Annotated in this window: 47 protein-coding genes (1 of these 47 running past the window's edge); 24 read left to right on the top strand and 23 right to left on the bottom strand. The window is 70.1% G+C overall.

The window, feature by feature from the left end:
- Positions 1 to 269 carry the 5' end (the start) of an NAD(P)-binding domain-containing protein gene (locus PSH25_RS22950; protein ID WP_238661033.1) on the bottom strand. 1,276 nt of this gene lie to the left of the window's left edge, so 269 of the gene's 1,545 nt are visible here — the first part of the coding sequence; it begins with the start codon at positions 267 to 269; its stop codon lies beyond the left edge, outside the window.
- Between the two features lie 207 nt (positions 270 to 476).
- Here PSH25_RS22950 and PSH25_RS22945 point away from each other — a divergent pair, with 207 nt between their 5' ends.
- Genes PSH25_RS22945 through PSH25_RS22935 form a run of 3 tightly spaced genes read left to right on the top strand, consistent with a single transcriptional unit; the run spans position 477 to position 3,136 of the window.
- On the top strand, positions 477 to 1,247 hold the full coding sequence (locus tag PSH25_RS22945) for an FkbM family methyltransferase (protein WP_238661032.1): 771 nt from the start codon (positions 477 to 479) through the stop codon (positions 1,245 to 1,247).
- A gap of 21 nt (positions 1,248 to 1,268) precedes the next feature.
- The gene (locus PSH25_RS22940) at positions 1,269 to 2,516 is read left to right on the top strand and encodes a cytochrome P450 family protein (RefSeq protein WP_238661031.1); all 1,248 of its coding nucleotides are present in this window, start codon (positions 1,269 to 1,271) and stop codon (positions 2,514 to 2,516) included.
- On the top strand, positions 2,504 to 3,136 hold the full coding sequence (locus PSH25_RS22935) for a dihydrofolate reductase family protein (protein WP_238661030.1): 633 nt from the start codon (positions 2,504 to 2,506) through the stop codon (positions 3,134 to 3,136). The genes PSH25_RS22940 and PSH25_RS22935 overlap by 13 nt, the downstream gene beginning before the upstream one ends.
- Here the strand turns inward: PSH25_RS22935 and PSH25_RS22930 are convergent.
- Positions 3,120 to 4,376 (bottom strand): RNA polymerase sigma factor, encoded by a 1,257-nt coding sequence (locus PSH25_RS22930; RefSeq protein ID WP_238661029.1) that lies wholly within the window; start codon positions 4,374 to 4,376, stop codon positions 3,120 to 3,122. The genes PSH25_RS22935 and PSH25_RS22930 overlap by 17 nt on opposite strands.
- 175 nt (positions 4,377 to 4,551) lie before the next feature.
- Here PSH25_RS22930 and PSH25_RS22925 point away from each other — a divergent pair, with 175 nt between their 5' ends.
- Positions 4,552 to 5,934, top strand: a complete 1,383-nt coding sequence (locus PSH25_RS22925) for an FAD-binding oxidoreductase (RefSeq protein ID WP_238661028.1) — start codon at positions 4,552 to 4,554, stop codon at positions 5,932 to 5,934.
- A 192-nt stretch (positions 5,935 to 6,126) separates the two neighbouring features.
- The gene (locus tag PSH25_RS22920) at positions 6,127 to 6,897 is read left to right on the top strand and encodes a DUF2306 domain-containing protein (RefSeq protein WP_238661027.1); all 771 of its coding nucleotides are present in this window, start codon (positions 6,127 to 6,129) and stop codon (positions 6,895 to 6,897) included.
- Between the two features lie 155 nt (positions 6,898 to 7,052).
- On the opposite strand, the gene PSH25_RS22915 is transcribed toward PSH25_RS22920, so the two are convergent.
- Genes PSH25_RS22915 through PSH25_RS22905 form a run of 3 tightly spaced genes read right to left on the bottom strand, consistent with a single transcriptional unit; the run spans position 7,053 to position 10,721 of the window.
- Positions 7,053 to 8,297, bottom strand: a complete 1,245-nt coding sequence (locus PSH25_RS22915; RefSeq protein ID WP_372492833.1) for an acyl-CoA dehydrogenase family protein — start codon at positions 8,295 to 8,297, stop codon at positions 7,053 to 7,055.
- Positions 8,294 to 9,124, bottom strand: a complete 831-nt coding sequence (locus tag PSH25_RS22910; RefSeq protein ID WP_238661025.1) for a class I SAM-dependent methyltransferase — start codon at positions 9,122 to 9,124, stop codon at positions 8,294 to 8,296. Before PSH25_RS22910 ends, PSH25_RS22915 begins: the two co-directional genes overlap by 4 nt.
- A 34-nt stretch (positions 9,125 to 9,158) precedes the next feature.
- A complete protein-coding gene (locus tag PSH25_RS22905) occupies positions 9,159 to 10,721 on the bottom strand; it encodes a class I SAM-dependent methyltransferase (RefSeq protein WP_238661024.1) in 1,563 nt (520 codons plus the stop codon).
- 396 nt (positions 10,722 to 11,117) lie between these two features.
- Here PSH25_RS22905 and PSH25_RS22900 point away from each other — a divergent pair, with 396 nt between their 5' ends.
- From PSH25_RS22900 to PSH25_RS22870, 7 genes are all read left to right on the top strand, one after another.
- The gene (locus tag PSH25_RS22900; protein WP_238661023.1) at positions 11,118 to 12,509 is read left to right on the top strand and encodes an acyltransferase family protein; all 1,392 of its coding nucleotides are present in this window, start codon (positions 11,118 to 11,120) and stop codon (positions 12,507 to 12,509) included.
- Entirely contained in the window at positions 12,506 to 14,380 is a 1,875-nt protein-coding gene (locus PSH25_RS22895) for a hypothetical protein (protein ID WP_238661022.1), read from the top strand. Before PSH25_RS22900 ends, PSH25_RS22895 begins: the two co-directional genes overlap by 4 nt.
- Positions 14,381 to 14,540: 160 nt before the next feature.
- Positions 14,541 to 18,359 (top strand): type I polyketide synthase, encoded by a 3,819-nt coding sequence (locus PSH25_RS22890; RefSeq protein WP_238661044.1) that lies wholly within the window; start codon positions 14,541 to 14,543, stop codon positions 18,357 to 18,359.
- Between the two features lie 24 nt (positions 18,360 to 18,383).
- The gene (locus tag PSH25_RS22885; RefSeq protein WP_238661021.1) at positions 18,384 to 19,394 is read left to right on the top strand and encodes a methyltransferase; all 1,011 of its coding nucleotides are present in this window, start codon (positions 18,384 to 18,386) and stop codon (positions 19,392 to 19,394) included.
- Between the two features lie 15 nt (positions 19,395 to 19,409).
- A complete protein-coding gene (locus tag PSH25_RS22880; protein ID WP_238661020.1) occupies positions 19,410 to 21,116 on the top strand; it encodes an AMP-binding protein in 1,707 nt (568 codons plus the stop codon).
- Positions 21,117 to 21,294: 178 nt separating this feature from the next.
- Positions 21,295 to 22,410: a serine hydrolase domain-containing protein gene (locus tag PSH25_RS22875; protein ID WP_238661019.1), complete on the top strand. Its 1,116-nt coding sequence runs from the start codon at positions 21,295 to 21,297 to the stop codon at positions 22,408 to 22,410.
- A gap of 131 nt (positions 22,411 to 22,541) precedes the next feature.
- Positions 22,542 to 22,907 carry a YciI family protein gene (locus PSH25_RS22870; RefSeq protein ID WP_238661018.1) on the top strand — a complete coding sequence of 122 codons (366 nt, stop codon included), beginning with the start codon at positions 22,542 to 22,544 and terminating at the stop codon, positions 22,905 to 22,907.
- 63 nt (positions 22,908 to 22,970) lie between these two features.
- Here the strand turns inward: PSH25_RS22870 and PSH25_RS22865 are convergent, their stop codons facing one another.
- From PSH25_RS22865 to PSH25_RS22850, 4 genes are read right to left on the bottom strand one after another with little or no spacing between them, the layout of a single operon-like run.
- Entirely contained in the window at positions 22,971 to 24,131 is a 1,161-nt protein-coding gene (locus PSH25_RS22865) for an epoxide hydrolase family protein (protein ID WP_238661017.1), read from the bottom strand.
- 4 nt (positions 24,132 to 24,135) lie between these two features.
- Positions 24,136 to 25,533: an FAD-dependent oxidoreductase gene (locus tag PSH25_RS22860; RefSeq protein ID WP_274527818.1), complete on the bottom strand. Its 1,398-nt coding sequence runs from the start codon at positions 25,531 to 25,533 to the stop codon at positions 24,136 to 24,138.
- A 2-nt stretch (positions 25,534 to 25,535) separates the two neighbouring features.
- The gene (locus PSH25_RS22855) at positions 25,536 to 26,912 is read right to left on the bottom strand and encodes a condensation domain-containing protein (protein WP_238661015.1); all 1,377 of its coding nucleotides are present in this window, start codon (positions 26,910 to 26,912) and stop codon (positions 25,536 to 25,538) included.
- A 31-nt stretch (positions 26,913 to 26,943) separates the two neighbouring features.
- Positions 26,944 to 28,305 carry an extracellular solute-binding protein gene (locus PSH25_RS22850; RefSeq protein WP_238661014.1) on the bottom strand — a complete coding sequence of 454 codons (1,362 nt, stop codon included), beginning with the start codon at positions 28,303 to 28,305 and terminating at the stop codon, positions 26,944 to 26,946.
- Positions 28,306 to 28,572: 267 nt separating this feature from the next.
- Here PSH25_RS22850 and PSH25_RS22845 point away from each other — a divergent pair, with 267 nt between their 5' ends.
- Positions 28,573 to 30,204 carry an MFS transporter gene (locus tag PSH25_RS22845; RefSeq protein WP_238661013.1) on the top strand — a complete coding sequence of 544 codons (1,632 nt, stop codon included), beginning with the start codon at positions 28,573 to 28,575 and terminating at the stop codon, positions 30,202 to 30,204.
- 70 nt (positions 30,205 to 30,274) lie between these two features.
- Here PSH25_RS22845 and PSH25_RS22840 read toward each other — a convergent pair whose 3' ends face one another.
- The 5 genes from PSH25_RS22840 to PSH25_RS22820 form a co-directional block, all read right to left on the bottom strand.
- Positions 30,275 to 31,621 carry an FAD-binding oxidoreductase gene (locus PSH25_RS22840; RefSeq protein ID WP_238661012.1) on the bottom strand — a complete coding sequence of 449 codons (1,347 nt, stop codon included), beginning with the start codon at positions 31,619 to 31,621 and terminating at the stop codon, positions 30,275 to 30,277.
- A gap of 27 nt (positions 31,622 to 31,648) precedes the next feature.
- Positions 31,649 to 33,139, bottom strand: a complete 1,491-nt coding sequence (locus tag PSH25_RS22835; protein WP_238661011.1) for an FAD-binding oxidoreductase — start codon at positions 33,137 to 33,139, stop codon at positions 31,649 to 31,651.
- 142 nt (positions 33,140 to 33,281) lie between these two features.
- Entirely contained in the window at positions 33,282 to 34,154 is an 873-nt protein-coding gene (locus tag PSH25_RS22830; RefSeq protein ID WP_238661010.1) for a phytanoyl-CoA dioxygenase family protein, read from the bottom strand.
- Positions 34,155 to 34,161: 7 nt separating this feature from the next.
- Positions 34,162 to 34,431 (bottom strand): phosphopantetheine-binding protein, encoded by a 270-nt coding sequence (locus tag PSH25_RS22825; RefSeq protein WP_238661009.1) that lies wholly within the window; start codon positions 34,429 to 34,431, stop codon positions 34,162 to 34,164.
- A 208-nt stretch (positions 34,432 to 34,639) separates the two neighbouring features.
- Positions 34,640 to 35,821 (bottom strand): acyl-CoA dehydrogenase family protein, encoded by a 1,182-nt coding sequence (locus PSH25_RS22820; RefSeq protein ID WP_238661008.1) that lies wholly within the window; start codon positions 35,819 to 35,821, stop codon positions 34,640 to 34,642.
- Positions 35,822 to 36,058: 237 nt separating this feature from the next.
- Here PSH25_RS22820 and PSH25_RS22815 point away from each other — a divergent pair, with 237 nt between their 5' ends.
- The 7 genes from PSH25_RS22815 (at position 36,059) to PSH25_RS22785 (ending at position 46,573) form a co-directional block, all read left to right on the top strand.
- Positions 36,059 to 37,213: an epoxide hydrolase family protein gene (locus PSH25_RS22815; protein ID WP_238661007.1), complete on the top strand. Its 1,155-nt coding sequence runs from the start codon at positions 36,059 to 36,061 to the stop codon at positions 37,211 to 37,213.
- Positions 37,210 to 38,148: a cyclase family protein gene (locus tag PSH25_RS22810; protein ID WP_238661006.1), complete on the top strand. Its 939-nt coding sequence runs from the start codon at positions 37,210 to 37,212 to the stop codon at positions 38,146 to 38,148. The genes PSH25_RS22815 and PSH25_RS22810 overlap by 4 nt, the downstream gene beginning before the upstream one ends.
- A 26-nt stretch (positions 38,149 to 38,174) precedes the next feature.
- Positions 38,175 to 39,332, top strand: coding sequence for a methionine adenosyltransferase (gene metK, locus PSH25_RS22805; RefSeq protein WP_238661005.1), 1,158 nt, complete (start codon positions 38,175 to 38,177; stop codon positions 39,330 to 39,332).
- 104 nt (positions 39,333 to 39,436) lie between these two features.
- Complete coding sequence (locus tag PSH25_RS22800; protein ID WP_238661004.1) at positions 39,437 to 42,643, top strand: non-ribosomal peptide synthetase; 3,207 nt, start codon at positions 39,437 to 39,439, stop codon at positions 42,641 to 42,643.
- Between the two features lie 13 nt (positions 42,644 to 42,656).
- The gene (gene cmdF / locus PSH25_RS22795) at positions 42,657 to 44,261 is read left to right on the top strand and encodes a tyrosine 2,3-aminomutase (RefSeq protein WP_238661003.1); all 1,605 of its coding nucleotides are present in this window, start codon (positions 42,657 to 42,659) and stop codon (positions 44,259 to 44,261) included.
- Positions 44,258 to 45,790, top strand: a complete 1,533-nt coding sequence (locus PSH25_RS22790; RefSeq protein ID WP_238661002.1) for a 4-hydroxyphenylacetate 3-hydroxylase family protein — start codon at positions 44,258 to 44,260, stop codon at positions 45,788 to 45,790. Before cmdF ends, PSH25_RS22790 begins: the two co-directional genes overlap by 4 nt.
- A 6-nt stretch (positions 45,791 to 45,796) precedes the next feature.
- Positions 45,797 to 46,573 carry an SDR family oxidoreductase gene (locus tag PSH25_RS22785; RefSeq protein WP_238661043.1) on the top strand — a complete coding sequence of 259 codons (777 nt, stop codon included), beginning with the start codon at positions 45,797 to 45,799 and terminating at the stop codon, positions 46,571 to 46,573.
- Here PSH25_RS22785 and aroH read toward each other — a convergent pair.
- Positions 46,508 to 46,936, bottom strand: a complete 429-nt coding sequence (aroH, locus tag PSH25_RS22780; RefSeq protein WP_238661001.1) for a chorismate mutase — start codon at positions 46,934 to 46,936, stop codon at positions 46,508 to 46,510. The two genes, PSH25_RS22785 and aroH, sit on opposite strands and share 66 nt — an antisense overlap.
- Positions 46,937 to 46,952: 16 nt before the next feature.
- Positions 46,953 to 47,756 (bottom strand): TIGR03084 family metal-binding protein, encoded by an 804-nt coding sequence (locus tag PSH25_RS22775; protein WP_238661000.1) that lies wholly within the window; start codon positions 47,754 to 47,756, stop codon positions 46,953 to 46,955.
- Between the two features lie 229 nt (positions 47,757 to 47,985).
- On the opposite strand from PSH25_RS22775, the gene PSH25_RS22770 reads away from it, so the two are divergent.
- Positions 47,986 to 48,423, top strand: coding sequence for an SCP2 sterol-binding domain-containing protein (locus PSH25_RS22770; RefSeq protein ID WP_210780586.1), 438 nt, complete (start codon positions 47,986 to 47,988; stop codon positions 48,421 to 48,423).
- A gap of 70 nt (positions 48,424 to 48,493) precedes the next feature.
- Here PSH25_RS22770 and PSH25_RS22765 read toward each other — a convergent pair whose 3' ends face one another.
- The 5 genes from PSH25_RS22765 to PSH25_RS22745 form a co-directional block, all read right to left on the bottom strand.
- Entirely contained in the window at positions 48,494 to 48,928 is a 435-nt protein-coding gene (locus tag PSH25_RS22765) for an SgcJ/EcaC family oxidoreductase (RefSeq protein ID WP_238660999.1), read from the bottom strand.
- A 356-nt stretch (positions 48,929 to 49,284) separates the two neighbouring features.
- Positions 49,285 to 49,938 carry a MerR family transcriptional regulator gene (locus PSH25_RS22760; protein WP_238660998.1) on the bottom strand — a complete coding sequence of 218 codons (654 nt, stop codon included), beginning with the start codon at positions 49,936 to 49,938 and terminating at the stop codon, positions 49,285 to 49,287.
- Positions 49,939 to 50,057: 119 nt separating this feature from the next.
- Positions 50,058 to 50,849: a helix-turn-helix domain-containing protein gene (locus PSH25_RS22755; protein WP_274527817.1), complete on the bottom strand. Its 792-nt coding sequence runs from the start codon at positions 50,847 to 50,849 to the stop codon at positions 50,058 to 50,060.
- A 349-nt stretch (positions 50,850 to 51,198) separates the two neighbouring features.
- Entirely contained in the window at positions 51,199 to 52,833 is a 1,635-nt protein-coding gene (locus tag PSH25_RS22750) for a GMC family oxidoreductase N-terminal domain-containing protein (protein ID WP_238660996.1), read from the bottom strand.
- The gene (locus tag PSH25_RS22745) at positions 52,830 to 53,381 is read right to left on the bottom strand and encodes a DUF5987 family protein (RefSeq protein ID WP_238660995.1); all 552 of its coding nucleotides are present in this window, start codon (positions 53,379 to 53,381) and stop codon (positions 52,830 to 52,832) included. The genes PSH25_RS22750 and PSH25_RS22745 overlap by 4 nt, the downstream gene beginning before the upstream one ends.
- Before the next feature lie 161 nt (positions 53,382 to 53,542).
- Here PSH25_RS22745 and PSH25_RS22740 point away from each other — a divergent pair, with 161 nt between their 5' ends.
- Together PSH25_RS22740 and PSH25_RS22735 are read left to right on the top strand one after the other, a co-directional pair.
- On the top strand, positions 53,543 to 54,541 hold the full coding sequence (locus PSH25_RS22740) for a DUF1702 family protein (protein WP_238660994.1): 999 nt from the start codon (positions 53,543 to 53,545) through the stop codon (positions 54,539 to 54,541).
- Positions 54,538 to 55,500: a DUF1702 family protein gene (locus PSH25_RS22735; protein ID WP_238660993.1), complete on the top strand. Its 963-nt coding sequence runs from the start codon at positions 54,538 to 54,540 to the stop codon at positions 55,498 to 55,500. Before PSH25_RS22740 ends, PSH25_RS22735 begins: the two co-directional genes overlap by 4 nt.
- Before the next feature lie 134 nt (positions 55,501 to 55,634).
- On the opposite strand, the gene PSH25_RS22730 is transcribed toward PSH25_RS22735, so the two are convergent.
- Both PSH25_RS22730 and PSH25_RS22725 read right to left on the bottom strand, forming a co-directional pair.
- The gene (locus PSH25_RS22730; protein WP_238660992.1) at positions 55,635 to 56,192 is read right to left on the bottom strand and encodes a copper resistance protein CopC; all 558 of its coding nucleotides are present in this window, start codon (positions 56,190 to 56,192) and stop codon (positions 55,635 to 55,637) included.
- Between the two features lies 1 nt (position 56,193).
- Positions 56,194 to 56,763 (bottom strand): hypothetical protein, encoded by a 570-nt coding sequence (locus PSH25_RS22725; protein ID WP_238660991.1) that lies wholly within the window; start codon positions 56,761 to 56,763, stop codon positions 56,194 to 56,196.
- 235 nt (positions 56,764 to 56,998) lie between these two features.
- On the opposite strand from PSH25_RS22725, the gene PSH25_RS22720 reads away from it, so the two are divergent.
- The coding region (locus PSH25_RS22720; protein ID WP_238660990.1) for a carboxymuconolactone decarboxylase family protein at positions 56,999 to 57,671 on the top strand (673 nt) is incomplete at its 3' end.

Raw genomic sequence — 57,671 nt, 5'->3', positions numbered from 1 at the left:
CTGAAGTTCGGAAACAGCAGATCCGGCGAGTCGTTGAGCAGGGAGTTCCAGTCCCAGCGCAGGCGGATCTCGGGGTCGGTGCTGTCGGTGTGCACCTTGTTCAGTGAGATGAGCCGGCGATGCCGGGGGAACCGCCGGAAGAACCCGCCCGGCTCGTCACCACTTTCGAGCGTCAGGTAATCGGCACCGTGCTGCTGCAGGTAGTAGCTCAGTTGAAGCCCGGCGGGCCCCGCCCCGACGATGACGTACCTGTGCTCGTTGCCGACCATCCTGTGACCCTCCGACGCAGTGACGAGTCCATCGACCATGGAATGGATAGCGGGACGTGTCAATGCCTGATGGCGGTCAAACCACTTCATGGTCCGACTGGCCACCACCTGACGCTTCGTGGGCAGCCTGCGCAACCGGGAAGGTGACCGCAGCGGTAACCAGCACCCATTCTCAGGTGGTGTCCCCGACCAGCGCGAGGAGTTGATATGGGCCTGATCCGGCGTCGGCTGCCCAACGGGCAGGATGTCACCCAGGTCGATGCCGCCGAGGCGGCGTTGCTCTACCGCGAGATCTTCGTCGAGGAGTCCTACCGTCGTCCCGGTGGCGCTCGGCCGACACCCGGTGTCATCTTCGACATCGGCGCCAACATCGGCTTGGCCTCGATGTTCTTCAAGTCCCGCTACCCGGGCGCGTTCATCGTGGCGGCCGAGCCCGGCCCGGACACCTACCGCGCGCTGGAGGAGAACTTCGCGCGGCACGTGCCGGACGGGCTGGCCCGCAACGTCGCGATCACCGCGACGGACGGGCACGCCCGGTTCGGTTACTACCCGAAGGCCCCCGCGGAGTCCGGGCTGTACACCGAGCAGGTCCGCGAGACCGCCCTCGCCAGGAAACTGCTCATCGAGGGCGGTGTCCCGGAACGCGACGCGGAGCACCTGGCCACGTCCCGCCACCAACTGTCGTACGTGGAGTGCGAGACGATGACGTTCTCCCGGCTGCTGCGTGACTCCGGCGCCGAACGGGCGGACCTCGTGAAGATCGACGTCGAGAAGGCCGAGGCCGACGTGATCGCCGGCATCGCCGACGACGACTGGGCGAAGATCGGCGAGCTGGTGGTCGAGGTGCACGACATCGACGGCCGCCTCGGGGACATCGAGGCGTTGCTGCGCCAGCGGGGTTTCGACGTCACCGACACCCAGGAGCGCCGCCTCGCCGACACCGACCTGCACCTGACCTTCGCCGTCCGCGCGGTCTGAAACACCCGTCGAGGAGTCAGCATGGACAACGGATCACCCGTCAGGCTCGACCTGAGTGGCACCGACATCCACGCCGAGTCGGCCCGCATCCGCGCGCACGGGCCGGTGGCCCGGATCATGCTGCCGGGTGGGGTGCCCGCCTGGTCGGTCACCGGCTACGAGGCGGCGAAGGAGATCCTCGCCGACGACCGGTTCTCCAAGGATCCGCGCCAGCACTGGATCGCGTACGCCAACGGCGAGATCGGGCCCGACTTCCCGCTGATCGCCTGGGCCCGAATGGAGAACCTGACCAGCTCGGACGGGCCCGATCACGCCCGCCAGCGGCGGCTGATCCGCGCGGCGTTCACGCCGCGTCGGGTCCAGACCATGCGGCCGGCGATCGAACAGCTGGTCGTCGACCTGCTCGACGATCTCGCCAGGCACCCGCCCACGGAGATCGTCGACCTGAAGGCGGGGTTCGGGCATCCGCTGGCGGCTCACGTGATCGGCGAGTTGATCGGTCTGCCGGTCGCCGAGCGGGTGGGCATCGTCGGCGGTGGCGGCGGCTACGCCACCGCCAGCGCGAAGATCACGCCGCAGGAGGCCGCCGCCGCCTTCGCCCGGCTGCGGGCACAGATGCACGACCTGATCGACCGCAAGCGCCGGGAGCCCGCCGACGACCTGACCAGCGACCTGATCGCCGCCCGCGACGAGGGCGCACGGCTCGACGACGACGAGATTGTCAGCACCCTGCTTCTGCTGCTCAACACCGGCACGGAGCCCGCGATGAACCTGCTGGTCAACGCCGTCCGGGCGATGCTGAACGCGCCGGAGCAACTGCGCGGGGTCCGTTCGGGCGCCGCCGGCTGGGCCGATGTCATCGAGGAGACGCTGCGGGTGGACGCGCCGGTCGCGCACCTGCCGTTCCGGTTCGCGGTCGAGGACGTCGAGATCGCCGGCGTACGCATCGGCAAGGGTGAACCGATCCTGATGCACTTCGCCGGGGCGGGCCGCGACCCGGCGGTGCACGGACCCGAGGCGGACCGGTTCGACGCGGGCCGGGCCGACAAGCGGCACCTGTCGTTCGGCCACGGCATCCATCGGTGCCTCGGGGCCGCGCTGGCCCGGCTGGAGGTGGAGATCGGTCTGGACACCCTGTTCCGGCGCTTTCCGGGGCTGCGCCTCGCGGTGCCCGACGCCGAGTTGACCTCCCAGGGGACGTTCGCCATGAACGCGCCCGCCTGGCTGCCCGTGCTCCTGGGAATGGAGAATCCCCGATGGCGCGAGTGACCGCCGACATCTCGGTGTCGATGGACGGTTTCGTGACCGGCCCCGACGACAGTCGCCTCCTGCCGATGGGCGTGGACGGCCACCGTCTGCACCAGTGGATCTACGACCTGGCCACCTGGCGGGCCCGGGTCGGCCTCGACGGGGGCCGGGCCAACCGGGACGCGGAGATCCTCGACGAGGGGTTCGCGTCCGTCGGGGCCCACGTGATCGGCCGGCGGATGTACGACCACGGGGAGAAGCCGTGGGGCGACGAGCCGCCGTTCGGGCTCCCGGTCTTCGTGGTCACCCACGAGCCCCGGCCCGTTCTGGAGCTGGCCGGCGGCACCCGCTTCGAGTTCGTACCCGAGGGTGTCGAGAGCGCCGTCAGCCGCGCGCTGGCCGCCGCGGGCGGCCGGGACGTGTCGGTGCTCGGGGGTGCCAGCGTGATCCGTCAGTGCCTGCGCGCCGGCCTGCTCGACGAACTGGTGCTGCACGTGGTCCCGGTGCTGATGGGCGACGGTGTGCGGCTGTTCGACCGCACCCGCGACGGCCAGGTGGAGCTGCCGATCAGCCGGGTCGAGCAGCCCGACCAGGTCGTGCACCTGTGGCTGGCCCCGCGGGCGGTCAGCGCGGGTCGCTGAGCCGGGCCGCGCGCGACTCCAGGTAGCGGCGTTCGGGCAGGCTCGTGGTGCGCTGCGCCGCCCGCAGGTAGCGCACCCGGGCCTCGCTCCGGTCGCCGGCCATTTCCAGGAGGTGGGCGCGTACCGCGTCGAGCCGGTGGTTGGCGATGCGGTCGTCGAGGCCGTCGAGCAGGCGCAGCCCGGCCTCCGGACCCTTGGCCATGGCGGTCGCGGCCGCCCGGTTGAGTGTCACCATCGGGTTCGGATCGAGCTGTTCCAGCAGCTCGTAGAGGGCGGCGATCTGCGGCCAGTCGGTGTCGTCGACGGTCGCCGCCTCGGCGTGCAGCGCGGCGATCGCCGCCTGGATCTGGTAGGACTCCACTGGCCCGTCGCTCAGGCTGCGGGTGACTAGCGCGATGCCCTCGCGGATCGACTCCCGGTGCCAGAGCCGCCGGTCCTGCTCGGCGATCGGTACCAGCGTGCCGTCCGGGCGGGAACGGGCGTCGCGCCGGGCGTCGGTCAGCAGCATGAGCGCGAGCAGCCCGGCGACCTCACCGTCGTCGGGCAGCAGCCGGTGCACCTCGCGGGTCAGCCGGATCGCCTCCCGGGTCAGCTCGCCGCGCTGCAGGTCCGGGCCGGAGGTGGCGGTGTAACCCTCGTTGAAGATCAGGTAGAGCACGTGCAGCACCACCCGCAGGCGCTCGCGTCGCTCGGCCGGCGGCGGCATCCGGAACCGGGTGCCGGTCGACCGGATCTTCTGCTTGGCCCGGCTGATCCGCTGCACCATCGTCGACTCGGGCACCATGAACGCCGCGGCGATCTGGCTGGTGGTCAGGCCGCCGACCGCGCGGAGCGTCAGCGCGATCTGTGACGGCGCGGACAGCGCGGGATGGCAGCACATGAACAGCAGCATCAGCGTGTCGTCGTGCTGGTAGGGCAGGTCGTCGACGGCGGCGGAGACCGCCTCGTCGGCGCGGCCCATCACCGCGACGATCACCTCGCGATTGCGCCGGGCCTGGTCACTGCGCCATTGATCAGCCAACCGGCGGGTGGCGACGGTGCGCAGCCAACCGCGGGGATTGTCCGGCAACTTCTGGTCCGGCCAGCGTAGCGACGCCTCCAGCAGGGCTTCCTGCACCGCGTCCTCGCACGCCTCGAACTTGCCGTAGCGGCGGTAGAGCGCGCCCAGGACCTGCGGCGCGAGCTGGCGCAGCAGACTTTCGACCTCCGAGCGGGAGGCCACGTTACCCTCATCAGCCACGGTGCCGGGGTTCCTCCAGTGCCCTGGGCGGCAAACCCGCGGGCGAAGCGTGTGGACGAGAACGTTCGCTGATTACCGGCGGCTATGTCGAAAAACGAGGTACGGCTCCGACTTCACTGCGAAAGGGTACGCGGCCCTGGTGGGACCGCACCGCCATAACCAGGAGGTATCTTCCATGCAGGACGAGATCGTGGCGCCGACCAACACGGCTACCGCCGTGGCCGCGCAGCTGCGTGCGGGCGTCGTCGGCGAGGTGATCGAGCCGAGCGACCCCGGTTACGACCAGGCCCGCACGATTTTCCAGGGCGGCATCGACCGGCGACCCGCCGTGATCGTCAAGGCGGTCAACGCCGCCGACGTCGCGCATGTCGTCTCGGTGGCCAGCGGGTCGGAGCTGCCGCTTGCGGTTCGCAGTGGCGGCCACAGCCTCTACGGCGTCTGGGACGACGCGATCGTCCTGGACCTCTCGAAGATGAACGCCCTGGAGATCGACGCCGACAGTCGTACCGCCTGGGCGGAGCCCGGTGTGCTCGCCGGCGAATACACCGAGGCGGCCGCCGAGCACGGCCTGGTCACCGGTTTCGGCGACACCGCCTCGGTGGGCCTGGGCGGCCTGACCGTCGGCGGTGGCATCGGCTATCTGGTCCGTGCGCACGGGTTGACCATCGACAACCTGATCGGCGCCGACGTGGTGACCGCGGACGGCCGGCACCTCACGGTCGACGCCGACAACCACCCCGACCTGTTCTGGGCGATTCGTGGCGGCGGCGGCAACTTCGGTGTCGTCACGAAGTTCCGCTACCGGCTGCACTCCGTGCCGACGGTGCTCGGCGGCCTGCTGGTGCTGCCGGCGACCCCGGAGGTCGTGGCGGAATACCTGCGCATCTCGCTGGAGGCGCCCGACGAGCTGTCCAGCATCATCAACATCATGCCGGCGCCCCCGATGCCCGGCGTGCCCGACGAGGCGGTCGGTCAGCTGGTGATCCTCGCGATCATCGTCTACGCCGGTGACCCGGAGGAGGGCGCCAAGGTGCTGGCGCCGATCCGCGAGCTGGGTGTGCTGGCCGACATGGTCCAGCCGATGCCCTTCAGTGGCATCTACCAGCCGGAGGACCCGAACTACCACCCGCTGACCTTCAGCCGGACCAACTTCGTCGACGAGGTCGACGTGGCCACGGCCGGTCGGATCCTGGAAACGCTGCAGACCTCGTCGGCGATGATGCCCGTCGCCCAGCTTCGTCCGCTCGGTGGGGCGATGGCGCGGGTGCCGTCCGACGCGACCGCGTTCGCGCACCGCGACCGCAAGATCATGTTCACCGCGGCTGTCGTGTTCGAGAAGCCGGAGGAGGCCGCCGAGCACCGCGCCTGGGTCGACGAGTTCGCCAAGGTCGTGCAGCAGCCGGGTGGCGGCAGCTACGTCAACTTCCTCTACGACGACGCCGCCGAGCGCATCCACGAGGCCTACCCCGACGCCACGTACGCGCGACTGGTGGAGCTGAAGCGCACGTACGACCCGAACAACCTCTTCAAGCTCAACGGCAACATCTCGCCCTCCTGAGCAACCTGCCCGACCGGTCGTGCATACCGCATCCTCGGAGATGACGACCGATTTCGACGGGTGCCAGAGTCGTAGGCGATTAACGGGTGGAAGTTTCGCCGGCGTTCCCCGCCCCCTCGGGGAGCGCCGGCGATCCCGTGGATCACGGCGATCCGCCAACCCCTTGACGACCTACGACCCGAGGGACCCTCCATGACGCAGAACGCGGAGAAAGCCACCATTCGGGTGGGCCGGTCGCCGGCGCCCGAGGCGATCGAACCATCACCATCGGTCCCACCGTCGGCCCCGTCGTCGTCGATCTGGCGTCAGCCCTACCTGTGGCTCGTCGTCCTCGCCGGCGCCGTCGTCTTCAACCTGCTGTACGCGTTCCCGCGCTACTTCAGCACGGACTCGGCCAACAGCCGCAGCATCCTCGACCCCGGCGTCCCGGTGCACTACAGCCTGGTCGTCGCGCACGTCATCACCGGGAACATCGCGATGATCACGGTGTTCCTCCAGTTCTGGGGCTGGCTGCGCCGCAACCACCCGAAGGTCCACCGGATCAGCGGTCGCGTCTACATCTTCGGCGGGGCCCTCCCGTCGGCCGCCCTGGGCGTGTTCACCCTGATCCCGCTGCGCGCCGACCACCAGGGCAGCATCGGCATCATCACGATGGGCGTGGCCTGGCTCGCCACGACGATCACCGGTCTGGTGATGGTCCGCAAGGGACGCTACGCCGAGCACCGCCGCTGGATGGCGTACAGCTTCGCGCTGGCGTTGGGCACCACCTGGGGCCGCATCCTGGTCGGCATGTTCACCATCTGGCCCACGATGCCGTTGGCCATCAGCGTGATCGTCGAACTCGCCAACTGGCTCGGCTGGGTCCTCAACCTCGTGGTCGCACACTGGATCATCGAACGGATGGCCAAGCGCCGGCACACGCCGGACGGCACCGAGGTCGTCACGTACCCCGCTCCCGCCTGAGGCCCCCGCACAGCCAACCGAGACGAAAGCCGCCCCCCGACCCCCGGGGCGGCTTTCGTCGTGTCCGCGGGCCTGTTCCGGGGCTTGTGGACGATGATGGCGGCAACGACGAATGGCCGGACGCGTCCGGCCATTCGTCGTTCGTGGGTGGGCGGTCAGACGGTGAGCCGACCGAAGTGCGCCTGGGTGTAGACGCGGGGGAGAGCCGTCGTCAGGAGCACCGCGAAGCCCGCGTGGCTGTGACAGGTGGACAGGTCACGCCAGACTCGTTCCAGGCGCCCGTCGCCGGTGACCGAGCTGGTCCCCGCCGTGGGTTGGATGACCGCCTCGACGCCGCGCCAGGCCAGTTCCGCCGCCTCGCGGCAGATCATCGCGATCCGCAGGTCCTCCTCCAGGGTGAAGGCGGCCGGTTCGCGGGTGGTCAGGTCGTGCCACTGACGGATCGCGCTCAACGTGATCGCCTCGGCGGCCGAGATCATGGCCGTGGCCTGGCCGAACCACCGTTGGTAGTCCGGGTCGTCGACGCGCAGGGTGATCGGTGGCGTCGAGGTCTTGCGGGTGGAGAGGACCTCGCCGTACGCCTCCAGCGCGCCCTGCGCGATCCCGACCCCGAGCGTTGCGCCTTCCAGACACATCGAGCTCATCGGCGCCCCGCCGTACTGGGGGTGAGCGTGCAGCGCGCTCCCACTGGTCCCGGACGTCACCGAAACCTCGCCCAGGTGGGTGTGCTCCAGGCCGAAGTGGTCCGGGATCTCGGCCCGGTCGAAGCGGACGCTGTGCGAGCCGCTGCCCTTGAGCCCCAGTTGCCCGCCCCAGTCGTCGAGACGCGTCCAGGTGCCCCGCGGTGCGATGAACAGCAGCGGATGGGGTGGTTCGCCGTCGTCGCCGGCGACCATGGCGTGGCCGATGAAGTGGGTGGCGTAGGGGATGCCGGAGCAGTAGTTCCACGTTCCGTCGATGATCCAGCCACCGTCGGGGGAGCGGGTGGCGGTTCCGCCGGGGGCGATCACCGCCGGTGCGATGAAGTCACCGCCCCGGAACAACTCGTCCTGTGCCTTCTCCTCGAACAGCATCGCGGTCACCAGCGAGTGGGCCGCGCCGAGGCAGAACATCCAGGCGGTCGACGGGCAGCCTCGGGCCAGGATCATCACCACCCGCAGGAACGTCTCGAACTCGAACTCGTACCCGCCGTACCGCCGGGGCACGGTGATCCGGTAGAAACCCGCGTCCCGGAACATCTCGTGGACGTCCTCACCGTAGAACGTCCGACGCTCCACCTCGGACTGCCGTGCCAGCAGTTCGGGAACCATCGCCTCGGCGCGGGCGATCAGGTCGGCCGGCGTGAGATCCGGCTCGGGCACCGGGGGGAATCCTGGATCGCTCACCGCGGGCCTCCTCATCCGAGTGGCCTTCCGGCGGTGATGACGGCGTAGCCGACCTTGCCCGCCCCGGCCTCGAAGTAGTAACCGAGCGCCTTGCCCAGCTCGTCGACCGCCTCGGCGCCGAACTTCTCGGTGAGGTGGGTGCGCTGGCTCTCCGCCTCGGCCACGTACTTCGGTCCCTTGCCGAAGACCCGCGGCCCGCACTGCAGGTACTCGTGGAACTCGAACCCGGCGGCCGTCAACGCCTCGACCCACTCCGCGGTCGACTTGAGGAACTGCGCGTTGAACGTCTTCGCGAACTCGGCCGCCTCCTCGATCCCCATGCTGCTCTCACGGGTCGTCTCGGTCACCGCCAGCCGGCCACCGGGCCGCAGGACGCGGAACAGGCCGCGCAGCACCCGGTCCAGGTCGGTGGCGTACAACAGGGTTTCCATCGCGACGATCGCGTCGAACGACCCGTTGGGGAAGTCGAGCGTGTTCCAGTCGCCGTGCTGGAAGGTGACCGAGTCACCGAGGTTCGCCGCGACGGCGCGCTTGGTCGCCTCCTCGACCTGAACCTTGCTGATGTTGATGCCGACCACTGAGACGCCGTAATCCCGCGCCAACTCGAGCGCGGGCGTGCCCAGGCCACACCCGATGTCGAGGACCCGTTGGCCGGGACGCAGCCCGAGGGATTCGCCGACCCGGCGGGTGATCCGCTGTGACGCCTCCCGCATGGACGCCTCGTCCACCGCGTCGTACCAGTACGCGAGATGAACCTGCCCGTCGTTGAACGCGTTGGACATCGGCGTCGACTCGTCGTACATCGTCGCGATGTCGATCGGCGCGGTTGTGGTGTTCTCCATCCCTCTCCCACTTTCCTTGTCGGGCCGCCGACCGTCAGGACGGGCGGCGTTCGGCGGTGACGAAGACGAACGTGCCCGGGTACGACTCGGCGATGATGGTCAGGCCGGCGTCGTCGAGCCACTGCTTGATTTCGGCGATCTCGAAGAGCACGAACCCGTCCGGGCGGGCCGGGAAGTGGTGCGACCGCTGGTAGTAGCGGTAGACCGGCGAATCGTCCCAGCGGAACGTCATGAGCGTGAGGGTGCCGCCGGGGCGCAGGCAGCGGCCGATCTCGGCGATCGCCCGACCGGCGTCGGGCACCGCCTGCAATGCGTTCCAGAAGTTGACCGCGTCGAGGCTGGCGTCGGGGAACGGCAGGTCGAGCGCGTCTCCGCGGACGGCCGGCACCTCGGTCAACCTGCTGCGCAGGTCGTAGAGCATCGCCTCGTTCAGGTCCAGCGCGAGGACCCGCTCGGTGCCGACCGCCTCGCAGACGACGGCGGTCCAGCGGCCCGCGGCGGCGGCCAGGTCGAGCACGGTGCCGCCCCGATGCCAGAGGTGGGCGGCGATGTACTCGTCCTCGTCGGTCGGCGTGACCTCGCCGGACCAGTTGCGGCCCATGATGCGGAGGAAGTTCGGACGCATGCCCTGCTCGTAGTGAAAACCGATGCCGGCCAGCACCGCCGCGTTCTGCAGCACGTCGGCCTCGGCGTCGTCACTGGAGTCGCTCTTGCCGGCGCCGGGGCGCAGCCGCTGGGACAGGTCGAGCACGCCGTGGGTGATCCCGTAGGCGGCGTCGCACTGCCCGCACCGGGCGACAGTGGTGTCGAAGGTCAGCGGCCCCCGGCAGGCCGGGCATTTCAGCGCCTCGCGGTGCCGTTCGAAGGCGGCCGGGTCGAGGTCGCGGGGGTTGGTCTCCACGACCAGGTTGTGCGGGCTCGGGTCGACCGCCGCCGCGGGCTTTCCGTTGCCCTGCGCCCACAGCGCCTTGGCCCCCATCGTGGCCAGCACCGAGCGGGTGTCGCCGTCCCAGGTCGTCCGGATCTGGGTGGGGGTCAGGGCGCGGATCCACCGCCTGTCGAACTCGCGCTCCGCCTCGCTGATGTTCCACTCGGCCGGCGACGGCCAGGCCCGTCCGATGTTCGGGTCGGCCTCGTCGAGCGTGTCGAGGGCGCGCTCCAGCCGGGTGCGGTCGGGGGCGTCGAGCCCGAGGTGCCGGGTTGCGTCGAGGATCCGCGCCCGGTCGGTGGGAAAGTGCGCCAGGAGGTAGAGCAGCGCGAGGGTGAGCGGCGCGTCGGGCTCGGTGGCGCCGCGGGCCGCGTCGAGGTAGCCGTCGATGCCCTCGCGCACCGCCGTCGCCACCGGTCCGTCGGTCGCCGGGTGCTCAGCCTCGGCGAGTAGCCCGAGCAGCACCAGCAGGTAGCCCCGCCGGTCGCCGTCGACGCTGTCCAGTGCGCCGATCAGTTCCGGTACGGCCGCCGCCGCCGTGGGCCGGGCCGCGCCGTCGGTCCACAGTGCGTCGACCAGGTCGTGGAAGGCGTCGTCGATCCGATCGGGAGCTGCGTCTCGGTACGAGCCGAGCAACTCGTTGAAGGTGATTTCCGCGGTTTCGGTCATGTGCCCGTCCCGTCTCGGCCGTGTCCAGGTCAGCGGCATGGCGCGTACGCGCCGGCTGCCCGACAGGTTGCCACCCGGTGCGGGGGCGAAGCACCTCTGACGTTGCGCTGCAGACGGTCAGCGGCGATCCGGCGTCCACTTCGGACAGGTTGCTGGGAATCCAGCAATCTGGAAGATGCAGCCGCCGATGATCGCCTGAAAAATAACTGCCTGAACTTTCCGCTCTCGAACGACTCACGACCTCATGCCCGGCGGCGTCCGGGCGTGGAGGCGTTCGATCATCTCCACCCACCGTCCGGTCAGGGGGGGCGGGCCGGTGGGCGATCTTCGGCTGCGCCGCGGATGGCCCACGCAACACGTAGGGCGTTTGTCAGGCAATCGTGAGGGGAGCGTGTAATGACAGCGACCGAGGCGACGCACTCCGACGCCGAGATCGGCACACAGCACAAGCGGCGGTACGCGCGATACGACGGCCTCCGCGGCATCTGCGCGATCTTCGTGGTGATCTACCACATCGGCTACCAGTCCGGCATCAGCGAGTTGCCCGGCCACGACGGCGTTCCCATCCTGGGAAGCCTCGTACCAGCGTTCCGGATCTTCCTTCCGCCGTTCTTCGTCCTGTCCGGCCTGCTGCTCTACCGGCCGTTCGCGCGCGCCATCATCGCGGGCACACCCCGCCCCGCGCCCGGCCCGTTCATCGTGGGCCGGGCGCTGCGCCTGCTGCCCGCCTTCTACGTGCTCACGATCGTGGTCATGTTCACCCTCAACCTCTCCGCAGTCGACAGCGCGTGGGAGGTCATCAAGCCGTTCATCCTGCTGCACTACTGGTTCACGCCGGACATGGCTCAGTGGTGGCCGGGCATGGAGCACACCTGGACCGTGCCGGTCGAGATGTCGTACTACCTGGCCCTGCCGATCCTGGCCTGGCTGATCAACCGAAGCGCCCGCCGGGGCACCGACCCGGCCGCGCGGGCCCGCCGCATCATCGTGCCGTTCGTGGTCATGACCGTGATCGGCACCGCCTGGACGGTCTTCTGCTACCTGCCGTCGCAGGCCGAGCACACCTACTACTTCGTCTTCTGGCCGCTGGGCTACGCCGGGTTCTTCGCCGCCGGCATGGCACTCGCGACGCTCTCCGCGTACCGGGACGTGACAGGCGTGGTGCCGGCCCTGCACCGCGCGGTCGCCAAGCACCCGATGCTGTGGTGGCTGGGCGCTCTCGTGGCGCTGCTGCTCTACATCCCCAAGCCGTTCGCCCCGCAGGTCGTGGTGGGCACCTGGCCCGCGATGGCCCAGCACCTGGTGGAGTACGTCCTGTTCTTCGCGTTCGGGCTGCTCGCGGTCGTTCCACTGACCGTGCCCGAGGTGCGCTCACGGTTCATGGACGCGGTGCTCACCAACCCGCCGATCCGCTACATCGGCCGCCTCTCGTACGGCGTCTACCTGTGGAACGTCCCGGTCATGTACTACTACTTCCAGTACGGGACGATCTTCGGCAACCAACCGCTCGGGCTCAACGACGCCCGACCCACGCTGCCCTTCGGTGAGCTGGTCGGCTTCGTCCTCTACGTGATCGTCGGCACGGCGCTCTTCACGCTGGTCAGCTACTACGTGGTCGAGCGTCCGGCCCTGCGCCTGCGGCACGTCTTCAACGCTCCGATCTCCGCACTGGAACTCGGGTACGCCACGACGCCCGCCGACGACGCCCGCTCCGCCGACGACGCCCGCTCCGCCGACCGGGCCGAGCCGCAGGACGTCACCGCGACGCAAAGGAGCACCGAACGATGAACCGACTGATCTCACGGCTCGGTGCGGGCAGTGTCGCCCTGTGCACCGTCCTGGCCCTCGGCGTACCGGGAATGGGGCAGGCCGCGCCCGCGCGATCGGCCCCGGCGCCCTCGCCCGCACGCACCGGCACGGTCACGTTGGTGACCGGCGACAAGGTGGCGCTCGACCGGGAGCGCGTCGTCGCCATCACCCCGGCGCCCGGCCGCGTGGGCACCTCGTTCCGGCAGTACCGGCAGGACGGCGAGTTGTACGTCGTACCCGCCGACCAGTTCGCCCGGGTCGCGTCGGGGCGGCTCGACAAGCGGCTCTTCGCCGTGTCGGCGCTGGCCCGGTCGGGTGTCTCCGACGCCCGCGCCGCCGACCTGCCGCGCCGGGCCGTGCAGCGCCAGGCAGTCGCCACGGATGGTGTCACGCTCACGCTCACCTTCCTGGACCGGCGGGGCATCCCGACGGCCGACTACTTCGTCAGCCTCTTCGACACGGTCTCCCGGCAGGAGTACAGCGGCTACCACGAGTCCGGCACCACCACGGTGACCGTTCCCGCCGGCCACTACTACCTGGAGGCGGGCGTCAGCGGTGCCAGCAGCACCGACGTGGTGCCGTTCGACTTCTTCGTGGAGCCGGACATCGCGGCGACCGGAGACCTGGCGCTGACCTTCGACGCCCGCGACGCGAAACCGCTCACGTTCGGCCTGGACCGGCCCGGCGCCACCGGCATCCTCGACGTGATGCCCAGCCGCCAAACCGGCGTCGCGGCGGTCGGCTCCACGGTGCACGGCCCGCAGGATGAGATCCGCGTCCGCCCGTCCCGGACGTCCGCCGCCGGCCAGTTCACCTTCACCGTCGCCGCGCACCTGGGCAAACCGGACGGCAACGGCGGCTTCCTCGGCTCGCCGTACCAGTACCACCTGCAGTGGAGCGAGGACGGCACGGTGCCGGCGAACCTGCACCGCGTGTTCCACGACGCCGATCTGGCCAAGGTGCGCAACGTCATCGCCGCGCAGGTGCCCGGCGCTGTCGACCGCAAGCTCTATTCGGCGTACGTGCAGCCACCGGCGACCATCACCGAATTCACCTCACCTGGCGCGGCGTTCTTCGAGGACGTGTACGAACTGGATGCGGACAACAACCTCAACTGGCAGATCGCCGACCTGCCCCGGCAGGCCGGCATCGCCGGCAGCACCCGCACCGAGAAGTGGAATGTCGGGCCATTCGGGCCGGCCTTCGCCACCAGCCCGGTGCTGCCCGTGGTGTGGTGTGGCCGTTTCGGCGACCAGATGAACTTCGAGATTCCGCACTTTTCCGACCAGAATCCCGACCACTTCGGGTTCTCCGGCACGCTGGCCGAGGAAATGCGGATGTTCCGCAACGGGCAGCCGTTGATTTCCCAGGACTCCGAGTTCGGGATCTTCACGGTGCCACCGGGGACCGCCACCTACCGCCTGGAGACCCGGTCCACGCGGGACACCTCGCCGTTCTCGACCGAGGTGCGGGGCGCCTGGACGTTCCGGTCCGGGCACGTCGCGGGCGGCCCGGCCAACGAGGCGGCGCTACCGATGGCGGCGCTGCGTTTCGCGCCCGCGCTCGATCAGCAGAACCGGGCGGCAGCCGGTCAGCGGTTCAAGATCCCGCTGTACCTGCAGGCGCAGCAGGGCGCTGTCCTGGGTGAGTGGGGCAACGTCACCCTCGACGCGTCGTACGACGATGGCGCGACCTGGCAGGCGGCGCCCGTGGTGAAGACCGCCAAGGGCTTCACCGCGACGGTCACGCATCCGGCGACGACCGGATTCGTGTCGCTGCGGGCCAGCGCCACCGACAGCCTGGGCAACAAGACGGAACTCACGATTATCCACGCGTATCTCTTGAAATAAAGGGCCGAAAAACAGCACCTTCGGAGTGCAGCCCGCACTTTCGAAGATGGCGCATCTCCCATCGGCTGTGACGATGAAGTGCGGTCCCGGGAATCTCCTCATCCGGTCGATTCCCGGGACCACCCGATTCGGTCGGACCCGAAAGGGGTTAGTGGTGGGTATGAGTTCCGTCGACATCGACCGTGATGAACCGATAGCGATCGTCGGGATGGGTCTGCGTTTTCCCGGCGGCATCAACTCTCCGCAGACGTACTGGGATTTCCTCGTCGCCGAGCGCAATGCGTTGCGCGAGGCGCCGCAGGAACGGTGGGACGGTTACGCCGCGATCAGCCCGGCGCACGCCGCGGCGACCCGGCGGGCCCTGAAGTACGGCAGCTACCTCGACGACGTGGCGGGCTTCGACGCCGAGTTCTTCGGGGTTTCCCCGCGCGAGTCCGAGCTGATCGACCCGCAGCAGCGCATCACCCTGGAGGTGGCCTGGGAGGCGCTCGAGCACGCCGGCATCCTGCCGCACTCGCTCGCCGGCAGTGACACCGCCGTGTTCATGGGTGTCTGCACCGATGACTACGGCCGCCGCATGCTGGAGGACCTACCCCGGCTGGAGGCGTGGATGGGCATCGGCTCGTCCATGTGCGGTGTGGCGAACCGGCTGTCGTACGTGCTGGACCTGCGCGGCCCGAGCGTCGCGGTCGACACGGCCTGCTCCGCCTCGCTGGTCGCCATTCACCAGGCATGCCAGGCGCTCCGGCTCGGCGAGACGGACCTGGCGTTGGCCGGCGGCGTGATGTTGGTGGCCAGCCCGGCGTACCTGCTGGTGCTCGAGGCTGCCGGCGCGCTCGCACCGGACGGCCGGTCCAAGGCGTTCGACGCGTCCGCCGACGGCTACGGCCGAGGCGAGGGCTGCGGAGTCCTCGCCCTGAAGCGGCTGTCGCAGGCGCGGCGCGACGGGGACCGGATCCACGCGTTGATCCGGGGCAGCGCGGTCTGCCAGGACGGGCGCACCAACGGCATCATGGCCCCGAGTCAGGAGGCGCAGGAGGAGCTGGTGCGCCGGGCCTGCCGGGCTGCCGGTGTGTCGCCCGCCTCGCTCGACTACGTGGAGGCGCACGGCACGGGCACCGGGCTGGGTGATCTCGTGGAGATCGGTGCCCTGTCCACGGTTGCCGGGGCCGACCGTTCACCGGATGCTCCGCTGCTGGTCGGCTCGGTCAAGACCAACATCGGGCACCTGGAGGCCGCCTCCGGTGTCGCCGGCCTGATCAAGATGGTGCTGTCGATGCAGCACGGCGCGATCCCGGCCACGCTGTCCGCCACCGTGCCGAACACCGAGATCCCCTGGGAGACCTCCGGCCTGTCCGTGGTCGACAGGCTGACGCCGTGGCCGGACAACCCCGGCCCCCGCCGGTCCGGCACCGGCAACTACGGCTACGGCGGCACCATCGCCCACGTCATCATCGAGGAGGCTCCGCAGGAGCCGAGCGCCGTTGCGCAGCCGAGCGCCCCGACGAGTGTCGACGAGCGCGAGCGGGTCTATCCGCTCTCCAGCGCGACCCTCGCCGGCGTCGCCGCGAACGCGGGTGCGCTGGCCGACTGGGTGGAGCGTTCCGACGCGGACCTCGCCGACATCGGTCACACGCTGGCCCACCGCCGGCAGCCGCTCAACGCCCGCGCCGCGGTCGTCGCCACGGACCGCGCCGAGCTCGTCAACCGACTCCGCAAGCTCGCCACGGGCACGGCTGCCGCGGGCGTGGCCACCGGTACGGTCGCGCGTGGCGCCGCCGCCGACGCGGTCTGGGTGTTCTCCGGGCACGGGGCGCAGTGGGTCGGGATGGGCCGGGAACTGCTCGACAGTGAGCCGGCGATGGCCGAGACGATGGCTGAGCTGGCACCGGTGTTCCGCGCCGAGCTGGGCTTCGATCCCCGCGTAGCCCTGCTGGAGGACGACTTCACCGAGGTCGACCGGGTGCAGGCGATGACGTTCGCGATCCAGGTGGGGCTCACGCGGATCTGGGAGAGCTACGGCCTGCGTCCGGCGGCGATCGTCGGGCACTCGATCGGCGAGATCGCGGCCGCGGTCGCGGCCGGCATGCTCGACCTTCCGCAGGCGGCACACCTGGTCTGTCGCCGGTCCCGGTTGCTGCGCCGGGTCGCCGGCCAGGGCGGCATGGCGATGGTCAACCTGCCGTTCGACACGGTCACGGCCCGGCTGGCCGACGTCCCCGAGGTCGCGGCGGCGGTCGCGGCGTCCCCCACGTCGACGGTGATCAGTGGCCCGTCCGCACTTGTCGACGAGATCGCCGACCGCTGGCGGACCGAGAACCTGGTCGTCCGCCGGGTCAACTCCGACGTCGCCTTCCACAGCCCGCAGATGGACGGGTTGGTCGACGACCTGCGAGCCGACCTCGCCGACCTGGTCAGCCGGCCGGCCACCGTGCCGGTGTACACCACCGCCCTGACCGATGTGCGCTCCACGGCGGGGCGGTCGGCCGACTACTGGGTGACCAACCTGCGCAACCCGGTGCGCTTCGAGCACGCGATCCGCGCCGCGGTCGACGACGGGCACCGCGTCTTCCTGGAGATCTCCGCACACCCGATCGTGCAGCACTCCGTCATCGACATCCTCGCCGTGGTCGGTGTCGAGGACGGCGTCATCGCGCACAGCCTGCGCCGGGAACGCCCGCAGCGACAGACCCTGCTGGAGAACCTCGGCGCCCTGCACTGCGCGGGCGTGCCGGTTGACTGGGCGAGCCTGCAACCCGGTGGTGACCTCGTCGACGCCCCGACCAACGCGTGGCAGCACCGTCGATACTGGCTCGACAGCGCCCGGCCCGCGGCGGCCAACCTCGAACACGACGTCGAGACCCACACCCTGCTCGGGGCCCGTACCGCCGTGCAGGGCACCACGCCCGTGCTGATGTGGCGGACGTTCCTCGACGACACCAACCGGCCGTACCCCGGCGGGCACGCGGTGCTGGGCACCGAGGTGATCCCTGCGGCGGCGACACTCAACACGCTGTTCCAGGCGGCCGAGAACGCGCCGCTGCGCGACGTCGCGTTGCGGGTGCCGATCGGCGTGCTGGTGCCCCACGAGATCCAGGTCGTCCGTCAGGACGGCACCGTGCGGCTCAGTTCCCGGCTCACCACACAGCAGGACGACAAGTCCTGGCTCACCCACGCCAGCGCCGAGATCGCCGACGCGGCGCCGACGGCCGAGCGGGTCGACCCGGAGACGCTGCGCGCCGCGCACCCGGAGACGCTGGACCCCTCCTGTGTCTGGGACCGGCTGGCCGCGATCGGGGTGGTCGGTATCGGTTGGCCCTGGGAGGTCGAGGCCGTACGCCGACACCCGTCCGGGATGCTCGCGACAGTCGTCGCGGACCCCACCGGCGGCCAGTCAGAACGGACCTGGGCCTCGCTCACCGATGCCGCGCTCTCGGTGGCGCCGGTCATCTTCCCCGGCGACCCGCTGTTGCGGATGCCGGGCTGGCTGACCGAGGCCACGCTGGTGTTGCCGCCGCCACCGAAGGCGTTGATCGCGGTACGGCTGATCGCCGGGTCCGACGACGAGGTGGAGGTCGACGTCGAGGTGCGGACCCTCGACGGGGACCTGGCCGCCCGGTTCACCGGCGTCCGGTTCGGGGCGGTGCGCAAGGAGGTGCTCATCGATCTCGGTCCCGAGGAGGAGCAGACCGCCGAGGAACAGGTCTGGCAGACGCTGTCCGGTCCGGAGTTGCGGGACTTCGTGCTCACCGCGGTCCGCGAGGTGGCCGCCGGTGAGGTACGCATTCCGTTGGAGGACCTCGACGTGCACCGGCCGCTGGCGGAGCTGGGCGCGGACTCGCTGATGACGGTGGCTATCCAGCTGCGGTTGGAGCGGCGGTTCCGCACGCCGGTCCCGTCGACGCTGCTGTGGAACCGACCGACCGTGGCGGCGGTCGCCGAGTACCTGACCGACGAACTGACCACCGACGTCAAGTAGCAGTCACAGAGGGGAACGACCACCGTGCCCGAGCCTGATCCGCAGAGCAGGATGATGGCGATCCTGCATGCGCCGCTGATCACGCAGATGGTGGTCGCCGTCGCCGAGCTGGGCATCGCCGACCAGCTCGCCGACGGGCCCCAACCGGTCGAGGTACTGGCCGCGAAGGCCGACGCCCGTCCGGAGGCCCTGCACCGGATTCTGCGGGCGCTGGCCGGCGTCGGTGTGGTCGCGCAACCGGCGCCGGGCGTCTACGGCCCGACGCCGTTGCTCGACACCCTCCGCACGGACGCGCCGGGCTCGCTTCACGCGTGGGCCCGGTTGTGGGGGCTGCCCGAGCGTCAGGCAGCCCTCACGGCCCTCACGCTCGGCCTGCGCGACGAACGTCCGCCGTTCGAACAGATCTACGACCTGTCCTGGTGGGCCCACCTCGAACGGCGACCCGAGCAGGCGGCGGTCTTCCGCGACGCGATGGGTGACCTCTCCCGCCAACTCCACGCCCAGGCGGTCGCCGCGTACGACTTCTCCGGTGTGCGCCGGGTCTGTGACGTCGGCGGTGGCACCGGCAGTCTGGTGGCCACTCTGCTGAGGTCCTACCCGACGCTGACCGCGGTGCTCCTGGACCGGCCGGCGGTCGTCGCGCACGCCGACGCGGTGCTCGACGCGGCCGGTGTCGCCGACCGGGTGACCGTCGAAAGCGGGGACTTCTTCACCGCGGTGCCCGGCGGCGCCGACGCGTACCTCCTGTCGATGATCCTGCACGACTGGACCGACGAGCAGGTCGTCACCGTGCTGACAAACGTGCGCCGGGTGATCGACCCGAACGGCCGCCTCTTCGTCGTCGACGCCGTCATCCCGGAGGACGACCAGCCGCACGACGGCAAGCTGCGCGACATCATCATGCTCGCGCTGCACCCGGGGCGCGAGCGCACCGAGCGCGAGTTCGGGGCGGTGTTCGACCGCGCCGGATTCCGGCTCGCCGAAACACGCGAGGTCTCGGCCTCGACCGGTCTGCTCGTCGCCGTCCCCGTGTAGCGCTCAGGAGAACCGATGACCACAGAACAGGACAACCGACTGCCGCCGTCCGACGTGCGTCAGCAGTGGGACACCGTGCCGTACCCGGCTGCCGCCGCGGACAGGTATCGCGCCGAGGGTCTGTGGCAGCCACGCACGATCCCGGGGGCGCTGCGGGAGACCGTACGCGCCCACCCGGACCGCATGGCCGTCGTCACGCCGGGCGTTCGGTGGACGTACGCGGACCTCGACCGGCACTCCGACGCGATCGCGGCGGGTCTGCTGGATGCCGGGTTACATCCGGGCGAGTCGGTGATCCTGCAGATCACCAACAGCGCTCTCGCCGTGGCCACCTGGTACGGCCTGCTCAAGGCCGGCCTGATCCCGGTGTGCACGCTGGCGATCCACCGGCGCCACGAGATCGAGGAGATCGCGCGGCAGACCCGCGCCTCGGCCCATCTGGTGCAGGCCGACCTGCGCGGCTTCGACCTGGTGGCGTTCGCCGACGAGATCCGCCGGTTGGTGCCGAGCATCCGTTTGCTGGCCACCATCGGGCGTCGTCCCGGCGCATCCGGTCAGGAACGGATCGAGGATCTCGTCGACCGCCCACTGTCCGACGCACAGGCGGCCCGGCTGGCGCAGATCGACGCGAACACCGACCTCGACGCGCCCGCCGTCCTCCAGCTCTCCGGTGGCACCACCGGCGTACCCAAGGTGATCCCCCGGCTGCACCCGGAATACTGGTACAACGCGGTCGCCACCGCCCGCTGGTGGGGTTTCACGCCGCAGGACCGGCTCGGGTTCGGCCTGCCCCTGGTGCACAACGCCGGCGCCACCAACGCGGTGCACGCCGCGCACTCGGTGGGCGCCGCGCTGCTGCTCGCCACACCCGTCGCCGACGATCTGCTGGCCCTGATGGACGACGAGCGGGCCACCTGGTTCATGAGCCCGCCGGGCCTGATGAACGAGTACCTGCGGCATCCGCGGTTCGACGGCGCCTTCGCCAGTGTCCACAACTGCGTGCTGACCGCGGCGAAGGTGTCCCGGGAGCTGTTCGACGCGATCGAGGCGCGCGGGGTGCACGTCACCCAGGCGTTCGGGATGACCGAGGGGTTGTTCCTGTTCACGCCCCGCGACGCGTCGCCGCAGGTGCGCGCCACCACGGTGGGCGTGCCGATCAGTCCGCTGGACGAGGTGGTCGTGCTGGAGCCCGGCACACTGCGGCCGACGCCACCGGGGGAGATCGGTGAGCTGTGCGCGCGGGGTCCGTACACCGTGCCCGGCTATCTCGGCGTCCGGGTCGGCACCGACTCGGCGTTCACGCCCGACGGGTTCTACCGCAGCGGCGACCTGGTCCGCGCGCACCACCTGGACGGTCTGGTCGCCTACTCGATCGAGGGCCGGGTCAAGGACCTGATCAACCGGGGCGGCGAGAAGGTCAACGCCGAGGAGGTGGAGCGGATCCTGCTCGGTCACGAGTTGGTGCTCGACGCGGCGTTGGTGGCGATGCCGGACGAGCGGCTGGGGGAGCGCGCCTGCGCCTACCTGGTGTGTCGCCCGGGCGGACCGCTGCCGACGCTCGACGACATCCGGGACTACCTGGAGGAGTTCGGCCTGGCCCGGTTCAAGTGGCCGGAGCGGATCGAGTTCGTGGACGCGTTGCCGCGTACCCCGATCGGCAAGATCTCCAAGCAGTGGCTCCGCGAGGACATCGTGCGTCGCCTGGGTGGCACGCCCACCTGACACCCGCAGCACCCGAAGGCCGGCCGTACTGACGTACGGCCGGCCTTCGTCGTCGTGTCCGCCGGAGAGTCGGATCTGAGTAGAAAGTGGCTTTGATGGCAAAATGCCGGTCGTGGCTCCGACCTACAGGGTGAGGGGCACGCTTCGAGTGCCATGACGACCGGGTAGGAGGCAGACGATGAGCGATCTTCAGAAGCAGGTGCAGGTGCTGGTCGACGGGCTGGTGGACGACAGCGTCGAGGACGGCGTGCAGGTCGCCGTCTATCGCAACGGTGACCTGGTGGTCAACGTGGTGGCAGGGGTCGCGGACACGGCTGCCGGCCAACCTGTTCGTCCGGACACCCTCTTCTACTCGGCGTCGACGGGTAAGGCCGCGGCCTCCACCGTGGCGCACGCGTTGGTCGACGACGGTGTGTTCGACTACGACACCCGGGTCGCCGACCTCTGGCCGGAGTTCGCCGCGCACGGCAAGGGCGAGGTGCGGATCCGGCACGTACTGACACATTCGGCCGGTGTGCCGGCAGTCCCCGCGGACACCACGATCGAGCAGCTCACCGACTGGAACGGCATGTGTCAGCTCATTGCCGACATGGAGCCCTGGTGGGCGCCCGGCGAGCGGGTCGGCTACCACGCGGCCACCTTCGGCTACCTGATCGGCGAGGTCGTCCGCCGGGCCACCGGCAAGCCGATCTCGACAGTTCTCGCCGAACGCGTCGCCGGGCCCATCGGAATGGCCGACGAGCTGTTCTTCGGGGTGCCGCAGGAGCAACTCGGCCGGGTGGCACGACTGACCGACGACCCGGGGGGCAAAGCCGCGTTCGCCTCGATGCCACCGGAATTTCCGCTGTTCAAGGCCGTTCCACCTGCCATTGTGCCGAACGCGGACTTCGGCAACAGGAGGGACGTTCTGACCTCGGACATGCCGTTCGCCGGCACGATGAGCGCCCGGGCGATCGCGAAGATGTACGCGGCGCTCATCGGTGAGGTGGACGGCGTACGGCTGATCTCCCCGGAACGGCTGAGCGAGGCCACCACACTGGCCACCGCCGGCCTCGACGACGAGATGACCGGCGGCACCTCGACCTGGGCGCTCGGCTACTGCCTGGGCTGGCCGGGCACCTCCGACCCGTCGGACCGACCGACGGTCTTCGGCATGGTGGGCATCGGCGGCAGCGCCGCGTTCGCCGACCGGGCGACCGGAGTCACCGTCGCGGTGACCAAGAACCGGTTCAACCCGATCGAGATGAACATCGTGCAGCGGGTCACCGAACTCGCCGACGAGGCGTTCGTCTGAGCCCTCGGGACACCGGCCCACTCACGGGAAAAGTGGAGAAGCCCGTGAATCGATGACACATTTGGCGGCGCGGCTCCGACTGCACTATGAAGGGTGCCGATCCGGCACAGCCTCTTCGAAGGAGTTCTTCCGTGAAGTACATCCTGTTGATCCACGCGAACCCCGCAACTGTCACGGGACGGTCCGAAGCCGAGACCATGAAGGTCTACGCCGAGATCGACGCCATCACCAAGGAGCTGTCCGAGTCCGGTGAGCTGATTGGCGGCGAGGTCCTGGCCGACGTGTCGCAGTCGAAGGTCGTCCGCGTCACCGGCGGCGTCCCGGTGACCACCGACGGCCCGTTCGTCGAGGCCAAGGAGCACCTGGCCGGCTACCTGATCGTCGAGACCGACAGCGAGCAGCGCGCGATCGACATCGCGGCCCGGTGGCCGGACGCCAGTGAGGGCGGCGCCATGGAGGTCCGGCCCATCATGGACATCGGCGGAACCGAGATGTGAGGTGGGGCTGCGGGCCGGGCCACCCCGCTGTGGCCCGGCCCGCGCCCCTGCCGACGCCGCTGGTCAGTCCGGCAGCCCACGGACGAACGTCCGCAGGTCGGTGACCAGGAGGGCCGGCTGCTCAAGGGCGGGGAAGTGACCGCCCCGGTCGTACTCCGACCAGTGCGCGAGCGTCGGCAGGATGCCCTCCGCGAAGCGCCGCACCGGTCGTACCGCGTCCTCCGGGAACGCCGCCACGCCGACCGGCATGGCCAGCGGCCACGGGCCGCCCCAGGTCCGCGCGAAGTCGGCGTCGCGGTGCGTCGACTCGAAGTAGAGCTGCGCGCTCGACCCCGCGGTCGCCGTCAACCAGAAGATCGTGACCGTGGTGAGGATGTGCTCGCGGCTGATCGCGTCCTCCGGTGCCTTGTCGGCGGCGGACCACTCCTTGAACTTCTCCACGATCCAGGCGAGCTGCCCGACCGGGGAGTCGGTGAGTCCGTAGGAGAGCGTCTGCGGTCGCGTCGACTGGATCTTCTGCCAGCCCATGCCGTCCTGCTGGAAATCCAGCGCGAAGCCCAGTTTCGCTTGGTCGGCGGGGCTGAGTTCGCCGAACTCGGTGAAGTCCGGCGGCGGGAACGTCACGCACATGTTGAGGTGCACCCCGCGTACGTGCTCCGGGTCGGCCAGACCCACGCGCAGCGAGATCGGGGAGCCCCAGTCACCGCCCTGGGCCACGTACCTGTCGTAGCCGAGGTCCGCCATCAGCCTGGTCCACGCCCGGGCGACGCGCTCGGTGTCCCAGCCGGCCTGCCGGGTCGGCCCGGAGAAGCCGTACCCCGGGATGGTGGGCACGACGACGTGGAACGCGTCGGCCGCGTCGCCACCGTGAGCGGCCGGGTCGACAAGCGCGTCGATGATGTCGACGAACTCGAAGCCGGTGCTCGGCCAGCCGTGGGTGAGCAGCAGCGGCGTGGCGCCCGGCACCTGCGAGCGGACATGCAGGAAGTGCACCTGGGCGCCGTCGATCTCGGTGACGAACTGCGGTATCTCGTTGAGCCGACGCTGGGTGGCGGCCCAGTCGTAACCGGAGTGCCAGTACTCGGCCAGCTCCCGCAGGTAGCCGACCGGTACGCCACGGCTCCACCCCACGTCGGGGATCTCGTCCGGCCACCGGGTCGCGGCGATCCGTCGGCGCAGGTCGTCGATGTCGGACGGTGGAACGTCGATCTGGTACGGGCGCATCGTCCTACCTCTCGGGTTGTGGCCGGCTGACCGGGGCAGCCGCCAGGGTCTGCGCCGGCGGCGGTACGGGCCGACCGGCCTTGCGCAGCACACGGAGGATCCGGTCGGGGCGGAGCAGGCTGGTCGGCGGGTCGATCAGGCCGGCCACCCGGATGAAGCCGTTGGTCAGTTCCGCGTCGTGCACGGCGGCCCGCTGGTACCGGGCGACATAGGCGTTGATCGTGCGGACCTTCGCGGTGCGACGGCCCTGAACTCCCGCGTAACCGAGGTCGGCGCTGGCCGAGAAGTCCCACGGTGAGTCGATCTCGGCGGCGATTCTACGGAAGAACTCCCGCCAGTGCGGGATCGCGCCCTGGCGCAGAAGGTCGCCGAGCACCACCGACTCCACCGCGGCCACGGTCATGCCCTGGGCGTAGATCGGGTTGAAGCTGCACACCGCGTCGCCGAGCACCAGGAACCGCTCCGGGAACCGGGTCAGGTGCTCGTAGCGGCGTCGGACGCTCGCCGGGTAGCGGAACTGCACCGGGTCGTCGAGCGGCTCGCAGTCGGCGAGCACCTTGGCGATCTCGGGCACCGGCACCGAGCGGACGAACTCTGCGAAACCCTCCGGGTCGGTGGGCGGGTGGTCGCCGAGAATGCCGGTCAGCGACAGCTCCAGCCGGTTGTCGTCGCCGGGCAGGCGGTAGAAGAAGGCGCCGCGCGGCTGCGCCGGCGTGGCCGCCGGGATGATCGCCAGGTCGCTGCCGAACGGGTCGTACGGCGCCTGGTAGTGCCGCGTCGTGTAGGCGAGGTCGATCTTCACCTTGTCTTCGGTGGGTCGCGCGTACCCCAGCTCCGCCAACCAGGCCGGCGTGCGCGAGCCCCGGCCGGTGGCGTCGATGACCAGGTCGGCGTCGAGCACCTCGGGAGCGCTGCCGGGGGTCTGCGCCTGGATCCGCGCGCCGGTCACGGTCGCGCCGTCCGCGGTGACCGCGAGCCCGAGGACGTCGCGCTTCTGCAGGAACCGGACGTTGGGAATGGCCTGCACCCGCTTGCGCAGGTGGTATTCGAGCACGGGTCGGGTGGCGGGCACCGAGAGCAGCCCGGAGGTCGACGGCTTGAGCCGCTGTCCGCCGAAGATCCACTGGATGTCGCCGTTGAAGTCACCGGGCTTGACGCCGGCGTTGACCAGGTCGGCCATCAGGCCGGGGAACTGCCGTTCGAAGATCTGCTGGCCCTTCGCGACCAGTCCGTGCGCGTGTCGACCATGCGGAACTCCCCGCCGGTACGTCGGGTTGTCCACGACCTCGTCGCGGTCGACGAGCACCACGTCGTCGAACGACTCGGCGAGTTCCTTCGCCGCGAGGAGCGCCCCGAGGCTGGCGCCGAGCACGACCACACGATCGCCCACCTTCCGGCCCATGGTCACCGCCCGCCCTCGATCGTGGTCAGTGCCGCGTCCGGCCGGGTCAGCAGCTCGCGCAGCAGGTGCAGGTAACGGTCGACGAGGTCGTCGATCGTCTTCTGGTCGAACAGGTGGGCGCTGAACCCGATCGCGCCGACGATGTCGTCGGACGGGCCGAGATGCAGCGACCAGAGGATGCCGTCGGGCATGTCGGAACCGACCGGCTGGGAGATGACCCGCCGCCACACCGCCGAGTACTCCAGGTCGCCCACCCGCTCGCGCTCCATCACGAACGGCGGCTGGATGACCTGGAAGAGGCAGGGCACGACGCCGGGCCCTACCGACGCCATCAGCTCGGGCGCCTCCTGCAGGACGTGCAGCAGCGGGACCTCGTGGGAGTACGCGCCGAGGCAGGTGGCGCGGGTCCGGGTGACCACGTCGCGGAAGGTGGTGGCGTCGGACAGGTCGGTCCGCAGCGGAACGAAGTTGAAGAACGAGCCGACCGTCTCCTGGAACCGACCGTGCCCACGTCCGGGAGTGAACGTCGGCACGGTCAGGTCGGTGCTGCCGGTCCAGCGGCTCGCCAGCACGTAGAAGGCTGCCAACAGCACCATGAACGGTGAGGTGTGCGTGTCGGCCGCGAGGGCCGTGGTCGCCGACCGGAGCTCGGCGTCGGTGACGAAGCGGTGCCAGGTGGTGGTCGGCACGGTGTCGGCCGCCAACTCCCGGTCCGCCGCGGTCACCATGATCCGCCCGCCGGCCAGCTTGTCCCGCCAGTACTCACGGGCCGCCGTCAGCCGTGGACCGTCCGCCTCGTCGTGCTGGGCGGCGATGTAATCGCGGTACTGCGGGGCCGTGCCCGCGGTGGGCGTCTCCCCAGCGGCCCGCTGGGCGTACGAGCGAGCCAGGTCGCGCAGGATGATCTGCATCGACCAGGCGTCGGCCGCCGAGTGATGCGTGGTCAGGATCAGCACCGAGTCCGTCTCGTCGAAGCGCCCCAGCGTGGCCCGCAGCAGGGGCAGGTCGTGCACGTCGAGCGTGCCGGCCTCGATCTCGTTGATCAGCTCCTCGGCGCGGCGCTCGCGGTCGGCGGGGTCGACCCCCGGCAGGTCGCGGACGTCCACCTTCGGCGAGGTCACCGGCAACACCCGCTGCCCGTGCTCGCCGTCGCGCAGTACCGACGTCCGGAGGGCCTCGTGCTGCCCGATCACGTCCGCCAACGCCAGTTCGAGGGTGTCCACATCGACCCGGCCGTGCACTCGCCAACCGTCGGCGATCAGGTAGTGCGGACCGAACGGGCCGGTGGTCTCGCCCGTGTCGAACAGTAGGAGGAACTCCTGCTGCAGGGAGAGCGGGAGATCAGCGGTCGCCGGGGGTGGTTGTTGCGAGATGGTCATGAGCGCGCTCCTCACGGGAGATTGGGCGGGGTCAGTCCACGACGAACTGACGCGGCCCGGGCGGACCCGCCCGCAGGCCGAGGCAGTCGGCGTTGTAGTCGTCGAGCAGGCGCTGGGCCTGCTCGGACGCACGGGCAAAGCGGCCCGACGGGTCCGCGTCGTGCAGCAGGATGTCCTCCATCGCGTGCGTCATCAGGCCCTGGATGCGGGGAAACTCGCCGAGTACGGCCCCCCGCGCGGCAGGTGAACCGTCGGTCGCCAGCAACTGCTCGATGGCGACCCTCTGATGTGGCCGCTCGTCGAACCAGCCGTCACCGGCCAGCAGGTCGATGGCCGTCGTGGTGACCGGGATGAACCAGGTCGCCTTGTGCCGCTCGGCGACGGCCCGCGGGTTGAGCAGGTGTTGCAGGAACGCGAGCGCGCCGTCCCGGACCGCCGGCTGCACGCTGTCGGTGAGCCAGATCGCGTCACCGCCGACGATGTTGCCCGCGTAGCGGACCTCGCCGTTGTGCGGCATGCGGCCGACCTCGACCGTGAAGCCGTGGTCGCGGCCGGCCTGGATCAGCCACTCCGCCTCGACCGAGGAGCTGAGGACGAACGCCACCCGCTGCTCGGCGAACGCGGCGAAGTTCTCCTGCCAGGCCCGGCCGGTGTTCTCGCCGTACGCCTGCCCGCCGGTGTAGTGGTAGTGACCGTCGCGGTACAGACCGCGCCACCACTGCGCGAAGGCCACCATCTCCGGCACGGCGAGGTCGACCTTCTCGGCGCGACCGTCGCGGCCGTTGGCGTGGTCGGCGAGCAGGCCACCCTGCTGGGCGACCGCCTGCTGGAAGATCCATCCATGGTTGGGCCAGGTGATCGCCGGCCCGCCGGTGTGCGCGCTGACCGCCTTGCAGGCGGCCGTCACCTCGGCCCACGTGGTCGGCAGCGCGGTCACTCCCGCCGCCGCGAGCAACGTGGTGTTGGCGTACAGCAGAGTGGTCGAGACCAGCGGGGGAGCCGCGAGCAGCAGGCCGTCCGCCGAGTAGTACCCCCGTGCCGGGGCCACGATGTCGTCGGTGACCACCGGCTCGCCGAGCACTGTGGTGCGCTCGGCGAGCGTCGTCGCGACCGGCCGGAACAACGGTGCGCCGTGGACGTCGCGCATGTCCCGGGCCAGTTGCGTGGAGGTGTGGAAGTACTGAACGAGGGCCGGCGCGGCACCGCGGCGGGCCGCGGCGTCCACATCGGCGGGCAACGTCTTGTAGCTCGACTCACGAACCCGGATCCGGTAGTCGGGGTGGGCGTCGTGGAAGCTCGCCGCCAGGGCCCGGATCCCGCCCACGTAGTCGGGCACGGCCGGGTAACTGGGCAGCCAGATGTCGATGCTGATGGGCTCGGCGTCCGTCCTCACGCAACAGTCCTCCGGCATCTCGATGGGGGGTCGCCCAAAGGTTGCCCGCCGATGCGGGGAGCGGTCATCTCCGCGAGTGCTACGCCGTGCGGTGGGTGGTGACTGCGCACGACGGAAGTCGTCCCGAGCACCTGTTGGCGGCGGAACGTGGGTACGCCGGAAAGACATGTCGAAAACCGCGCGTCGGCTTCGACATGGCGGTAGAGGGGCCTCGGGGCGTCGAAGACCGCCGTCGCAGGCTCATGAGGCCGAGAAGGGATCGACACGATGGATAACTCCACGTCGGCGCCAGCGAACGACCTGGCGGGACGTAAGGAATGGATCGGGCTGGCGGTGCTGGCGCTGCCGGCGATGCTGGTGGCGATGGATATCGGAGCGCTGTTCCTGGCGCTGCCGCATCTCAGCGCGGACCTCGGCGTCAGCAGCGTGGAACAGCTGTGGATCATCGACATCTACGGCTTCCTGCTGGCCGGCTTCCTCCTCACCATGGGCACCCTCGGTGACCGGGTCGGGCGCCGTCGACTGCTCATGATCGGCGCCGTCGCCTTCACGGTGGCGTCGGTGCTCGCCGCGTACGCCAACAGCGGCACCACCCTGATCATCGCGCGAGCCCTGCTGGGCATCGCCGGCGCGACCCTGTCGCCGTCGACGCTGGCGCTGATCACCAACATGTTCCGCAACGAGAAGCAGCGGGGCGTCGCGATCTCGATCTGGGCGTCCGCGCTCTTCGGTGGCACCGCGATCGGGCCGATCGTCGGCGGCGTGATGGTCGAGCACTTCTGGTGGGGCTCGGTGTTCCTGCTCGGCGTGCCGTTCATGATCGTGCTGCTGGCCACCGGGTTCGTGCTGCTGCCCGAGTACCGCGACCCCAACGCGGGCAAGTTCGACCTGTTCAGCGTGGTGCTGTCGCTCGGTGCGATCCTCCCGGTGGTGTATGGCGTCAAGGAGTTCGCCGCGAGTGACTCGGACAACCCGGCCGTCGCGGGCGGCGCGATCCTGCTCGGCCTGGTGGTCGGCTGGATCTTCATCCGCCGCCAGTCCCGGCTGGAGCACCCGTTGATCGACCTCACGATGTTCCGGAACGCCGCCTTCAGCGGCACCCTCGTCACGATGATGTTCGCCTCGGCCGCGCTCGCCGGCGTCAGCCTGATGAGCACGCAGTACATCCAGAGCGTCGAGGGCCTTTCGCCGGGCGCGTCCGGCCTCTGGCAGGCGCCCACCGGTCTGGGCATCGCGATCGGCAGCATGGCCACGCCGATGCTGATGAAGTCGCTCAAACCGGCCACCGCGATCATGATCGGGCTCGGCATCTCCCTGGTGGCGATGCTGGTGCTGACCCAGGCCGGCAGCTCCGGTTGGCTGATCGCGATCGTCGTCGCTGTCGCGCTCGTCGCGCTCGGCACCGGTCCGCTGTTCACCCAGGGCACCGGCATGGTGGTCAGCTCCGTAGCCCCGGAGAAGGCCGGCTCGGCCGCGTCGCTCTCCGAGACCAGCAACGTGTTCGGGTCGACGCTGGGCCTCGCGCTGTTGGGCAGCATCGGTGCTGCCGTCTACCGCGACCGGATGGCCGACGCGCCGTTGACCGACGTACCCCCGGAGGTTGCCGACGTTTCCCGGGAGAACGTCGCCGCGGCGACCGCCGCAGCCGACTCGCTGCCGGGCAACCTGGCCACCGCCCTTCGCGACGTCGCCGGCGAGGCGTTCACCACCGCGACGAACGTGGTGGCCGGCGTCGAGGCGCTGCTGGTCATCGCCCTGATCGTGCTGGTGGCGGTGACGCTGCGGAACAAGCCCGCCCCGCAGGCGCCCGGGTCCGACCAGACGGCGTCGTCAGCGCCTGCCTCGTCGCCTGCGTCTGCGTCGTCGTCGGAGACCGTGCCCACCACCGGTGCCGTCTAGGCCGGACACCCCGATACGCCAACGGCGGCCGCCCATCCCCCCGGGCGACCGCCGTTGGTCCGTCCGCCGCCTAGCGCAGCATCGTCGTACCGGGGCTGGCGTCGAGGCGGAACAGGCCGGTGGGATCGACGCGGGTGCGGACGCGGTCCGCCCGGTCGATCTGCTCCGGGTCGAGGTGCCGTTGCGGCTGCTGCCAGCTCTCCACGAACGTCGGCGCGGTGCGACCGGTGTCCCAGGGCGCCAGCGCCGCCCGGACGACGGCGCAGTGTTTTTCGATCGTCGCGGTGGCCTCGGGGCCGTCCGGGATCGCGTTGCCCAGGTACGAGTAGCGGGCGTCGTAGTGGTCGAGCGCCCCACCCCGCGGGTCCGGCACTGCCAACGCCCCACCGAGCTGGCGCAGCTCCGCCGTGATCAGCGGCGATCCCGAGCCAGTCGCCGCCAGGAAGGCGGCCGACGCCCGCTCGTCGAGGTCCGCGAGCAGCAGATGGTCGCCGACGATCGGCACCGGCTCGTCCGGCCCGAGCTGGGCGCGGACCACCTCGGCCGGCGTACACGGCAGCCACGACTCGACCACCGGGGCGGCCACCGCGCGCAGCTCGTCAAGCAGCTCGGTCAGCCCGCTCGGCGCGTCGTCGGCTCGCACCTCGGTCGCCGCCACCCCGATCATCGTTCCGCTCCTCAGCTCGACCGGCACCATGGGTACGTCCGGCAGGTTGAGCACCTGGAACGCGCTGGTGACCTCCCACGGCGCGGTCGCGGCCCAGCGGGTCCACCGCCTCAGCAGCTCCGCCGCGTGCACCACCGGCCAGTACGCCGAACCGGTGACCACCGGCCGGGCCGGGAACAGCCGTATCTCGACCGCGACGACCACCCCGAACCCACCGCCGCCGCCCCGCAGGGCCCAGAACAGCTCCGGGTCGTGGTCGGCGTCGACGCGGTGCAGCTCACCGTCGGCGGTGACCAGGTCGAGGGCCGTCACACTGTTGGCCGCGAGCCCGACCAGCCGCCCGTAGACACTGACGCCTCCGCGCAGCAGGTAGCCGACCGCGCCGACATCTGCCGACGAGCCGTGCGGCGCGGCCAGTTCGTACGGTGCCGCCGCGTCGACGACGGCGCCCCAGCGGGTGCCGGCGGGAATCAACGCGGTACGGCGCACCGGGTCGATCTGCACCCCACCGTCCATCTCGGTACGCACCAGCACCGACCCGCTCATCTCCCGCGCCGCCGCGGCGCCGTGGCCGGTGCTGTGCACCCGCACCGGCATGCACGTCGTCCGGGCGTACGCGAGCACGTCCCGCAGCTCAGCGAGGGTGCGCACGGTACGCGCCGCGGCCGGCCGCGGTGCTCCGTGCAGATTGAACACAGTCGTGGCGTGCTCGTAGGCCGGATCGTGGGGGAAGTACACCTCGCCTGCCATCGTGGCTCCCTGGGTGGTGTGGACCGCTCAATCGGGCAGCCGCACCGACAGACCGTGCCGGAAGACGTCCCGGGGGTCGTAACGGCGCTTGACCCGCTGGAGGCGGGGATAGTTGTCCTTGAAGTAGAGGGTGTGCCAGGGCACGCCGGAGGTGTTCCACTCCGGATCGGCCAGGTCGACGTCGGGGTAGCTGATGTAGGAGCCGTCACTGACGTCGCCGGACACCGGGACACCGCCGCTCTCGGCGTAGACGTCCCGGTAGAACGCGCGGACCCAGGCGGTGTTGACGGCGTCGTCGTCGGGTGACTGCCAGGCGCCCGCGCTGTACGACGCCTTCACCACGCTGTCCCGCTGTGCCGCGGCGGTGGCGTCCGATGGCACCGCGTTGACCTGTCCGCCGAACGCGGTGAGCACGATGCCGGCCGCCGGGTTGGCGTACTCCGGGTCGGCCAGGTAGCGGAAGATCGTGGCCAGTTGCTTGTCGGTGTAGCCCCGGCGCAGATAGCCGGCCTTGTTCTTGTAGCGCCCCTTCGGGTCGCTGGGCCAGCTGTACGAGGGCATCCAGGTCGCCATCCAGTCGACCACGTCCCGGTCGACCGACCGGGGGGTCAACCCGGTGCCGTCCCCGATCGCCGCGAGCTGGTTGTCGAGCATCTGGGCGGCACCCTCGACCGCGTCGTCGACCACCGCGGTGAGCGCCACGATGCCGGCCGAGCGGTGCATGACGATGAGGTTGCTCCACAGTTGGATCTCCGGTGCGTCGACGGCGCTGTGCCGCTCCAGCCAGCCGCAGTAGTTCGCGATCAGTCGGGTCAGCGCGTCCTCGGTCATCCCGTCCCACGACCACAGCACGTCGCAGCGGCGGATCCGGCGGGGCGCCGTGGGCAGCAGACGCGACGGGTCGTCGGAGTCGACTCCCGGGCTGCGCAGCCAGAACCGGGTGACCACGCCGAAGCTGCCGCCACCGCCGCCCGCGGTCGCCCACCACAGGTCGTGGTGCGGGTCGTCGGGCTCCCGGGTGGCGACCACCACGTCGACGGTGCCCGACTCGTCGACGACGACCACCTCCACCGCGTACAGGTGGTCGACGACCAGTCCGTCGCGGCGGGACAGGTGACCGTAGCCGCCGCCGGTGATGTGGCCGCCGACGCCGACCTCGAAGCAGGTGCCGCCGGGAATCGTGACGCCCCAGGTGTCGTACAGGATCGGGTAGAGCGCCCCGAGGGTGATGCCGGCCTCGACCATGATGGCCCGCCGCTGCGCGTCGTAGGACACCGCGCTCATCGGCGCAAGGTCGATCAAAACCTGGATCTCGGGGTTGGCGAAGAAGTCCTCGAAGCAGTGGCCGCCGCTGCGCACGGCCACCCGCCGTCCCGAGTCGACGGCCTCCCGCACGGCGGCGGCGACCTCGCTGGTGGTGCGGACCTGACGGACGTAGTCGGGGCGGCCGGTGAAGCGGTGGTTGTATCCCTCGACGAGTGCGGCGTAGCGCGGGTCGTCGGGCAGGATGTCGGTCATGTGGGTGGGTCCCTCCGCTGGGCGACGACCATCAGACCCTCACATCCGCCGGCCGGTGGACGCATCTCTGATCGTGCGAACAGGACGGCCGCCCCACCGACAGCGGGCGGGGCGGCCGCTTCGTCCACCACGTCGGACGCGCTCAGGTCCGGGCGGGGCTCTCGAGCACCGCCGGGTCGGCGTCCGGGTCGGTGAGCAGGATGTGGGGGTCCTCCATCTCGTACCAGCCCACGCCCGGCGGGCAACGGTCGTAGCCGAGCAGGCGCTGGACCTCCTCGGGGAGCGTGAGGACGACGTCGCGCGGCACCGCCAGGAACTGGTTCTCCTCCTGCCGCAGGTTGCCGAGGTCGTAGGAGACGGTGAGGCTGGTCCGCGGCTCGGTGGAGACGTTGCCGCCGCCGCCGTGGTAGACGCCGCCCAGCCAGAGCAGCGCCGACCCGGCGGGCATCGCGGCCGGGATCGCCTCGTTGTAGCGCGGGGCACGCTCGTCGTCCCAGTGATGGCTGCCCGGGATCACGAGGGTGGCGCCGTTCTCCTGGGTGAACTCGCTCAGCGCGAGCATCAACTGCACCCGCGTCGTCGGGCCCGGGTGTCGACGCAGGTGCAGCGAGTCGTCGCGGTGCAAAGGCTGACGCCCCTGCCCCGGGTCGATCTGGATGGCCTGGGTCGCGCTGATCTGGATGTTGGGCGTCATCTCGATGCGGGCCTGACCGACCCACATGTGCACCGGCTTCTCCATGATCTGCCGCGCCGCGCCCAGATACAGCGGGTGCAGGAAGATCGGGGTCAGATGGCTGGTACGCCGGAACAGCGACGAGACCCGTCGGGTCAGGTGACCGTCGTACCCGCTCTTGCTGTAGCGCGTGCCGTCGAGCAGGGGGCCCAGGTCTTCCCAGAGGCCGTCGAGCGTGGCCTGGTCGACGAAGTTCTCGATGATGATGCAGCCGTCGCGCTCCAGCACGGTGACCACGTCGTCGAGGGGGGCATCGGACGTCACCCGGACGAACTCCACCATGGTCGGACTACCTTCCTCGGACTTCGGCCTTCGCGACGATGTCGCGCGTGAAAGTGGCCAGGTTCGGGTCTTCGAAGAGGTCACCGAGGTCCATCTGGACGCCGATCTCCTCCTGTACGCGGGCGACGATCCGCACGGCGGAGATGGACTGCCCGTTCAGCTCGAAGAACGTTCCGTCGGTCCGGCCGGCGGGTACGTTGAGAACGTCCCGCCAGATGGATTCGACCTGCTTTTCGATATCGGTGACGGTCAGCGTGCCGGGTGGGTCGATCGGCATGGGAATCCTCCCGAGATAAGAGCTGATGGTTGCCGCACGGGTCGGCCGGCGAATTCGGCGACCCTCACCGCATATGATGTCGGTGATATCGCCGAATGTGTTCTTCGCTATTGCGCTATCGTCGGGCGCATTCGAATGAGCCCAGACAAAAGGACGGCCGGGCCCGGAGCGATTGCCGCATCCGAGCCCGGCCGCGCCGGTGCCCCTGTTACAGGTACTGCGTGTTTGGCCCCATTCCGCACAGAATCCGGCCGTACAGTTCGAGGTTGGTGTTGGGGTGCATGATCGCGTGCAGGTTCAACGTCTGCACGTCGCGCTGGATCCGCTGGATCGGCACATGCTGGTAGACCGACGATCCTCCGCTCGCCGTGCGGAGCACGTCGACGGCGTCCTTGGCCGCCTGGCAGGCGGCACCGAGGTCGAGGCGCGCCTTGGCGCGCTCCTCGAGCGTCCACTCCTCGCCCGACTTGCCCTTGCGGTCCACCCGGTCGGCGGCCCGGTACTCGTGGAACTCGGCTTGGTCGATCTTGATTTCGGCCTCGGCCACCTGGAGGTGGGTCAGCGGCGCCTGGCTCTGGTCGGGATAGTCGGTATAGGTGATCTTTCGGCCGGGGAGCCGCTCGAAGAACGCCTCCTTGGCGGCGCGGGCCAGGCCCAGCGCGGTCGCGCCGACGGTCGCGCAGGCCACCGGCATGAACGGGCCACCCCACATGGTGGTGTTCGGGTCCTGCTGCAGCGGGTGCTGACCCATGATGATCGGGACCATCGACATGACGCGCTCCTCGGGCACGAACACGCCGTCGGCGACCGTCGAGACGCTGCCGGAGCCGCGCAGGCCCGACGTGTGCCAGTCGTCGATGACCTGCAGGTCGGCCATCGGGACCAGGGTCATGATCGGTTCGTAGCCCCCGTCGGGGGTGGGCCGAACGGCGGCGTTGGTGTTCCACTGGCTCTGCGTCGCGCCGGTGTTGAACGACCACTTGCCGTTGAGCAGGTAGCCGCCCTCGGTCGGGACGGCCATCGCGGTCGGGCTGAGGATGCCGCTGATCCGGACCGACGGGTCGGCGAAGACCTCCTCCCGCACCGAGTCCGGGAAGAGGCCGGTGACCCAGCTGCTGATGTGCCAGACCGCCACGGTCCAGGCGGCTGAGCCGTCACCGCGGGCCAGTTCGGCGATGACCTCGACGACGGCGCGAGTGTCGGACTCGTAGCCGCCGAACCTCTCGGGCACCCGCATCCGCAGGATGCCCGCGTCACTCAGCGCCTCCACGACCTCGTCGTGCAGTCGGCGATTGTCCTCGCTCCACTGGGCGTGCCGGGCCAGTAACGGCACCAGCTCCGCGGCCGCGCGGACGAGGTCGGCGCGGGGCGGAGCGTCGGTGATCGACATCGATCCTCCTCGAAAGGGTTGGGGAGTCCGTGAATTGCGCGTCGGAACTGACGGCGGACGCCCAACTGACCCTTGCACCACCGCTGCCGCCGCGCATCTTCCGGAGTGCGCTGCTCCCGGCCGGGGCAAGAGCCGAAGCGGCGCAATATGGAAGGTGCGCCGTTCCGGTTCGGACAGGTGATATTGACTTCCGTCGTAGCGGACTTGGCTGCGCCCGTCGTCGAAGGGGTTTCCGACATGGAACGGTTCCGGGTGGACATTCTTCAGGAGGACGTGGACGATCTCCGCCGCCGCCTGCGGGAAACCCGCTGGCCCGTGCTCTTCGACGCCGGCTGGGACCGGGGCGTGCCCGCCGACTACCTACGCGAACTCGTGGACTACTGGTGCGACGGGTTCGACTGGCGCGCGATGGAGCGGCGCATCAACGAGGTGCCACAGTTCGTCACCACCATCAACGGCGCGCCCGTGCACTTCCTGCACGTACGCTCACCGGAGCCGAACGCCACTCCGATGATCATCACGCACGGCTGGCCCGGCTCGGTGACCGAGTTCCTCGACGTGATCGGCCCGCTGACCGACCCCGTCGCGCACGGCGGGGACGCGGCCGACGCCTTCCATCTGGTGATCCCGTCGATGCCGGGATTCGGGTTCTCCGGGCCGATGCCGGCGCCCGGCTGGAACAACCTCACGGTCGCCAAGGCCTGGGCGGAGCTGATGAGCCGGCTCGGCTACGACCGCTATATCGCGCAGGGCGGCGACTTCGGCGCCGGCATCTCGTACGCGTTGGCCCAGATCGACGCGGAGCACGTCGTGGGTCTGCACCTGAACACGTTGGTGACCACGCCGGCGGCGGACGGCTCGGACGTGCTCGACGACGAGGATCGGCGGCGCCTGGCCCGCTCGCAGCGCTTCCTCGACGTGCTGGCCGGTTCGATGAAGCTGCAGGCGACCCGGCCGCACACCATCGCGTACGCGCTGAGCGACTCGCCGGTCGGCCAGCTCGCCTGGATCGTGGAGAAGTTCAAGGACTGGGCCGACGCCGGCAAGGTGCCCGAGGACGCGGTCGAACGGGACCGGATCCTGGCCATCGTCTCGATTTTCTGGTTCACCGGCACCGCCGGCTCGTCGGCGCAGTTCTACTACGAGACCGTCGACTACCTGCCGATCTCGAACCCCACCGTGCGGTACGCCCCGATCCGGCAGCCGCTCGGCGTCGCGGTGTTCCCGCAGGGTGTGTTCCTGCCGATCCGCCGGTTCGTCGAGCGCGACTTCCCGACCCTGCGGCACTGGTCAGAGTTCGACCGCGGTGGCCACTTCGCGGCCCTGGAGGAGCCCGACCTGTTCGTCGGCGACGTGCGGAAGTTCGCCCGCGTCGTGCGGGCCGGCTCGTGACCCACACCGAACCCCGGGTCGACGACTTCCGGGCGGTGGGGGAGCGGCTGCGCAACTGGGGTCGCTGGGGCCCGGACGACGAGCGCGGCACCATCAACCTCATCACACCGGAGCGGCTGGTCGCGGCCGGCCGACTGATTCGCGCGGGACGGACCTTCGACCTGGGGATCAACCTGGACGACAAGGGGCCGCAGAACGGCCGCTTCCGTAGCAACCCCGTACACCTGATGTCGGAGACCGGCGCGGAGCAGCTGTTTCCCGGTGGCTTCCGGTACGCCGACGACTTCCTGTTCATGCCGATCCAGGCCTCGTCGCAGTGGGACGCGCTGGCCCACGTCTTCTACGACGGCCAGTTCTACAACGGGTTTCCCGCCGACGAGCTGACCGTCAAGGGCGCCGCCCGCTGCGGAATCGACCGGCAGGGCAAGGGGATCGCGGGTCGGGGTGTGCTGCTCGACATCCCCGCGGTGCGCGGCGTGCCGTGGCTGGAGGTCGGCGACGTCATCACCCCCGCCGATCTGGACGCGGCCATCACCCGGCAGGGCGGCGTGGACGTCGGTCCGGGAGACATCCTGCTGGTCCGTACCGGTTGGCGGCGCAAGTTCGTCGAGCAGGGGCAGGACGCCGGATTCATGGCCGGGGAACCCGGTCTGGGGTTGGCCAGCTGCCAGTGGCTGCGGGACCGCGACGTCGCGGCGGTCTGCGCGGACAACTGGGCGGTCGAGGCGTTGCCGGGCGAGGACCCGGGCGCCTTCCTGGCCGTGCACATGGTGCTGATCCGGGACATGGGCCTGACGCTCGGCGAGATCCTCGACTTCGAGGAGCTGACCGAGGACTGCCGGGCCGACGGGGTGTGGGAGTTCTTCTTCGCGGCGCCGCCGCTCAAGATCACCCGAGCTGTCGGTTCGCCGATCAATCCGCTCGCCATCAAGTGATCCGACCACCCTGAAACGGGGAAGCCATGGGACGCCACCTCTTCACGTCCGAATCGGTGACCGAGGGTCACCCCGACAAGATCGCCGACCAGATCAGCGACGGCATTCTCGACGCGCTGCTGGCCGCGGACCCGCACAGCCGGGTCGCCGTCGAAACGCTCATCACCACAGGTCAGGTGCACGTCGCCGGCGAGGTGACCACCAGCGCCTACACCGACATCCCGACGATCGTCCGGGAGACGATTTTGGGCATCGGGTACGACTCGTCGCACAAGGGTTTCGACGGAGCGTCCTGCGGCGTCAGCGTGTCGATCGGCGCGCAGTCGCGCGACATCGCCCTCGGTGTCGACCAGGCGGGCGCCGCGCAAGGCGCGGGCGACCAGGGAATGATGTTCGGCTTCGCGTGTGATCAGACGCCGGAGCTGATGCCACTGCCGATCGCGCTGGCCCACCGGATGTCCCGCCGGCTCACCGCCGTGCGCAAGGACGGCCTGCTGCCGTACCTGCGGCCGGACGGTAAGACCCAGGTCACCATCGAGTACGACGGCAGGCGTCCGGTGCGGGTCGACACCGTGGTGGTGTCCGCTCAGCACGCCGCCGACATCTCGCTGGAGTCGATGCTGACCCCGGACGTCCGGGACAACGTGGTGCTGCCGGAACTGGAACCGCTCGACCTCGACGTGGACAACCTCCGGTTGCTGGTCAACCCCACCGGGCGATTCGAGATCGGTGGCCCGATGGGTGACGCGGGACTGACCGGCCGGAAGATCATCGTCGACACCTACGGCGGGTACGCCCGCCACGGTGGCGGCGCGTTCTCCGGCAAGGACCCGTCCAAGGTGGACCGCTCGGCGGCGTACGCGATGCGGTGGGTGGCGAAGACCATCGTGGCGGCCGGCCTGGCGCGGACGTGCGAGACCCAGGTGGCGTACGCGATCGGCGTCGCCGAGCCGGTGAGCCTGTCGATCGAGACGTTCGGCACCGAGACCGTCGCGCCGGAGCGGATCGAGAAGGCCGTGGCGGAGGTGTTCGACCTGCGCCCGGCGGCCATCATCCGGGACCTCGACCTGCTCCGCCCGGTCTATCGCGCGACGTCGGCGTACGGGCACTTTGGTCGGCAGTTGCCCACGTTCACCTGGGAGGACACCAGTCGGGCCGAGAGCCTGGCGTCGCTCGCCGCGTAGCGCCTCCGCGCCGAGAGCGTAACCCCCTCAACGCCGCAATTCGGAAGTTGAAGGTCGGAACCCCGCATTGACATACTTTTCCGAGCAGAAGGGGGCGGTCGCAGATGTCCATTCACGACACGACGAACGTGCTTCCTACCTCCGCGGCGCAGGACGGCCTCTGGTTCCTCGATCGTCTGACACCCCGGTCCCCAGCTCTGCACCGCTACCGGGCGTACCGGATCGCCGGTCCCCTGGAGGTCGCCGCGCTGCGGACGGCCTGGACGACGCTTGTCGACCGGCACGAGGCCCTGCGCCTCCGCTTCACCGAATCCGGCCACGCCGTGTTCGACGAGAGCCTGCCCGCCGCGATGTCCGTGGTGGACTGCTCGACCGGCGGACGCCAGGGCCATCCCACGGTCGAGGCGTTCCTCGCCGCCGAGGTGGCGGCCCCGTTCCTCCTCGACCGGGGCCCACTGGCCCGGCTCGCGGTGGCCCGGCTGGCCCCGCTGCGGCACTGCCTGGTGCTCGTCGTACACCAGATCGTCGCGGACGAGCCCTCGATGTCGACCCTGATCGACGAGCTGGGTCGGCACTACGCCGCGGCTCTGGGCGGCACACCGGCGCGCCCGGTCGGCACGGACGCCGCACCGCGGTTCTCCGAGCACGCGCGCGCCGCACGCGCCGTCGAGGCCGCCGCCCGACGGGCCGAGAAATGGTGGCGGGAGTCCCTCCCGCCGGCGCCGGTCGAGCTGCCCACCGACCGGTACCGGGGTGCCGACGTCGACTGGCGGGCCGGCGTGCACCACTTCGACTGGGGCGTCGAGCTGGCCACCGACGTGAACCGGCTCGCGCTCGACGCCGGCACGGTTCCGCTGGCGGTCGTGCTTGCCGCCCTGGAGGTGGTGCTGGCGCGCTACAGCGGGGAGCGCCGGATCGCGGTCGGCACCCGGGTCGGCACCCGGCTCGCGACCACGCCGGCCGGGCTGGTCGGGCCGTTCGAGAACCTCGCCCTTGTCGATGTCGACCTGACCGGCGCGCCGACCTTCCGGGAGCTTGTCGACCAGGTCGCCGGCCGTCTCGACGCGCTGTCCGACCAGCGGCACCTGCCGTTCGGCCGGCTCGTCGAACTGCTCGGCGCACCCCGGGACCCGCGCACGATCCCGCTGGTCAACGTGCTGGTCGACGAGGTAGCCGAGGAGCACTCCACCCTGCGCCTGGCGCACACCACGGCGACCCGGCAGGACATCGACCCGCCGGCGACGATTGCCGACCTGGAACTGCGGGTGGCGACCCGGCCGGCGACGATCGGCACCCTCGCCTACCGCGCCGAGCTGTTCGACGACGAATCCGTCGAACGGATCGCCAACCAGGTCCTGACCGTCCTCGCCGCCGGGGTCGCCACGCCGGACACGTCGGCGACCGCCCTGCCGATGGACCAGCCGACCCCCGCCGCCGAAGAGCTGGGCGGCGACGACCGGATCGCCGACGGGCCACCGGTCGACGTGCCGGTGCACGAACTGGTGCGACGGATCGTCGACACCCACCCGGAGCGCCTGGCGGTGCTCACCGACAGCGGCGGTCTCACGTACGCCGGGCTGTGGTTGCGGGCCCGGGAGATCGCCGCCGCCCTGCTCGCGCGGGGTGCGGGCGGACGGCCGGTGGTGGTGCGGCTCCCGTCCGGGCCGGAGCAGACCGCGGCGTTGCTCGGGGTGCTCGCCGCCGGCGGACACCTGTGCTGGTTCGGCACCGGGGACGTGGGTGATCGCGGTCGTGCCGTGCTCGCCGACCTGCGTCCCGCGTGTCTGCTGGTCGCCGGTGACCCGGACGACGACGAGCTGGCCCGCTGGGCCCGCATCGAACTCGACATCGCCGTGCACGACGTGGCGACCCTGACCGGGGTCGGGGCGCTGCCGACGGTCGACGCCGGCGCGGTCGCCTACGTCGCCTACACCTCCGGATCGACCGGACGGCCCAAGGGCATCGCCCAGCCGCACTCGGCGTTCGGCCAGTTCGTCACCTGGCTCGGCACGCGGTTCGAGATGGGCGACGGCGCCCGGGTAGCGCAGTGGGTGGCGCCCGACCACGACCCCGCCCTGTGCGAGGTGTTCGCCACCCTGACCAGCGGCGGCACGCTGTGCCTGCCCGCGCCGGACATCCGGATCCACGGCGAGAAGCTCGTCGACTGGATGGCCAACCGGGAGATCACCCACCTGCAGACCGTGCCGAGTTTCGCCCGCGAACTGCTGCGGGTGGTCACGAGCCGCGCGGACCGGCCCCTGCGCGCGCTGCGGCACCTGCTGCTGATGGGTGAGGCGCTGCCGGGCGAGCTGGTCAACCGGTTGCACGGCAGCCTGCCCGACGTGCGCCTGGCGAATCTCTACGGGCCGACCGAGACGATCGCGGCCACCTGGCAGCCGATCGACCGACCGGTGGATGGTTCGACGCCGATCGGACGGGCGATTCCCGGCCGGCAGGTGCTCGTTCTCGACGCCGACGAGCGACCCTGCCCGCAGGGCGTCACAGGGGCCATCGTCATCCGCAGTCCCTTCGTGGCGACCGGCTATCTCGGCGCGGTCGATCCGTCCACGGCGTTCGCCCCGGTCGGTGGACAGTCCGACATCCGCACCTACCGCACAGGTGATCTGGGCCGTTGGCGCTTCGACGGCGCCCTGGAATACCGGGGCCGCGAGGATTTCCAGATCAAGGTGTACGGCGTGCGCCTCGAACTGGGCGACGTCGAGGCCGCGCTGCAGACGCACGCCTCGGTACGCGAGTGCGGCGTGGTCGCGGTCCATGGACCGGACGGGCTGGTCAACCGCCTCGACGCGTACGTCGTGCCGATCCGAGCTGGGGAGGGCTCGCCCGAGGTGTGGCGGGCCCACCTGCGCCAGCGGCTCGGCAAGGTGATCCCCCTCGTGTTCCGTACCGTCGACGGCCGGCTTCCCCGCAACATCGGGGGAAAGGTCGACCGGCGGCGGCTGCCCGAGCTGGCGCGCTCGGTGAGGGCTGCGACGCCGGCGCCACTGACCGACACCGAGCAGACCCTCGCCGCCCTGTGGGCCGAGGTGGTCGACGCGGGCGTACCGGGCCTCGACGACAGCTTCTTCACGGCCGGCGGACGCTCCGCGCTAATCCCGGCTCTGCTCCACCGCGTCTCAGAACGGTTCGGCGTACACGTGCCGATCCGCGACTTCTACGCCAACCCGTCGCTCCGCACCCTCGCCAACGCTGTCAGCGTCGCCGGCGACGAGGACGGACCACGACGGCAGGCACCGGGCGTCGCCCATCCGGGCGAGCCCACCAGACCCGACCTGGCACCACGGCTGTGATGAGGTGAGGACAGTGACAACGAACGAGAACATTGTCGTGCTGGACGGCGACACTCTCGACATTCCGGGCCTTCGCCGGATCGCCGAGGACGACACCGCCTGCGAGGTGTCGCCGTCGGCGCTCGCACGAGCGGGCAAGAGCCGCGCGATGTTCGAGGACATCGTGCGTCAGGACATCCCGGTGTACGGGGTGACCACCGGGTACGGCGAGATGATCTACATGCTGGTCGACCCCTCCAAGGAGGTCGAACTCCAGACCAACCTGGTGCGGAGCCACAGCGCCGGCGTCGGCCCGCTGTTCGCCCGGGACGAGTCGCGGGCGATCGTGACCGCCCGGCTCAACGCGCTGGCCAAGGGCCACTCCGCGGTACGCCCCGAGTTGCTGGAGCGGCTCGCGCTCTACCTCAACCTGGGCATCACCCCGGCCATCCCGGAGATCGGTTCGCTCGGCGCGAGCGGTGACCTCGCGCCGCTGTCGCACATCGCGTCCACGGTGATCGGTGAGGGCTACGTGCTCGACGGCACCGGCAAAGTGCCCACCGGTCAGGTGTTGCGCAAGCACGGCATCGAGCCGTTGGAGCTGCGTTTCAAGGAGGGGCTCGCCCTGATCAACGGCACGTCGGCGATGACCGGTGTCGGCGCGCTCGTGGCCGACCGGGCCATGACGCAGGTACGCCAGGCGGAGATCGTCACCGCCCTGGTGATCGAGGCGCTGCGGGGCTCGATGAGCCCGTTCCAGCCCGAGGGGCACGACATCGCGCGACCGCATCAGGGGCAGATCGACACGGCGGCCAATCTGCGGGCGCTGATGCGCGGTAGCCTGTCGACAGTGGAGCACAGCGAGCTGCGCAAGGAGGTGGCCGCCGGCAAGGAGTCCGGCAAGGACGTCACGCGGACGAAGGTCTACCTGCAGAAGGCGTACTCGCTGCGGGCCATCCCGCAGATCCTGGGCTCCGTGCGGGACACGCTCTACCACGCGATCAACAAGATCGGCATCGAGCTGAACTCGGCGAACGACAACCCGCTGTTCTTCGAGGGCGAGGAGATCTTCCACGGCGCCAACTTCCACGGACAGCCGGTCGCGTTCGTCATGGACTTCCTCACGATCGCGCTGACCCAGCTCGGCGTGCTCTCCGAGCGGCAGTCCAACCGCCTGCTCAACCGGCACCTGAGCTATGGCCTGCCGGAGTTCCTGGTCACCGGTGATCCGGGCCTGAACAGCGGCTTCGCCGGCGCCCAGTACCCGGCGACCGCCCTGATCGCCGAGAACCGCACCATCGGGCCGGCGAGCACGCAGAGCGTCCCGTCCAACGGCGACAACCAGGACGTGGTCAGCATGGGGCTGATCTCCACCCGCAACGCCCGCCGGGTGCTGCGCAACAACGACACGATCCTGGCCCTGGAGTACCTGGCCGCGGCGCAGGCCGTCGACATCTCCAAGCGGTACGGCGACCTGAGCCCGGTCGCCAAGGCCACCTACGACCACGTCCGGTCGATGGTGCCGACGCTCGACCGCGACCGCTACATGGCCGACGACCTGGAGACCATCACCGCCGCCCTGTCCCGCGGCGAGTTCGCCGCCGCGGCCGCGAGCGCTCAGCAGAGCGACCTTCGGTGACCAGGCCCTACACCGGCGCGGAGTACATCGAAAGCCTGCGTGACGATCGCGAGATCTACCTCTACGGCGACCGGGTCAAGGACGTCACGACGCATCCGGCGTTCGCCAACGCGGTACGCATGACCGCGCGGCTCTACGACTCGCTCCACGACCCGGCCACCGCACCGGTGCTCACCGCACCGGTGGACAGCGGCGGCACGGGCTTCACCCACCGGTTCTTCACCACGCCGCACAGCGCCGAGGACCTGGTCGCCGACCAGCAGGCCATCGCGGCGTGGGCCCGGATGAGCTACGGCTGGATGGGGCGCAGCCCGGACTACAAGGCCTCCTTCCTCGGCACCCTCGGCGCGAACGCCGACTTCTACGGCGAGTACGCGGACAACGCCCGGACCTGGTACCGCCGCTCCCAGGAGCAGGTGCAGTTCTGGAACCACGCGGTCGTGCACCCCCCGGTCGACCGCAACCGGCCGCCCGACGAGGTACGCGACGTGTTCGTCCACGTCGAGCGGGAGACCGACTCCGGCCTGATCGTCAGCGGCGCGAAGGTCGTCGCGACCGGGTCCGCGCTGACCCACTTCAACTTCATCTCGCACCACGGGATGCCGGTCAAACGGCGGGAGTTCGCGCTGATCGCCACGGTGCCGATGGGCGCTCGCGGGATGAAGCTGATCTGCCGGCCTTCCTACGCCGCGACGGCCGCGGTGATGGGCAGCCCGTTCGACTATCCACTGTCGTCACGGCTGGACGAGAACGACACGGTGCTCATCCTGGACAAGGTCGAGATTCCGTGGGAGAACGTGTTCGTCTACGGCGACCTTGGCAAGGTGCAGATGTTCGGCGGGCGCTCGGGGTTCACCGAGCGGTTCACGTTCCACGGCATGACCCGGCTGGCGGTGAAACTCGAATTCATCGCCGGCCTGCTGGCCAAGGCGTTGGACCTGACCGGTACGAAGGACTTCCGGGGGGTGCAGAGCCGTCTGGGTGAGGTGCTGGCCTGGCGCAATCTCTTCTGGGGGCTGTCCGACGCCGCCGCCCGTAACCCGGTGCCGTGGAAGAACGGGGCGGTGCTGCCGAACCCGGAGTACGGGCAGGCGTACCGGTGGTTCATGCAGGTGGGTTATCCCCGGGTCCGCGAGATCATCATGCAGGACGTGGCCAGCGGACTCATCTACCTCAACTCCAGTGCCGAGGACTTCAAGAACCCGGCGATCCGCGGATACCTGGACCAGTACATGCGGGGCTCCGACGGCAGCACCGCGATGGAGCGGGTGAAGCTGATGAAGCTGCTGTGGGACGCGGTCGGCACCGAGTTCGGCGGCCGGCACGAGCTCTACGAGCGCAACTACTCCGGCAACCACGAGAACACCCGGGTGGAGATGTACTTCGCGCAACTCGCCTCGGGGCAGATAGACGGCTACAAGCGGTTCGTCGACGAATGCATGAGCGAGTACGACATCGACGGCTGGACCGTGCCGGACCTCGCGTCCTTCGATCACCTGCGGTGGGCGCGCAACGATCTCTCGACGTGAGGAGCGCTGATGTTGCAGGACAAAGTCGCCGTGGTCGCCGGTGTGGGGCCGGGGCTCGGACGGGCGATCGCGCTCGGCTGTGCCCGGGCCGGTGCCGACGTCGTACTGGCCGCACGTAACGAGTCGGTCCTCGCCGAGGTCGCCAAGGAGGTCGAACAGCTCGGCCGGCGGGCGCTCGCGGCGCCGACCGACCTGACCGACGACGCGGCGGTCGCCGCCCTGGCCGACTCGGCGCTGGAGGCGTTCGGGCGGGTGGACGTGTTGGTGTACAACGCGTTCGCGGTGCCGGCCTTCGCCGAACTCACCGCGATCGACGTCGACGCCGTACGGGCGAGCCTGGAGACCGACGTGTTCGGGGCGCTACGGATCACCCAACGGCTGGCCCCGACGCTGACCGAGCACAACGGCGCCATCGTCATGATCAATGCGATGGTGGTACGGCAGTCGAAGCCGACATTCGGCGCCTACCGGATGTCGAAGTCCGGTCTGCTCGCGCTGGCGCAGAGCCTCTCGACCGAGCTGGGCCCAGCAGGCGTGCGGGTGAACACGGTGATGCCCAACTACGTCTGGTCCGACGGGCTCCGCGGCTACTTCGCCTACCTGGCCCAGGAGCGCGGCATCACCGAGAAGCAGGTCTACGACGAGACGGCGGCGAGCCTCGACCTGCGTCGCCTGCCCGAGGCGGACGAGGTGGCCAACGCCGTCGTCTTCCTCGCGTCAGACCTGGCCAGCGCCATCACCGGGCAGTGTCTCGACGTGAACGCCGGCGAGCTGCATCGCTGACAGATCGGGGCGCAGCACCTCGGCGCCCCCGAGATAGACGTGCCGCACGGCCGCTCGCGGCCGTGCGGTCAGCACGTGGGCCAGCATCCGCACGACCCGGGGCAGCGCGCCGGGCACGTCGATCTCGGCGGCGCACAACAGGGGTACGTCGTGCAGGCCGAGCTGCCGCGCGGCGACCGCCGGGAAACAGCTCACCAGGTCGGGTGTGGCGGTGAACAGGATGCTGACGAGGTCGTCCGGCGCCAGTTCGTTGCGCCGGACGACCTCGTCGAGCAGGAGCCGCGTACCGGCCCCGACCACGTCCGGACTGTCCCGGTCGACCTGGATCGCGCCCCGGATGGCCCGCAGGGTCGGTGCCGTCATCGTCGTACCCCCGTTGTCAGCGCGTCGCGGCGGCGAACTGGCCGGGCTGGCGGCCCGATCCGGCCGGACCCCGGTACGCCTGCGCGATGTCCAGCCAGTGCTCGGCGTCCGGGCCGACCGCGCTCAGCCGCAGGTCGTCGCGGTGTCGCCGGCGGGTCACCAGCAGACAGAAGTCGACCGCCGGGCCGCTGATCCGCTGGTCCGCATCCGGCGGGCCGAACGTCCACGTGGCGCCGGACGGGGCGGTGAGGGTGTAGCCGAACTCCACGTCCGGAACCTCCTCCTCACGGGCCAGGTAACCGAAGTCCCAGGTGCGTGCGGCGAACCCGCACAGGTGCCGGATCCGGTCGGTGTGCCGGCGCTCGACGCCGAGTGCGTCGGCGACGTCCTGCCCGTGGCCGAACAGCTCCATCATGCCGGCGCCCGCCAGGATGGCGGCCGGCATCGGACGGACCAGCCACGGCACGATGTCGGTCGGCGCGTGCGCCGCCAACGCCTTCTCCGCGGTCGACCGCTCCTCCTGCCACTTGGCGAACAGCGCCGGCGGTGGGGCGGCGAGGTACGGGGCCATCGCGGCGGCGACGTTGGACTCGAAGCTGCCGCTCATGGAGGAGAGGAACCGGCTGAACGTGTCCGGGTCGGACGCCGAGAGCCCGGCCAGGCGAAACACCGCAGAGAGGTGGGCCACCTGGTGGGCGACCGTCCAGCCGACGGCGGGCGTCTCGGTGCGCCAACCGGCGTCGTCCAGGTCGGCGATCAGCGCGTCGAACGCGTCGCCCTCGCTGACCAGATCGGCGAACACATCGGGCTGTGCTGACATGTGGTTCTTCCTTCCGCTACAGGGCTCGTGTCGTGCCGCGGAAGGGGACACCGGTGTTCCCGCGGCCGGACGGCTGGTGCGCGGTGCGCGCCTGTGGAGCAGGTCGGATCAATCATTGGACGGTGAGCCCCGCGTCGTCGTCTCGCTACGTGCGCGACCTGCGCGGATCCGCCACTGAACGCACTCTCGGAGATGTCCGTCCGGTGGCCGATCGGCCAACCTAATCCCTATGAGCGACCCCACCACGATGAGCCCGCGCGAGCTCGCGGTGTTCGTCAAGCAGACCCCCAACGGCGAGCTGCGCCGGCTGATGCACGGCCCGCGGCGGACGGACGTCATCGACGAGATCTTCACCAACATGCCCCAGGTCTTCCGCGCCGATCGTGCCGGCGCGCTCACCGCCGTGATCCACTGGCGGATCGGCGACCGGCCCGACGGCGGCGTCGACGTCTACGAGATGGTCATCGCCGACGGCGCCTGCGTCAGCACACCGGGCAATGGTCGACACCCCGATCTCACGCTCTCGCTGGGTGGGGTCGACTTCCTCAACCTCGTCACGGGCAACGCCCACGCGGTGGCGCTGGTGATGCGCGGTCGCCTCAAGACCAAGGGCGACCTGGCCCTGACCGCGAAGTTCCCCACCCTGTTCGATCCGCCCCGAGGCTGACCGGGACCGAGAACGACGCCGATGACTCTCGCAGTCATCGGCGTCGTTCGGTTCGGTGGCGCCGGTCGGGTCAGGCGACGCGGTCGCGCGGGCAGTTCTGGTAGACGGCGAGCAGCCACTCGCCGTCGTGGTTGACGAGAATCCACGACGCGCGGATCGCCGCCCGGTCGGGCAGCGTCGTCTCGCCAGCCGGGATGACACCACCCTCCGTGATCAGCGCGACCGCACCCGGGGCCAGCGCCTTGATCTCCACCGGCGTGCCGGTGACCCGGGTGCCCTTGAAGGGGCCGCCGAACGCGGTCGACATGAAATCGCGAATGTTGTCCTTGCCCTGGCGGTAGACACCCGGTAGCAACATCGACCCGTCGTCGACGAAGATGTCCGCGAACGCCTGCGCGTCCTGAGCCGCCCACGCTTTGACCAGGCGGCCGGGTACCGCCGCTATGGCCGCTTGATCGGCGCCGGAGATGCCAGTCACCAACGGTGCGGAGGAACTGGTGGTCATCGCTGGTCCTCGATTCTTGGATGGTGGCGAAGAGGCCGGTCGGTGTTGCATACCGACGTTGCCGAGGCTAGTGCTGGCAGTGGCCGTTCCGTTCTCCTGGAATGCGCGTTGGTCGCGTCCAACTCGGCATTCTCAGAGAAGACTGCGCACCGCTGTCAGCGGCATGCTCGGATGGCCACGACAACCACAGTTGAATCCGATCGGGGACTTCGACAGGAGGACAGCCCGTGACCGGGCACCGTCGCGTGATCTCTGGCATCGTCGTGGACGAAGACAACCACCCTGCTCCACCCGGTCAGCCCTCGCCGGGGCTGCTCACCGCACGCCGCGGTGGCTCACGCCCTGATCGCGGTGGCTCACGCCCTGTCGGCGGCGGCCTCCGCGCGAGCGGGGCGCTCGGATGAGCCCTTGCCGAGCCACTGGTATACGTAGTGCTCGCGCGCCATCCGGTGCACCGCGGTCAGGGCGACCTCCAGCAGCACCGCTCGAACCACCGCGGCCGCCCGATCGACGTCCGCGTCGTCGGCGGGCAGCAGAGCCATCTCCTGTTCCACGAGCTGCTCGGCCATCGCCGCGTACGGTGCGAAGAACTGGATGCTGCAGTCGCAGCCGAGCCGGCGCAGCGCGGCGACGACCTGCGCGAGCTGGGCGCGGCCGGCCGCGTCGGGGTGCACCGCCCAGCCCAGCTCGTCGATGAACTGGTCGACGTCGGCGGTGGCGTCGGACAGATTGGCGGCTTCGCCGCTGAGTGAGTGCACCACCTCATAGAGCCCGGCCAGGGGAAGCTGGCGGTCCTCGATGCTCGCGAGCAGTTGCCGGACGGTCGACAGGTCGAGCTTCCCGACGTGCGTCAGCGCACGGATGAGTTGCAGGCGGCGCAGGTGACGGTCGTCGTAGTCGGCCTGGTTGCGACCGGTGGGTCTACCAGGAGGAAGGAGCCGCTCCCGGAGGTAGTACTTGATTGTGGCGACGGGTAGGCCCGTCTGTTTGCTCAGATACGAAATGCGCATCGGTTCCCCCAGGTAGACCCGTCATGTCGACCACTCTTCGATGAGCCGGTGTCGTTGAATCACGACCGCGTGCCCGTGCACACCGGAAGCGGGGCACGGGCACGGGTGGGTGATTTCGGTCAGGCGGCCGGACGGTCGACCGACCGGGCCGGAAAGCGTGCGGAGAGGATGGTGGCGGCCCGAGCCTTCTCCTGGGCGGCGACGACGCTGAGCGCCACCTTGCGTGCGTCGAGGAGAGCGAGCAGGACCGGAGGGTCCAGGGCCGTTACGGGCTGGAGATTGACATCCACCGTGAGCACGGTGTCGTGGGCGATGGTGAGTGGCCCGTGGGTGGCGACGGAGATGGGACGACTGTGCGGGTCGGCGGCGATCTCCGTGGGATCGCCGGTGACCGACTGGGCCAGCAGGTACCAGGTGCCCGGCGGCACGCCGGTGAAGTGAAACAACCCGGGACCGGACAGGATGGTGCATCGGATCGGCCGGCCCTCGGGTATGCGGTCCGGGAAGAGACCGACGAACACGAGACCCGGGCTGGCCTGGCTGGACGGGTGCACCTGGCCGTGGATGCTGGCCGTCGATGGTGTGCCCGCGGCCGGCGTCGGCGCGACGGGAACGTGTGGGGCGTACCCGGCCAGCTTGCGGTACGCCGTCGGTGACATTCCAACGCTCTTGCTGAAACGCGAGCTGAACGTCCCGACACTGTTGTAGCCGACTCGCACGCTGATGTGTGCGACGTTGAGCGACGTCGAGACCAGCAGATCCTTGGCGCGTTGCAACCGGAGTGCCGACAGGAAACGACCTGGCGACACTCCGGTTGCGCGTTGGAAAATCCTGGTGAAGTGGAATTTGCTGAACATCGCCGCTCGCGCCATGTCGCTTACGGTGATTTGCTCGCTGAGGTTCTCGCGCATTGCCTCAATTGCGCGCTTCGCTGCTTCCTCAACCGCGTCCCCCACGATTCCTCCCCAGCAATTCGTGAGAACAGCTTGCCGGTCTCACCAAAGGCGTAAATTAATATCTGAGATACGCCTCTCGGTCACCGCCGGTGTCCGGTTGGTGATGCACCGAGATCCATGTCGACGTTAGTCGATCCCGCCCTCGGCCGCAACACTGCAGATTTGCTTGGATACGGAGCGCAATCGTGGAGTAGGGGGGCCTCCGTGGTAGATAGTGATAGTCTCTAATACACGTCCAGGAGTTGAGATAGCTCAAAGGGTGCGTAAAGTTCAATCTTCCGCGTTGTCAATCTTCGCCGGAGCATCAACCCGCGGGAGCCGGGACGGCGGGCACCGTGGCTGGGGCGGGCAGCGTGCCGTTGTAGCTGACCGGAACCCCTCGCACGCGGGCCGCGGCGACGATTCCCGGCATCGCCCGCTCGGCCAGCGCCGCGATCGTCAGGGCCGGGTTGACGGTGAGGGCGCCGGGCACCGCCGAGCCGTCGGTGACGAAGATGCCCGGGTGGTCGCGCAGTTCGTGTCGGTCGTCGAGGGCCGAGGTCGCCGGGTCGTCGCCGATTCGGCAGGAGGCGAGCGGATGCACGGTGTACGCGCCGACCAGGTCGTTGGTCCAGGGAGCGACCCGGGCCAGTCCGTCCCGTTCGAGAATGTCCTTGACCTCGGCGTCGGACAGCGACCACCCGCGCCAGGTGTTCTTCGTCGGCTCGTAGCGCAGCGGGCCCACCCCGAGCATCTGCTGCGACAGCCGATGCGCGTTGCCGGTCTCCGGTGGTGGCCCGAAGACGCCCTCGTTGTCGTCCTCCGACATCGTGAAGATCGTCAACCACGACTGCCACTGGCGCAGCATCTCCTTCTTCTCCAGGCCGAACCAACTCGGCCCGGTCGCACCCGGAACCTGCGCCAGAATCGTGCCGAGCCCGGGCGGGAAGTAGAGCTGCTCCAGGGAGAAGCGCTCGTATTCGGGAAGTGAGCCGTCGAGCTTGTCCCAGGAAGCGACCGTGGGGCCGCGCCCGATCTGATAAGCGGAGTACGCGCGTCCGTCGGATCGGCTCAGGCCGAGCACGTCGCGTACCTTTTCTTCATCGAAAATAGCCGTATTCAGCCTTTCGCCGTTACCCGAGAAATATCGGCCAACTGCGTGTGGCATTTTCCCGAGGTGTGGCTCCGAACGTTGCAGAATGACTGGAGTGGCGCCGGATCCGGCGGCGACGACGACAATCTTCGCGTCGATCTCGCCGGATTCGTGCAGAATCCTGTAGTCCTCCCCGTCAACAACCCGGTAATGCACCCGATATCCACCGTCGGGTGTCCGGGACAGATGCTGCACCTCGTGCAGCGGGCGGATTTCGGCACCGTGGTCGAGAGCCGCCGGTAGATAGTTGAGCAACAGCGAGCGCTTGGCGTCGAACCGGCAGCCGGCCATCATCCAGTTGCAGTTCGTGCAGAGGTCCACGTCGATCGCCGCCGGCGCCGGGTTGGCGGTCCGCCCGGCGTGCCGGCACGCCGCTCCCCAGAGCCCGCCGGCATAGGGGATGCGGTCCCAGGTCTGTTGGGTGATCGGCAGCGCCTCCGCCACCCGGTCGTACCACGGGTCGAGTGTGTCGCGGTTGATCGCCGCCGGCCACATCCGGCGGCCGATGCTGCCCTGCCGCTCGAAGACGAACCGGGGCGCCCGTGGCATCGTCGCGAAGTAGACCACGCTGCCGCCACCCACGCAGTTGCCGCCCAGGATGCTCATGCCGTCGCCCACGACGAAGTCGAAGATCCGGGTGTACGACTTACCGAGTTCGAAGTCGTGGTCGAACTCGTCCGCTCGCAGCCAGGGCCCGCGCTCCAACACCACCACCCGGGCGCCACCGGCGGCGAGGTGATAGGCCGCGATCGCGCCGCCGAACCCGCTGCCGATGACGAGGATGTCGGTCGATTCCGTCGCGCTCATGCGGGGCTCCCCGTCGCTGTCGTTTGTGGATGGTGGTCGGCGAGTTGCCGTCCGTAGCTGAACTCTGGAAACCGGTAGATGCCGTCGGCGTTCGGTTGGGAATAGCCGATCGTGAGAAGCCCCGGATGACCGGTCGCGAAGGCCGTCGGGGTGCTCATGTGTGCCGCGCTGTCAAAGGCCATGTTGCAGAAGAGGGCAAGGCTCACCCACATCTGCTTCTCGGGATGGCCGGGGTCGGTAAGGATGCGCACCAGCGCGGTACGGTGGTCGAAGGACAGCGCCACGAACGACGGCACCGACGCATCCAGGCTGAGCCCGGTTTCGTGCGCGTAATCGTCGGCGTGCTCGTTCAGGGTCACTGCGAGGGAATCGAGCGCTTCGGCCAGACCGCCGGCGGGCAGCTCCAGTAGTGCGAGCGCGCCGGCCGCGACCGCGCCGGCGCCGGTTGCGGCGCCCGCGATCGCCCGATCGTCCGGCCAGCGTTTCTCTCCTGGAATGATCGTGTCGGCAAAAGCCTCGATCGTGATGGTCTTGTCTGGAACTTCCACGAAATGCCTCCAGGCCGCAGATTCATCGCTTCGGACATTGTGTTCCCGTCGCCATCCGTGCCGTTCTTCCGTCGTGCCGTCGGTCGACCGCGCACGCCTGAAGACGAACCGCCCGAGCACCCGCGCGCACGATGGAACAAACCTTGGGAGGTACGAGCGACATGCCGATGCTGGGTGCGATCCGCCGGATGGCGCTGACGCCGTCGCTGGCCGACGTCACGTTCGAAGGCCGGGGCTTCCCGGTCAGACCGAGCCCGACAACCGAGCGTCTGGAGGCGATCCCGCAGGCGGTGATCTGCGGCTTCGAGTGGGGTATCGAGGCGCGTGACCAGTGGGAACTGGAGCGACGACTGGAACTGGTCGACCAGGAGCAGCGCGGCTTCGCCTACGAGGGCGCCACCATGGCACTGACGGTCCGCGACGCCATGCCGGGCGGGCGGCGCCACCAGGCCCGGGACCTGCTGAGCGGCCCCGGCCTGCCGCACACCTTCCTGACCTACATCGGGATCGGCTTCGCGATGGCCCGGTTGCCCCGTCCATTGTGGAAGAACGTGCTGCCGGACCTGACCGGCACCCCCTACTACCCGACCATGAGCTGGTTGGCTGTCGACGGCTACGGCTTCGACCGTGCCTACTTCGAGACCGACCGGTGGGTGGGGCAGCAGCGCAGGCTGCCGCCGTACCCGTGGCTCGGCCGCGCCGACTACTTCCCGCGCGCCGTCGACCAGGGAATTGGTCGCGCGCTGTGGTTCATTCACGGCGGCGAACCCGCCGACGTCACGGCGGCCGTCGAACGGTTCGCTCCCGAGCGGCAGGCCGACCTGTGGAGCGGGGTCGGTCTGGCCGCGACGTTCGCCGGCGGCACCACACCCGAGGGGCTGCGGCACCTCCGCACCGCCGCCGGTGCGCACCGCGACCACCTCGGGCAGGGCTCGGTCTTCGCCGCGAAGGCGCGTACCTTCGCCGGCTACCTGCCCGAACACAGCGAGGCGGGTGTCACCATCCTCGCCGGCCTGCCCGCCGAGAAGGCCGCGCTGCTGGCCGACGAGGTCGCGGCCGTGGGCTTCGCCGACACCGAGGAACCCGACTACGAGGTGTGGCGCCACCGGATCCGCGCCCGCCTCGCCGCCATTCACGATGAGGACAGGAGGGTTCGATGAGCGTTTGGCGCAGCCTGCGACGCAGGGTGCTGACCCCCGACGTCGCGGCCACCAGGATGGACGTCCGCGGCTTCCACGTGAAGTCCGCCGCCGGGCGGGAGCGGTTGGAGACCGTCGGCCGCACATTCCTCGCCGGGTACGCGTTCGCGGCAGAGGCGAAGCGGCCCACGGATGCCGAGCCGTCGCTTGAACGGGTGCCGACCGGCTATCGCGGCTTCGCCTACGAGGGCGCCGCGATGGCCCTGGCGATGCGCGACGGGTTGCCCGGCGGCGGGACCCGACACGTCGCCGACTTCCTCGACGGGCGGGCCCGACACCACGTCTACATGGTCTACGTCGGGGTGGGCTGGGCGATGGCCCGACTTCCCCGTTTCCGCTGGTCCACCCTGTACGCCCCGGACCCGCTGCTGCGCTGGCTGGTCCTCGACGGCTACGGGTTCCACCAGGCATACTTCGTCACCAAACGCTATGTGCACCAGCAGTTCCGCGACGAACGCTTCCCGTGGCCGGGTCACCCCTACGCCAACAGCGCCATCGACCAGGGCATCGGCCGGGCGTCGTGGTTCGTCGGCGGCACCGACCCCGAGACGGTGGCCGGCCTGCTCAACCGCTTCCCGGAGGCGAGGCGACCCGACCTGTGGGCGGGCACTGGCCTCGCCGCGGCGTACGCGGGCGGCGCGTCGGACACCGAACTGCGCCGGTTGCGGGACCTGGCCGGCCCGTACCGCCCGCAGCTCATGCAGGGCGTCGCCTTCGCGGCGGCGTCCCGGGTCAAGGCCGACCTCGTTCAGCCGCACACCGAGCTGGCGACCGAGCTGCTCTGCGGCATGTCGCCGGCCAGCGCCTCGAAGGTCACCGACGAGGCGCTTGTCGACCTTCCCGCTGACGGGCAGATCCCGGCGTTCGCGGTCTGGCGCGAGCGCATCGCCGCGGCCATGGTCGCCAACTTCGGCAGCTGACCTGCGGCAAGGGGCCCCGCCGTCCGGCGGGGCCCCTTCTGCTTGTGATGGACGGCCCCCGCCGCTCACCTACCGCGGGCCACGGTCAGCCGGTGGCCCACCCTGTGGGCTGGTCGCCGGCGCTGCCGGAAAGATCACGGACGCTGGTCGGGCGCGTCGGACGCGGCCCGGTAGGGCCGGCGGAGGTACAGCAGTGCCAGCACGACCACCACGGCCAGCCCGTCGACGAAGAGCAGGAAGGCGCTCATCGGGTCGATCGAGTGTTGGTGAGCGGCGAGCGCGTCGGCGGTGGCCTGCCGGACGACCTCGGACGGCGCCGGAGGTGCCACCCCGGTGCCCACGCTGAACCGCAGGCTTCCGGTGGCCTCGCCCCCGTTGGCAAGCGCCATGTGGAAGGCGACCGTCAGGTTGCCCGGCCGGGACACAGTGATCGGCACGGTCACCGTCCGCTCCGGGCCCTGTCGCGCGTCGCCAGACTGGATCGGGTTGCCCGCGTCGTCGAGCACGGCGACGTGGGAGAGCGCCAGGTCCGGCGCGTCGGAGAACGTGAGCGCGACGGCCGCGGGGGCCGCCGGAACGGCGGCACCCGCGGCAGGGTCGCTGGTGATCAGGCCGCCGTCGGCGGAGGCCGACGACGCGACGCTCGAAAGCAGGAGGACGAAGAGCAGCAGCGCCCCACCTCGGCGGATCACGTCAGGCCAGCGACGCTAGGGGACGCGGCGCGCAGCTGCACCGCATCGCCTTGGCTTCGACCCGGCTCGGCCGCAGGTGGTAGTAGACCGCGACCAGCATCGGGATGAAGACGATCGAGTTGTAGAACAGGTGCAACTCGACGCGGGGCATGACGAGCTGCAGGACGCTGGTCGGCACCGCGGCGCCGAAGAGATTGAAGCCGGCCTGCACCTGGATGAGGAGCAGCAGGTGCTCGATGTGGTGCCAGAACTGGATGGCGAGAGCGATCGTCCACCAGGTGCGGGCCCGACCGACGAAGCCCGGCCGGAGCAGGAAGAGGCCGACGAGCATCACGATGGCGTAGCCGTAGTGCAGGTACTCCGAGGTGACCAGCCACGGCCAGAACTGTCCGAGCACGCCACGCGACGCGGGTCTGGGCATGCCGAGCACGAAGATCTGGTACGCCTGCACGAGGTGTTCCGCCCAGTGCGCGATCACGATCACCATGAAGGTGTTCAGGGCGGCGCGGTGGTGCCGGCCGTTGAGGGACGCGAGGAAGCCCGACCTCGGTGGGGCCGCAACAGCGGACATGGACACTCCATTCGTCAGTGAGCGTGGCCCGGCGCTTACGGTAGTCAATGGGCGGCCGGAGAATTTCTTTGGACGTGCTCTCGTGCCCGACCCGGGCCCGGGCGAGCCGGCCGCTTTTTTGTGGCCACCACATGGGTGTTCGTGCGGATCACCCGATACCGCAAGTTCGGAGACGGCCCCGGCCCGTCGGCATCGACATCCTTGGGCTTGCGGTCGAAGGGAGAGCGTCGTGGGCATGATCATGATTCGAGGCACCCGCCGGGCCGCGGGGACGGTCCGGCACGTCACGCCGGTGCCGATCGCCGTGGCCGAGGGACTGGTGGCCACGGTGTACGAGCAGGTCGAACGCGACTTCGGAATGCTCGCCCCGCCGGTTGCCCTGCACTCACCGGCCCCCGAGCCACTCGCGGCGTGCTGGATGATCCTGCGTGAGACGCTTGTCGCCAGGGGTGCCGTCGACCGGGGAACGAAGGAGGCGGTGGCGACCGCCGTGTCCATCGGCAACGCCTGCCCCTACTGCGTCGACGTGCACAGCTCGACCATGCACGGCCTGGCTCGCGGGCGGGAGTCGGCGCAGATCGCCTCGGGTAACCTCCACCAACTCGCCGATCCCGGCCTGCGGGCGGTGGCGAGCTGGGCACGCGACAGCGGGCACGTCGCCGCGGCGGTCCCGGTGCCGGCCGCGGCGGTCCCCGAGGTGCTGGGCGTGGCGGTGGTGTTCCACTACATCAACCGCATGGTCAACCTGTTCCTCCCCGAGTCGCCGTTCCCACCGCGGCTGCCCGGCGCCGCACGGACGACGGTCCGGAGAGTGTTCGGGAAGTTGATGGATCTGCGCGGCAGCGGGCCCGAGCCCGGGGCGGCGCTGGCGCTGCTCCCAGCCGCGCCGGCGACAGCGGTGCCGGAGT

The organism is Micromonospora foliorum (genome assembly GCF_022229015.1).
Classification (GTDB): domain Bacteria; phylum Actinomycetota; class Actinomycetes; order Mycobacteriales; family Micromonosporaceae; genus Micromonospora; species Micromonospora foliorum.
The sequence above is the reverse complement of the archived record's forward strand: the minus strand, read 5'-3'. Positions and strand labels throughout refer to the sequence as shown.

Excerpts from the sequence above, each read along its gene's own strand:
- PSH25_RS22945 (WP_238661032.1), top strand. The coding sequence starts at position 477 with ATGGGCCTGATCCGGCGTCGGCTGCCCAACGGGCAGGATGTCACCCAG.
- PSH25_RS22940 (WP_238661031.1), top strand. The coding sequence starts at position 1,269 with ATGGACAACGGATCACCCGTCAGGCTCGACCTGAGTGGCACCGACATC.
- PSH25_RS22935 (WP_238661030.1), top strand. The coding sequence starts at position 2,504 with ATGGCGCGAGTGACCGCCGACATCTCGGTGTCGATGGACGGTTTCGTG.
- PSH25_RS22925 (WP_238661028.1), top strand. The coding sequence starts at position 4,552 with ATGCAGGACGAGATCGTGGCGCCGACCAACACGGCTACCGCCGTGGCC.
- PSH25_RS22920 (WP_238661027.1), top strand. The coding sequence starts at position 6,127 with ATGACGCAGAACGCGGAGAAAGCCACCATTCGGGTGGGCCGGTCGCCG.
- PSH25_RS22915 (WP_372492833.1), bottom strand. The coding sequence starts at position 8,297 with ATGAGGAGGCCCGCGGTGAGCGATCCAGGATTCCCCCCGGTGCCCGAG.
- PSH25_RS22910 (WP_238661025.1), bottom strand. The coding sequence starts at position 9,124 with ATGGAGAACACCACAACCGCGCCGATCGACATCGCGACGATGTACGAC.
- PSH25_RS22905 (WP_238661024.1), bottom strand. The coding sequence starts at position 10,721 with ATGACCGAAACCGCGGAAATCACCTTCAACGAGTTGCTCGGCTCGTAC.
- PSH25_RS22900 (WP_238661023.1), top strand. The coding sequence starts at position 11,118 with ATGACAGCGACCGAGGCGACGCACTCCGACGCCGAGATCGGCACACAG.
- PSH25_RS22895 (WP_238661022.1), top strand. The coding sequence starts at position 12,506 with ATGAACCGACTGATCTCACGGCTCGGTGCGGGCAGTGTCGCCCTGTGC.
- PSH25_RS22890 (WP_238661044.1), top strand. The coding sequence starts at position 14,541 with ATGAGTTCCGTCGACATCGACCGTGATGAACCGATAGCGATCGTCGGG.
- PSH25_RS22880 (WP_238661020.1), top strand. The coding sequence starts at position 19,410 with ATGACCACAGAACAGGACAACCGACTGCCGCCGTCCGACGTGCGTCAG.
- PSH25_RS22875 (WP_238661019.1), top strand. The coding sequence starts at position 21,295 with ATGAGCGATCTTCAGAAGCAGGTGCAGGTGCTGGTCGACGGGCTGGTG.
- PSH25_RS22865 (WP_238661017.1), bottom strand. The coding sequence starts at position 24,131 with ATGCGCCCGTACCAGATCGACGTTCCACCGTCCGACATCGACGACCTG.
- PSH25_RS22860 (WP_274527818.1), bottom strand. The coding sequence starts at position 25,533 with ATGGGCCGGAAGGTGGGCGATCGTGTGGTCGTGCTCGGCGCCAGCCTC.
- PSH25_RS22855 (WP_238661015.1), bottom strand. The coding sequence starts at position 26,912 with ATGACCATCTCGCAACAACCACCCCCGGCGACCGCTGATCTCCCGCTC.
- PSH25_RS22845 (WP_238661013.1), top strand. The coding sequence starts at position 28,573 with ATGGATAACTCCACGTCGGCGCCAGCGAACGACCTGGCGGGACGTAAG.
- PSH25_RS22840 (WP_238661012.1), bottom strand. The coding sequence starts at position 31,621 with ATGGCAGGCGAGGTGTACTTCCCCCACGATCCGGCCTACGAGCACGCC.
- PSH25_RS22835 (WP_238661011.1), bottom strand. The coding sequence starts at position 33,139 with ATGACCGACATCCTGCCCGACGACCCGCGCTACGCCGCACTCGTCGAG.
- PSH25_RS22830 (WP_238661010.1), bottom strand. The coding sequence starts at position 34,154 with ATGGTGGAGTTCGTCCGGGTGACGTCCGATGCCCCCCTCGACGACGTG.
- PSH25_RS22825 (WP_238661009.1), bottom strand. The coding sequence starts at position 34,431 with ATGCCGATCGACCCACCCGGCACGCTGACCGTCACCGATATCGAAAAG.
- PSH25_RS22820 (WP_238661008.1), bottom strand. The coding sequence starts at position 35,821 with ATGTCGATCACCGACGCTCCGCCCCGCGCCGACCTCGTCCGCGCGGCC.
- PSH25_RS22815 (WP_238661007.1), top strand. The coding sequence starts at position 36,059 with ATGGAACGGTTCCGGGTGGACATTCTTCAGGAGGACGTGGACGATCTC.
- metK (WP_238661005.1), top strand. The coding sequence starts at position 38,175 with ATGGGACGCCACCTCTTCACGTCCGAATCGGTGACCGAGGGTCACCCC.
- PSH25_RS22800 (WP_238661004.1), top strand. The coding sequence starts at position 39,437 with ATGTCCATTCACGACACGACGAACGTGCTTCCTACCTCCGCGGCGCAG.
- aroH (WP_238661001.1), bottom strand. The coding sequence starts at position 46,936 with ATGACGGCACCGACCCTGCGGGCCATCCGGGGCGCGATCCAGGTCGAC.
- PSH25_RS22775 (WP_238661000.1), bottom strand. The coding sequence starts at position 47,756 with ATGTCAGCACAGCCCGATGTGTTCGCCGATCTGGTCAGCGAGGGCGAC.
- PSH25_RS22770 (WP_210780586.1), top strand. The coding sequence starts at position 47,986 with ATGAGCGACCCCACCACGATGAGCCCGCGCGAGCTCGCGGTGTTCGTC.
- PSH25_RS22765 (WP_238660999.1), bottom strand. The coding sequence starts at position 48,928 with ATGACCACCAGTTCCTCCGCACCGTTGGTGACTGGCATCTCCGGCGCC.
- PSH25_RS22760 (WP_238660998.1), bottom strand. The coding sequence starts at position 49,938 with ATGCGCATTTCGTATCTGAGCAAACAGACGGGCCTACCCGTCGCCACA.
- PSH25_RS22755 (WP_274527817.1), bottom strand. The coding sequence starts at position 50,849 with ATGCGCGAGAACCTCAGCGAGCAAATCACCGTAAGCGACATGGCGCGA.
- PSH25_RS22750 (WP_238660996.1), bottom strand. The coding sequence starts at position 52,833 with ATGAGCGCGACGGAATCGACCGACATCCTCGTCATCGGCAGCGGGTTC.
- PSH25_RS22740 (WP_238660994.1), top strand. The coding sequence starts at position 53,543 with ATGCCGATGCTGGGTGCGATCCGCCGGATGGCGCTGACGCCGTCGCTG.
- PSH25_RS22735 (WP_238660993.1), top strand. The coding sequence starts at position 54,538 with ATGAGCGTTTGGCGCAGCCTGCGACGCAGGGTGCTGACCCCCGACGTC.
- PSH25_RS22725 (WP_238660991.1), bottom strand. The coding sequence starts at position 56,763 with ATGTCCGCTGTTGCGGCCCCACCGAGGTCGGGCTTCCTCGCGTCCCTC.